The organism is Lacticaseibacillus brantae DSM 23927, from assembly GCF_001436115.1.
Classification (GTDB): Bacteria; Bacillota; Bacilli; order Lactobacillales; family Lactobacillaceae; genus Lacticaseibacillus; species Lacticaseibacillus brantae.
This window is the reverse complement of the sequence record NZ_AYZQ01000002.1, coordinates 344,234-401,904: the sequence shown is the minus strand read 5'-3', so window position 1 is coordinate 401,904 and position 57,671 is coordinate 344,234. Positions and strand designations below refer to the sequence as shown.

Annotated in this window: 54 protein-coding genes (2 of these 54 running past the window's edge); 20 read left to right on the top strand and 34 right to left on the bottom strand. The window is 47.5% G+C overall.

Annotation, left to right across the window (positions count from 1 at the left end):
- From FC34_RS06125 to FC34_RS06110, 4 genes are all read left to right on the top strand, one after another.
- Positions 1–386, top strand: the 3' portion of a protein-coding gene (locus FC34_RS06125; protein WP_057894513.1) for a WxL domain-containing protein. The gene continues 160 nt to the left of window position 1, outside the view; 386 of the gene's 546 nt are visible here — the last part of the coding sequence; its start codon lies off the left edge, out of view; it ends in the stop codon at positions 384–386.
- A gap of 11 nt (positions 387–397) precedes the next feature.
- A complete protein-coding gene (locus FC34_RS06120; RefSeq protein WP_057894512.1) occupies positions 398–964 on the top strand; it encodes a hypothetical protein in 567 nt (188 codons plus the stop codon).
- 67 nt (positions 965–1,031) lie between these two features.
- Positions 1,032–1,181, top strand: coding sequence for a 50S ribosomal protein L33 (gene rpmG / locus FC34_RS06115; RefSeq protein ID WP_054776967.1), 150 nt, complete (start codon positions 1,032–1,034; stop codon positions 1,179–1,181).
- A gap of 198 nt (positions 1,182–1,379) precedes the next feature.
- Positions 1,380–2,774 (top strand): Ig-like domain-containing protein, encoded by a 1,395-nt coding sequence (locus FC34_RS06110; protein ID WP_057894511.1) that lies wholly within the window; start codon positions 1,380–1,382, stop codon positions 2,772–2,774.
- Here FC34_RS06110 and FC34_RS06105 read toward each other — a convergent pair.
- Positions 2,740–3,624: an RluA family pseudouridine synthase gene (locus FC34_RS06105; protein ID WP_057894510.1), complete on the bottom strand. Its 885-nt coding sequence runs from the start codon at positions 3,622–3,624 to the stop codon at positions 2,740–2,742. The genes FC34_RS06110 and FC34_RS06105 overlap by 35 nt on opposite strands.
- Positions 3,625–3,731: 107 nt before the next feature.
- Between FC34_RS06105 and FC34_RS06100 the strand changes: the two genes are divergently transcribed.
- On the top strand, positions 3,732–5,150 hold the full coding sequence (locus FC34_RS06100; RefSeq protein WP_057894509.1) for an Ig-like domain-containing protein: 1,419 nt from the start codon (positions 3,732–3,734) through the stop codon (positions 5,148–5,150).
- Between the two features lie 12 nt (positions 5,151–5,162).
- Positions 5,163–5,930 (top strand): alpha/beta hydrolase family protein, encoded by a 768-nt coding sequence (locus FC34_RS06095; RefSeq protein ID WP_057894508.1) that lies wholly within the window; start codon positions 5,163–5,165, stop codon positions 5,928–5,930.
- Between the two features lie 209 nt (positions 5,931–6,139).
- On the opposite strand, the gene FC34_RS06090 is transcribed toward FC34_RS06095, so the two are convergent.
- Positions 6,140–6,727, bottom strand: a complete 588-nt coding sequence (locus FC34_RS06090) for a TetR/AcrR family transcriptional regulator (protein ID WP_057894507.1) — start codon at positions 6,725–6,727, stop codon at positions 6,140–6,142.
- 139 nt (positions 6,728–6,866) lie between these two features.
- On the opposite strand from FC34_RS06090, the gene FC34_RS06085 reads away from it, so the two are divergent.
- Positions 6,867–9,266 (top strand): YhgE/Pip domain-containing protein, encoded by a 2,400-nt coding sequence (locus tag FC34_RS06085; RefSeq protein ID WP_057894506.1) that lies wholly within the window; start codon positions 6,867–6,869, stop codon positions 9,264–9,266.
- Between the two features lie 151 nt (positions 9,267–9,417).
- On the opposite strand, the gene FC34_RS06080 is transcribed toward FC34_RS06085, so the two are convergent.
- Complete coding sequence (locus FC34_RS06080) at positions 9,418–11,952, bottom strand: M1 family metallopeptidase (RefSeq protein WP_057894505.1); 2,535 nt, start codon at positions 11,950–11,952, stop codon at positions 9,418–9,420.
- 187 nt (positions 11,953–12,139) lie between these two features.
- On the opposite strand from FC34_RS06080, the gene FC34_RS06075 reads away from it, so the two are divergent.
- The 3 genes from FC34_RS06075 to FC34_RS06065 all read left to right on the top strand — a co-directional run bounded on the left by FC34_RS06075 (position 12,140) and on the right by FC34_RS06065 (position 14,372).
- Positions 12,140–12,895, top strand: a complete 756-nt coding sequence (locus FC34_RS06075) for a class I SAM-dependent methyltransferase (RefSeq protein ID WP_235803407.1) — start codon at positions 12,140–12,142, stop codon at positions 12,893–12,895.
- Positions 12,896–13,020: 125 nt separating this feature from the next.
- Positions 13,021–13,878 carry an NAD(P)H-binding protein gene (locus FC34_RS06070; protein ID WP_057894503.1) on the top strand — a complete coding sequence of 286 codons (858 nt, stop codon included), beginning with the start codon at positions 13,021–13,023 and terminating at the stop codon, positions 13,876–13,878.
- A 59-nt stretch (positions 13,879–13,937) separates the two neighbouring features.
- Positions 13,938–14,372 (top strand): Rrf2 family transcriptional regulator, encoded by a 435-nt coding sequence (locus FC34_RS06065; RefSeq protein ID WP_057894502.1) that lies wholly within the window; start codon positions 13,938–13,940, stop codon positions 14,370–14,372.
- A gap of 68 nt (positions 14,373–14,440) precedes the next feature.
- Here the strand turns inward: FC34_RS06065 and FC34_RS06060 are convergent, their stop codons facing one another.
- The 5 genes from FC34_RS06060 to FC34_RS06040 all read right to left on the bottom strand — a co-directional run bounded on the left by FC34_RS06060 (position 14,441) and on the right by FC34_RS06040 (position 20,016).
- Positions 14,441–15,559 carry a C39 family peptidase gene (locus tag FC34_RS06060; protein WP_057894501.1) on the bottom strand — a complete coding sequence of 373 codons (1,119 nt, stop codon included), beginning with the start codon at positions 15,557–15,559 and terminating at the stop codon, positions 14,441–14,443.
- A 165-nt stretch (positions 15,560–15,724) separates the two neighbouring features.
- Complete coding sequence (locus tag FC34_RS06055; RefSeq protein ID WP_057894500.1) at positions 15,725–16,831, bottom strand: C39 family peptidase; 1,107 nt, start codon at positions 16,829–16,831, stop codon at positions 15,725–15,727.
- A 19-nt stretch (positions 16,832–16,850) separates the two neighbouring features.
- Positions 16,851–17,807: a helix-turn-helix transcriptional regulator gene (locus tag FC34_RS06050; protein ID WP_057894499.1), complete on the bottom strand. Its 957-nt coding sequence runs from the start codon at positions 17,805–17,807 to the stop codon at positions 16,851–16,853.
- A gap of 107 nt (positions 17,808–17,914) precedes the next feature.
- Positions 17,915–19,111 (bottom strand): C39 family peptidase, encoded by a 1,197-nt coding sequence (locus tag FC34_RS06045; protein WP_057894498.1) that lies wholly within the window; start codon positions 19,109–19,111, stop codon positions 17,915–17,917.
- 23 nt (positions 19,112–19,134) lie between these two features.
- Entirely contained in the window at positions 19,135–20,016 is an 882-nt protein-coding gene (locus FC34_RS06040) for a polyphosphate kinase 2 family protein (RefSeq protein ID WP_057894497.1), read from the bottom strand.
- Between the two features lie 198 nt (positions 20,017–20,214).
- On the opposite strand from FC34_RS06040, the gene FC34_RS06035 reads away from it, so the two are divergent.
- On the top strand, positions 20,215–22,158 hold the full coding sequence (locus FC34_RS06035; protein ID WP_057894496.1) for a glycosyltransferase family protein: 1,944 nt from the start codon (positions 20,215–20,217) through the stop codon (positions 22,156–22,158).
- Positions 22,159–22,203: 45 nt separating this feature from the next.
- On the opposite strand, the gene FC34_RS06030 is transcribed toward FC34_RS06035, so the two are convergent.
- The 5 genes from FC34_RS06030 to FC34_RS06010 all read right to left on the bottom strand — a co-directional run bounded on the left by FC34_RS06030 (position 22,204) and on the right by FC34_RS06010 (position 26,167).
- On the bottom strand, positions 22,204–23,232 hold the full coding sequence (locus FC34_RS06030; protein WP_057894495.1) for a hypothetical protein: 1,029 nt from the start codon (positions 23,230–23,232) through the stop codon (positions 22,204–22,206).
- A gap of 92 nt (positions 23,233–23,324) precedes the next feature.
- Entirely contained in the window at positions 23,325–24,299 is a 975-nt protein-coding gene (locus FC34_RS06025) for a helix-turn-helix transcriptional regulator (RefSeq protein ID WP_057894494.1), read from the bottom strand.
- A gap of 148 nt (positions 24,300–24,447) precedes the next feature.
- Complete coding sequence (locus FC34_RS06020; protein WP_057894493.1) at positions 24,448–24,822, bottom strand: hypothetical protein; 375 nt, start codon at positions 24,820–24,822, stop codon at positions 24,448–24,450.
- A gap of 207 nt (positions 24,823–25,029) precedes the next feature.
- Entirely contained in the window at positions 25,030–25,347 is a 318-nt protein-coding gene (locus tag FC34_RS06015; RefSeq protein WP_057894492.1) for a DsrE family protein, read from the bottom strand.
- A gap of 19 nt (positions 25,348–25,366) precedes the next feature.
- On the bottom strand, positions 25,367–26,167 hold the full coding sequence (locus FC34_RS06010) for a helix-turn-helix transcriptional regulator (protein WP_057894491.1): 801 nt from the start codon (positions 26,165–26,167) through the stop codon (positions 25,367–25,369).
- Positions 26,168–26,284: 117 nt separating this feature from the next.
- Between FC34_RS06010 and gap the strand changes: the two genes are divergently transcribed.
- The gene (gene gap / locus FC34_RS06005; RefSeq protein WP_057894490.1) at positions 26,285–27,313 is read left to right on the top strand and encodes a type I glyceraldehyde-3-phosphate dehydrogenase; all 1,029 of its coding nucleotides are present in this window, start codon (positions 26,285–26,287) and stop codon (positions 27,311–27,313) included.
- A 518-nt stretch (positions 27,314–27,831) separates the two neighbouring features.
- Here gap and FC34_RS06000 read toward each other — a convergent pair.
- The 9 genes from FC34_RS06000 to FC34_RS09680 all read right to left on the bottom strand — a co-directional run bounded on the left by FC34_RS06000 (position 27,832) and on the right by FC34_RS09680 (position 36,090).
- Positions 27,832–28,467: a hypothetical protein gene (locus tag FC34_RS06000; RefSeq protein ID WP_057894489.1), complete on the bottom strand. Its 636-nt coding sequence runs from the start codon at positions 28,465–28,467 to the stop codon at positions 27,832–27,834.
- The gene (locus FC34_RS05995) at positions 28,454–28,801 is read right to left on the bottom strand and encodes a hypothetical protein (protein ID WP_057894488.1); all 348 of its coding nucleotides are present in this window, start codon (positions 28,799–28,801) and stop codon (positions 28,454–28,456) included. Before FC34_RS05995 ends, FC34_RS06000 begins: the two co-directional genes overlap by 14 nt.
- Positions 28,794–29,741, bottom strand: a complete 948-nt coding sequence (locus FC34_RS05990; protein WP_057894487.1) for a ParA family protein — start codon at positions 29,739–29,741, stop codon at positions 28,794–28,796. Before FC34_RS05990 ends, FC34_RS05995 begins: the two co-directional genes overlap by 8 nt.
- Before the next feature lie 221 nt (positions 29,742–29,962).
- On the bottom strand, positions 29,963–31,519 hold the full coding sequence (guaA, locus tag FC34_RS05985; protein WP_057894486.1) for a glutamine-hydrolyzing GMP synthase: 1,557 nt from the start codon (positions 31,517–31,519) through the stop codon (positions 29,963–29,965).
- Between the two features lie 96 nt (positions 31,520–31,615).
- Positions 31,616–32,539 carry a type I pantothenate kinase gene (gene coaA / locus FC34_RS05980; protein WP_057894485.1) on the bottom strand — a complete coding sequence of 308 codons (924 nt, stop codon included), beginning with the start codon at positions 32,537–32,539 and terminating at the stop codon, positions 31,616–31,618.
- 123 nt (positions 32,540–32,662) lie between these two features.
- Positions 32,663–33,121 (bottom strand): acyl-CoA thioesterase, encoded by a 459-nt coding sequence (locus FC34_RS05975; RefSeq protein ID WP_057894484.1) that lies wholly within the window; start codon positions 33,119–33,121, stop codon positions 32,663–32,665.
- Between the two features lie 4 nt (positions 33,122–33,125).
- Positions 33,126–35,417, bottom strand: coding sequence for an RNA polymerase recycling motor HelD (gene helD / locus FC34_RS05970; RefSeq protein WP_057894483.1), 2,292 nt, complete (start codon positions 35,415–35,417; stop codon positions 33,126–33,128).
- Between the two features lie 106 nt (positions 35,418–35,523).
- The gene (locus tag FC34_RS05965) at positions 35,524–35,928 is read right to left on the bottom strand and encodes a hypothetical protein (RefSeq protein WP_057894482.1); all 405 of its coding nucleotides are present in this window, start codon (positions 35,926–35,928) and stop codon (positions 35,524–35,526) included.
- A gap of 9 nt (positions 35,929–35,937) precedes the next feature.
- Positions 35,938–36,090, bottom strand: a complete 153-nt coding sequence (locus tag FC34_RS09680; RefSeq protein WP_157052251.1) for a Tat pathway signal protein — start codon at positions 36,088–36,090, stop codon at positions 35,938–35,940.
- Between the two features lie 77 nt (positions 36,091–36,167).
- On the opposite strand from FC34_RS09680, the gene FC34_RS05960 reads away from it, so the two are divergent.
- The 3 genes from FC34_RS05960 (at position 36,168) to FC34_RS05950 (ending at position 39,508) form a co-directional block, all read left to right on the top strand.
- The gene (locus FC34_RS05960) at positions 36,168–37,988 is read left to right on the top strand and encodes a cation:proton antiporter domain-containing protein (protein WP_083479266.1); all 1,821 of its coding nucleotides are present in this window, start codon (positions 36,168–36,170) and stop codon (positions 37,986–37,988) included.
- A gap of 59 nt (positions 37,989–38,047) precedes the next feature.
- Positions 38,048–38,953, top strand: coding sequence for a proline-specific peptidase family protein (locus FC34_RS05955; protein WP_057894480.1), 906 nt, complete (start codon positions 38,048–38,050; stop codon positions 38,951–38,953).
- A gap of 369 nt (positions 38,954–39,322) precedes the next feature.
- The gene (locus tag FC34_RS05950) at positions 39,323–39,508 is read left to right on the top strand and encodes a hypothetical protein (RefSeq protein ID WP_057894479.1); all 186 of its coding nucleotides are present in this window, start codon (positions 39,323–39,325) and stop codon (positions 39,506–39,508) included.
- 39 nt (positions 39,509–39,547) lie between these two features.
- On the opposite strand, the gene FC34_RS05945 is transcribed toward FC34_RS05950, so the two are convergent.
- The 4 genes from FC34_RS05945 to FC34_RS05930 form a co-directional block, all read right to left on the bottom strand.
- Entirely contained in the window at positions 39,548–40,507 is a 960-nt protein-coding gene (locus FC34_RS05945) for an ABC transporter permease (RefSeq protein WP_057894478.1), read from the bottom strand.
- Entirely contained in the window at positions 40,504–41,583 is a 1,080-nt protein-coding gene (locus FC34_RS05940; protein ID WP_057894477.1) for an ABC transporter permease, read from the bottom strand. Before FC34_RS05940 ends, FC34_RS05945 begins: the two co-directional genes overlap by 4 nt.
- Positions 41,573–43,117, bottom strand: coding sequence for an ABC transporter ATP-binding protein (locus FC34_RS05935; RefSeq protein WP_191978487.1), 1,545 nt, complete (start codon positions 43,115–43,117; stop codon positions 41,573–41,575). The genes FC34_RS05940 and FC34_RS05935 overlap by 11 nt, the downstream gene beginning before the upstream one ends.
- Before the next feature lie 108 nt (positions 43,118–43,225).
- Positions 43,226–44,269: a BMP family lipoprotein gene (locus tag FC34_RS05930; RefSeq protein WP_275453015.1), complete on the bottom strand. Its 1,044-nt coding sequence runs from the start codon at positions 44,267–44,269 to the stop codon at positions 43,226–43,228.
- Between the two features lie 180 nt (positions 44,270–44,449).
- On the opposite strand from FC34_RS05930, the gene FC34_RS05925 reads away from it, so the two are divergent.
- Both FC34_RS05925 and FC34_RS05920 read left to right on the top strand, forming a co-directional pair.
- Positions 44,450–45,115 carry a histidine phosphatase family protein gene (locus FC34_RS05925; protein WP_057894475.1) on the top strand — a complete coding sequence of 222 codons (666 nt, stop codon included), beginning with the start codon at positions 44,450–44,452 and terminating at the stop codon, positions 45,113–45,115.
- 96 nt (positions 45,116–45,211) lie between these two features.
- Positions 45,212–45,799: a cadmium resistance transporter gene (locus tag FC34_RS05920; protein WP_057894474.1), complete on the top strand. Its 588-nt coding sequence runs from the start codon at positions 45,212–45,214 to the stop codon at positions 45,797–45,799.
- A 58-nt stretch (positions 45,800–45,857) separates the two neighbouring features.
- Here the strand turns inward: FC34_RS05920 and FC34_RS05915 are convergent, their stop codons facing one another.
- A complete protein-coding gene (locus tag FC34_RS05915) occupies positions 45,858–47,669 on the bottom strand; it encodes an FtsX-like permease family protein (RefSeq protein ID WP_057894473.1) in 1,812 nt (603 codons plus the stop codon).
- A 9-nt stretch (positions 47,670–47,678) separates the two neighbouring features.
- The gene (locus tag FC34_RS05910; protein ID WP_057894472.1) at positions 47,679–48,437 is read right to left on the bottom strand and encodes an ABC transporter ATP-binding protein; all 759 of its coding nucleotides are present in this window, start codon (positions 48,435–48,437) and stop codon (positions 47,679–47,681) included.
- Between the two features lie 294 nt (positions 48,438–48,731).
- On the opposite strand from FC34_RS05910, the gene FC34_RS05905 reads away from it, so the two are divergent.
- The gene (locus FC34_RS05905; protein WP_057894471.1) at positions 48,732–50,384 is read left to right on the top strand and encodes an APC family permease; all 1,653 of its coding nucleotides are present in this window, start codon (positions 48,732–48,734) and stop codon (positions 50,382–50,384) included.
- Between the two features lie 120 nt (positions 50,385–50,504).
- On the opposite strand, the gene FC34_RS05900 is transcribed toward FC34_RS05905, so the two are convergent.
- On the bottom strand, positions 50,505–51,305 hold the full coding sequence (locus FC34_RS05900; protein ID WP_057894470.1) for an alpha/beta hydrolase: 801 nt from the start codon (positions 51,303–51,305) through the stop codon (positions 50,505–50,507).
- 198 nt (positions 51,306–51,503) lie between these two features.
- Between FC34_RS05900 and FC34_RS05895 the strand changes: the two genes are divergently transcribed.
- Together FC34_RS05895 and hflX are read left to right on the top strand one after the other, a co-directional pair.
- On the top strand, positions 51,504–52,388 hold the full coding sequence (locus FC34_RS05895) for a diacylglycerol/lipid kinase family protein (protein ID WP_057894469.1): 885 nt from the start codon (positions 51,504–51,506) through the stop codon (positions 52,386–52,388).
- A 231-nt stretch (positions 52,389–52,619) separates the two neighbouring features.
- Entirely contained in the window at positions 52,620–53,891 is a 1,272-nt protein-coding gene (hflX, locus tag FC34_RS05890) for a GTPase HflX (RefSeq protein WP_057894468.1), read from the top strand.
- 193 nt (positions 53,892–54,084) lie between these two features.
- Here the strand turns inward: hflX and FC34_RS05885 are convergent, their stop codons facing one another.
- The 5 genes from FC34_RS05885 to FC34_RS05865 form a co-directional block, all read right to left on the bottom strand.
- On the bottom strand, positions 54,085–54,753 hold the full coding sequence (locus tag FC34_RS05885) for an amino acid ABC transporter permease (RefSeq protein WP_057894467.1): 669 nt from the start codon (positions 54,751–54,753) through the stop codon (positions 54,085–54,087).
- A gap of 16 nt (positions 54,754–54,769) precedes the next feature.
- On the bottom strand, positions 54,770–55,414 hold the full coding sequence (locus FC34_RS05880; RefSeq protein ID WP_057894466.1) for an amino acid ABC transporter permease: 645 nt from the start codon (positions 55,412–55,414) through the stop codon (positions 54,770–54,772).
- On the bottom strand, positions 55,414–56,235 hold the full coding sequence (locus tag FC34_RS05875) for a transporter substrate-binding domain-containing protein (protein WP_057894465.1): 822 nt from the start codon (positions 56,233–56,235) through the stop codon (positions 55,414–55,416). Before FC34_RS05875 ends, FC34_RS05880 begins: the two co-directional genes overlap by 1 nt.
- A gap of 13 nt (positions 56,236–56,248) precedes the next feature.
- Positions 56,249–56,980: an amino acid ABC transporter ATP-binding protein gene (locus tag FC34_RS05870; RefSeq protein ID WP_057894541.1), complete on the bottom strand. Its 732-nt coding sequence runs from the start codon at positions 56,978–56,980 to the stop codon at positions 56,249–56,251.
- Between the two features lie 80 nt (positions 56,981–57,060).
- Positions 57,061–57,671, bottom strand: the 3' portion of a protein-coding gene (locus FC34_RS05865; RefSeq protein ID WP_057894464.1) for a DUF6681 family protein. It continues 202 nt past the right edge of the window; 611 of the gene's 813 nt are visible here — the last part of the coding sequence; its start codon lies off the right edge, out of view — the gene reads right to left on this strand; the stop codon is at positions 57,061–57,063.

Below are 57,671 nucleotides of genomic sequence, written 5' to 3'. Positions count from 1 at the left end.
AAACAGTCAATCTCCCGCTGGCCAAGCCGGAAACACTCCAGGTGCAAGCAGCACCCGACACGAGCTGGACTTTAGCAGTTGCATTTTCACAGGTACAAGATAGCAGCGGGCAGCCCCTAACGGATGCACAACTCACTTTAAGTGGCCCCGAGTTCTCGGCCTCACTCAGCCCCCAAACACCTATTGATCTTTGGTCAGGGGTCGGTGCTAAGACAACCCGCCTCACGGCCCAGACCCAGCTTCAGCTAAGCCAAAACGTGTGGGCTACAGCTGGTATTTACACTGCTCGCATGACCTGGCAACTCAAGATGATTCCCCATCCAGATGCGAAAAACCTGACGCCAGAGCAAAACTATTCTATATTAGAAGTAACAAAAGAAGATTAAGGAGTTTTCTCATGGCTAACGAAATTATTGATGAATCATTCAAAACTGCTTTCGACGATGCCGATGGTCAAGACGTCATCGCCTTTCTCACTGCAAGTAAAAAGGCATTCCAGTGCCTGACCGACTTGGTGACGCGCATGACGGCGATGTCCGACGGTGTGCGGTCTGAAAGTGTCAGCACCTTGTTGAACCAACAATTAGATCAGGTGACCTTCGCTGAAAGTGCGGTCCGCCAGTGGGAGCAAGATCTTCACAGTTTTGCCAGTTTTCTTGATCCCGACCGTCCGGCAATTAATGTTGTCGATAGTTGGGCCAACCTGAATCTATTCATTGAGGCTAATCAAGACTTGCTGTCAGTCCTGCAAGATGTCCCATTCTTAACCCAAGAGACGCAATTTCTGGTCACTGATCAAGAAGTGCTTGCCTATCCAGCAGCAGCGCTCTTCCGGATTGTTCAAGCCGAGACCGGTGAAGCTGACACTATTGATTTGAAAGGGATTGCTGCTAGTGATCCCAATGGGATTAACAAGATTGCTACCGCCCATCAACTCCACCCGGTGGTTGAGTTTCCCCGATAAATCTTGACTTTTCCTGGAATTTCGGTATGCTTATTAAGTTAATTTAAACTAAGTGAGGTGCATCAGTATGCGTGATCATATTATTCTCGCCAACGCTGAAACCGGTGAACGGATTTACCTAACTTCCAAGAACAAGCGTAACACGCCAGATCGTTTATCTTTGAAGAAGTATTCTCCAAAGTTGCGTAAGCGCGTTGTCTTTACAGAAGTTAAGTAATCAGCGTTTTACCCCGTCCGTGGACATTGTCCGCGGACTTTTTTTGTGCAAAAAATCATATCTCGTAGTAACCATCAATTTAAATCTTATTTTCCTTTTATATTAAGGCTTCTTATTATCGGATAACAACTAAAATTATATTTGCGTATAAATGAGGGGCTTGCCATAATGGGTTCAATTCGAGAAAGGAAGATTTTTATGCGAAAACGACTGTTGTTGTTGCTGCTGGTCTTCATTTTAGTCTTCTCGCTGCCGACAACCTTGCAAGCTGCTGACACGCCCCGATTAGGACTGCCGTCTGGCTATAGTTTTTTAGGCGGCGGGTTCTCGAATGAACCTGAAACTGAAATCACCATTCTCAGTGATCAAACTAAGGAACTTTCCGCCAAGGCAGATTTCGCTTTTATTTATGCCACATCACTCAAAGCCACCCGTTATACCTGGTATCGTTATTTGAGCGCCAATAACTCATGGCTCCCCGTCAAAATCGATGACCAGCAAGACTTCCCGGGCACAACGAAATATACCTTTGGACCGATGCCACCAGGCACGTATTACCTCCAGCTTGAGGCCGAGATGTTCGGGAAACTGCTCGGCATTCGCTGGTCAGATTACTTCTCCCGCGTGATTGTCATTCACGTCATTGCCAAACCACTCCCAGCAACCAAAGTGAGTGTGTCGCTCCCCCGAGAGTCATTGCTCCCCGGGATGACAACCCAAGCCGAAGCGCATTTAGAGCCAGCGGGTTCAACAAGCCAAATTACTTGGTCGATTAAGCCCGCTGATTTGGCTACCATTGACCCCAACACAGGGGCGATCACGACCTATCCAGATAAGACCGGCGTGGCAACAGTCACCGCAACGGCGAACGGTTTGAGCGATTCGAAACTTTTAGACATCGGCGGTCTCAGTAATCAAACCGTCAATCCTGGTCAAACTGCAACTTTTAGTGTCTCGGCCCGCCCAATCGGGCAATATACCTATCAATGGTATGAGATTGGGCCAAATGGTGCGCAAAAACTAATACCTGGGGTGACCGGACCAACACTACAAATTAAAACCAGCTCGAATCCTGATTTAACAACCAATCCCGACAATAATCGCCGTTTCAGAGCTCAAATCATCTTCAGCAATACCGAAGAAACCCTCCTGACGCGAATCGCCACACTCCATTTAGTGAATCCGGCTACCGGTCCCGTGCCTTGGCTACAAAGTGCCCCTAATTTCTCTGCCAGCGTCTCACTTGAGACTGTCCAAACTTTGGACAGTCGGGCGAATGCCACTCCCAATAGTGGGATATCAGTTATCGATATTGGGAGCGGTCCGGGGAATTGGTATTTGACTGCCACGATTGGACACCTAATGCTTGGCAGCCAGCGACTAGATGCGGTCCTCACTTTAAACTTGGCCTCACCAATCACGCTGCAGCCAGACGTCCAAACGCAAATTGCCACTCAAAAGCGCGGCACATCGTGGGACGTGCCACGTGAAGCTTTGAGTGCGTTCTTTAGGATTAAAAAAAGCCCTGAAGCCCGACTTGGGCAATATCAGGGTAGCATTACTTGGACATTGAACCTGGTCCCTCCGACATAAACTGACGAAATTCATCGGGCAAGGGTAAGTCAAACTCACGAGTCATTCCACTAAAAGGATCCGTAAAACTGAGGTAATAAGCTTGGAGTGCCTGTGTAGTCAACACAGTTGTCTCGCCACCATACAGCGTATCGCCCACCAGCGGATGACCAAGATGGGCGAAATGGGCCCGAATCTGGTGGGTCCTGCCGGTCAGTAATTTAATTTCCAGCAATGAAAACTCCGAATTCTCTGCAATGACGCGATACTGTGTTTGGGCCTGCTGGCCTTGCAATTGAACTTCCCGGTGAACACCGTCGACCGCCAACCCTAAAGGCAAGTCGATGATCCCTGATTGCTGGGTCAAGTGGCCGCTAATCACCGCTCGATAGCGCTTATCAATCGTCTGGTTGACGCCGAGTTGATCAAGCCGGCCTTGAGCAAAGCTGTGTTTAGCCACTAAGACCAGCCCAACGGTATCTCGATCCAACCGCGTAATTGCCGCCGGCTGGGGACCATCATAACCTTGAGTCACCAAGTAGCCTGCGGCCCGGTTCACCACACTGTCATCCGGTGAACTTGGACCCGGAACACTGGTAAGTCCTGCCGGCTTGTTAATGACGAGCCAATTATCATCTTCAAACACCACAGCTAACGCTTTGTGGCTCGGTTTCAGACCACTTTCTGCAGGCAAACTGAATTTGATTCTATCCCCTGCCTTTAGTGGGGCATTCCTAACTGGTTCACCATTGCGCCAAATGAGCCGCGCAGACGTGACTTTAGCAAACAACCGGTGACTGACACCTTGCATCGCCAAAAACTTTTTAACTGTGGTTGCAGCTGGAACGACATATTCAAACGAGAAAAGCATGGCATCTCCTTATTGTAATAATACTGAATTTTCATAAATTTATTTAAGATTGACTATTACTAAATCCGCCCCGTAGACTACAAGACAACGAAAGGAGCTTGCCATCAATGCGACGATTCTTATTATTGCTCACTATTTGGTTGGGATTTCTCCCTGCCACCACAGTTTCCGCCGCCCCCACCTACCAAGTGCCGTCAGGGAACGATTTTTTTGGCGGTGGCTTTAATGCCGAACCGCAGAGTCAAACGATCCTCTTGGGTCAAGGCGCAACTATCACGTTTAATAGTTGGCCAGGTGCCCTCATCATCAAAAAGAGCGTCACTTATACCCTTTGGCAGCAACAGGGGAGTGGTTGGCAAAGTATCTTGTCGCGGAAATATACCAAATTCGATACCGCAAGCTTCACCATGACACCTCAAGTCGCGGGAACCTATAATTTTCAAATTCAGGCGGATTGGGAGAATGTTATGAAAGGAACTTATTATTCCCAGGGCTTTTCAATCATCGTCACGCCTAGCATCATCCCACCCACTGCGATGAGTTTGAAACTGGCGCACGACACGATTTTACCTGGTGAATCAACCCGGGCTGATGTCGCTTTTGAGCCAGCCAATGCGACGGCCAGGGTGACGTGGTCAGTGGCGCCGGCGGGGATTGTCACAATTGACTCTGCAACCGGAATTATTACCAGCCAACCCAATAAAACGGGCCTCGTGACCATTACTGCGACGGCTGGCAAATTGTCAGCCAGCACGCAACTTCTCGTGGGCGGAGTCAAAGACCAAACAGTTGCCGCTGGTGATCCTGTCACTTTTGAGTTGAATGGATTGCATGACTCAGCAGATTATAGTTTTCAATGGTACGCCGTCGACCAAACTGGCAACAAAAAAGCTATTCCAGGCGCGACACATGCGCGTTATCAGTTTACCACGAATCCCGCACCAGATTTAAGCACCAATCCCGACCAGAATCGTCGCTTCCAAGTGGAACTCATTCCAAATGAGCGCTTCTCAGGTGCGGAACATGGCTGGTCCAACGTTGCTACGCTGTCATTGACTGCCCCACGCCCTGATCCTGGACCTAGCCTCAATTCAGTGCCGGAGATCACAACTGAACCAATCAACTTGGCCGCCGTCGTTTCCCAATCGGCCCAACTGCCTGTCACAGCCACAGCGCCATTGGCAATCACGGACCGTGGTCACGGGGCTGGGAGCTGGCAGTTATCCGCCCAGTTGTCCTCACTAGAAACAAAGGCCACCAAGCTGGAGGCAACTCTCAATCTGAACTTAGGCCCCAGTCAAGTCGAATTATCTGCCGGTGGCGATGCTGTTTCAATAGTTCAACGCCCCCGCGGCGAGACATTCAGCACGCTGTTAACCGGATCTGGATTAGCCATCAAACGTAACCCCTACGCGACCGCGGGTGACTACCAGGCCAAAATTAAATGGCTCCTCACCCTCACTCCCCCGGCTGAAAACTTGCAGCCAACCCAGAAAGTCGCTACAGTTAAAAGCGAGTCTGAATAAGGGGGATTCTCAATGGAACAAACAACAATTGTCTTTGATCAAGCCAATAATTTAGATGCCGATATTTATACACCCGCAGAGCCAAATGGTGCGGCTATTGTCTTTGTCCACGGTGGTGGCTGGTTGCGTGGTGATAAAGCCAATGAAACCGATATCGGCCAGTACTTTAGCGATCAAGGTTATCTCGTGGCGATTCCTAACTATCGCCTAGCACCGGCAGCACTTTTCCCAGCCGCTCAGACTGATTTGGATCAATTCGTGGCTTGGCTAGTCGCCAGTCCACTCAATTTTGATCGCAACCGCTTGGGTTTACTGGGTGCTAGTGTTGGCGGCACAATGGTGCTGACGAACAGCTTAACCACTAGTCTGCCAGCAGTATCCTGGTCGGGAATCCTTGACTTTGAGCGCTGGTTTGATGCCCATCAGGACGTGGAACCTGCTTTAGATGCCGCCAAAGAACTGGGGCTAACTGATCGTCATGCGATTAATGATTCTTTCTATAAATACTTCATTCAGAATTATCTTGGGGATCCCACACCTGAGGCGTTATCGACGGTCAATCCGGTTAATCTGATGACCGACAAGCTTGGCCCAACGTTACTGTTTAATTCTGCTGATGAGCTGACACCTTTAAGTGGACCCCTGGCTTTTGTCGAAGCCGCAGCACAATCGAATCGCGATGTGACGCTGCATGTTGTACCAGGGATTGGCCACGCTCGAGACTATACTGACTTCGCGTTGGCCTCAACACTCGCCTTCTTCAATCAAACACTAAACTAAGATACCAGCTCCCGGCTTAACAAAAGCATTCATTACATGGCTGATGTTCTTTCGCAGTGACTTTGCAGACCTGCATCCATGAATTGACCACTGGCACCATTAAAACCAAAGACTTTAAACACACGTTTAACCTTCAAGATGCTCGAGTTAGTGACGCTGTGGTTGCTAACGCTGTATTTTAAAACGCCGCCTTCTTGGGCGGCGTTTTTTTAGTCTTCAAAATGTAGGCCCAAACCAAAACTACTTAAGCCGGTCGGAATCAACCGGGTAATCAAGCCGCGAAGCTCAGACCTAGAGAAATTTGTCACCCCGGACATTTGAAGCCGGAGACCATTCAACATTGTCCCCAAAATAAAACTAGCCAGCAGGATAGCTTGGTCTTGATCGAGAGGATAAACCGTTTGCATGACTTCGCCATAATGCTGGACCAATCGAGTCTCCACTCGATTGGAAATGGAGCTGCCATTACCGTCTTTCAAAATAGCGAACGTATAGAAATCCCGATTGGAATCGAAGAAATCGGCTAGCACTTCAAGCATTAAGCCGCGTTGATGGGTGTATTCTTCAAGCGAGTGTGAGCGCAATCGGTTCTCCAAGTCAGCGGAAATATCTTCGACGTAGCTTTCTTCCAAGTCTTCAATCGTATCGTAGTGTAAGTAGAAGGTTTTGCGGTTAATCCCAGCTTTTGCGGTTAAATCGGACACGCGAATCCGTTTGCCATCGCTTGCTTGCAACAAACTTTCATACGCAGTTTTGATTGCTGCTTCAGTCCGTTGGGCCCGTTTATCAGTTGCCACAACAGTCACCTCCTGAAAATAATACCCACTTTTGCCTCAAGTGTGGCATAAGCAACACAGTGGGTCAAGGTGGGTTGCCCCAAAACAAAATGCTGCTAAATTGGTGAGTATCCAATTAATTAAAGGAAGTTGATATTGCATGCTCAAGATTGAATGGCACGATTTACTCCGAAACAAATTCATGATTGCCATCCTCTTCATTATCAGTTTGATCCCCGCCATTTACGCGGTTACCTTTCTGAGTTCGATGTGGGACCCCTACGGTCGTGTCGATCAATTACCCGTGGCAATCGTGAACCATGACCAGCCGGCGAGCATGAATGGCCAGACGTTAACGCTAGGCGATAAGCTCGAGACAAATCTTGTCAACAGCAAGTCCCTCGATTTCAAAGCCGTCGACGCCAAGAAAGCCGCTGATGGCTTGAAATCTGGCAAGTACTATGCTGTTTACACGATTCCAGCTAACTTCTCCAAAAATGCGACGACACTGCTCGACAAGAATCCGAAACAGATGCAGCTGAGCATGAAAATCTCGTCTGGCCAAAGCTTCATCGCCGGTAAAATTGCCTCTGGCGCTGGCACTAGTATCCAGTCAAAACTCAATGGCCAAATCGCTAGCCAGTATAGTCAAGTCTTAGTCGAAGCCGTTACTAAGCTCGAAAATGGGATGACTACCGCCGGCCAAGCCACCACTAAACTGGCTGCTGGCGCCAAGCAAGTCGATACCGGCGCGCAAACATTGACTACAAATTTGAATAAACTCGCCGACGGCAGTTTAACCCTGGAAAATGGCAGCAAGACCTTATCAACTGGCATTGGCGCCTATGTCGCTGCGGTTGTTCAAGCCCAAGCGGGCAGCCAACAAGTGGCCAGCGGCCTCAATACAGTAAATGCTAAGCTCCCTGCCCTTTCAAACGGGCTCGGTCAATTGCAATCCGGGAGTCAAAGCTTATCGGCTGGCTTAAATCAAAGCGCATCCGGGAGCCAACAAGTCTATCAAGGCGCCACCACATTAAATACCGGCCTGCAATCTCTCAGCCAAGGTTCCAATCAATTGGCCCAACAAAGCGCTGTCTTTAGTCAACAACTCACCACTTTTGCCAACCAACTCAAACAAAGTGGCAGCAACACCCAGTTGCAAAACGTCATCCAGCAACTCCAAACGGCCGTGGCTGGTTTATCTGATTCCACCGCTGATCAAAATGTCATTGCTGCCTTAGATGCCAAGGGCAAAGAACTTGGTTTGACGGCTGACCAACTCAGCAGCTTGGAAGCAACCACCCAAACGCAGTTGGCCAAAACCCAAAAGCAACAACTGGCTGCGATTGCCCCGCTTTTGACTCAGTTACAGCAAGGCCTGAGCCAAGCCCAGAATCCTGAACTCGCCAGTGCGCTCACGGCACTAACCAATGGCGCCAACCAGTTAACGGCTGCCAACCAAAGTTTAGCGACTAATTCCGCTAAATTGGCCGAAGGGAGTCAAAGCCTACAATCAGGCACTGCGGCCTTGAATGGCGCTGCCTCGCAATTAACCCAAGGGGCAAACCAATTGGCCAGTGGGATTAGCAGCGCGCTGCCACAAGTCTCGACTTTGACGAGTGGGGTGAACCAATTAGCCACTGGGGCCAACAGTCTCAACACTGGTCTTTCCACGATTGTCAATAAAGGTGGCCAACTCAGCGACGGCGCCAGCCAACTGCAATCTGGCCTTGCCACTGCCACAACTGGTAGTCAACAATTAGCCGATGGCACTCAAAGCTTAACCTCAGGCACGGCTCAGGTTGCCAGTGGCAATCAGACCCTCGCCAACAAGCTCAATGGCACGAGCTTGCCAAGCTTGCATTACACCAGCAAACAATCCAAGGCTTTTGCCTCTCCCATCGCCCTCAAGAGTGTCGAACAAGACAAAGTGCCTAATAATGGGACCGGGATGGCGCCGTACATGTTAGGTGTGTCACTCTTCGTTTGTTCCTTGGCCGTTAACTTGATGTACGACAGTTTCACGCCACACAAGCGGCCAAAGAATGGCTTTGGCTGGTTCATTGGCAAGACGCTGATCATGGATGGGGTTGCAGCTTTAGCGGCGACCATCGCCGTCTTCGCTTTGAAGCTGGTCGATGGCTTTGCGCCAATTAATCTCTTAGGCACTTGGGGCTTGGCTGTCCTGACAGCGGTCACCTTTATGTCGATTGTCACCTGGCTCAACCTCGTATTGGGCCGTGCCGGTTCCTTCTTTGCCATGATTCTGCTGGTCTTACAACTCGGCGGATCTGGTGGGACCTATCCGATTATTTTGAGCAACGGATTCTTCCAGGCCATTCACCCTTACCTGCCTTTGTCTTACACAGTTGAAGGGTTCCGGCAAACGATGATGATTGGCAACTCCGCTTGGGGGTCTGTCGCCGTCTTACTGGGATTCTTCCTGGTCTTCTCCCTGCTCGAAGTACTCCATTATCAACGCTTATTAAACAAAATGAATGATGTTGACTTCACTGATCCCGTGGCAGTCGCCGCGTTTGATCACAAGCTGCCGGCCTAACAGAAAAGGTGTGACACAAAACAGGTGGAGAATGAGGATTAACAGGGTTTCTCAGTCTTTTGTAACAGATTTTGTTTAGAAATTAAAAAGCGGTCATGACAAATTTAAATTTTGTCATGACCGCTTTTATATTATTACCGCATAAAAAGGCTTACTTGGAAGCTTGAACAACTGCGGCATTCACGGCTGCTTGTTCAGCTTGGATTAATTGCACCCGACTGTCGATGACACTCGTGTCCATGGTGATTTCACGTGTCAACCCAGGGGTATTTACTTTTGGTTCAAAGAAGGCCTTGAATTCACTCAACCGATCCGGGGTGCGGAAGACGTCGGCAACGACGGCAATGTAGGTATTGAATTCCATATCGCCACCGACCGTTTTGTTCAGCCAATCCCAGTCATTGCGAATCCAATCCCAGGCTGCTTGTTCCCCAGCAGGGTTACGGAGCACCCCACCGAACCAACCGCGCAGATCTTGTGGCTTGATGGTGTCAGCTTGTTCAAAGAAGTTCACTAATTCCTGAATGAGTTTAGCATCAGGTGTAGCCACTAAGGCAACTCGCAGGTCCAACTTGTAGCTGGCGTCAGCTGTTTGCCGGTAAGCGGCTAACAATTGGGTTTGCAGCGCTTCACTGCCAAAGTGTTGGACTTCGTTGCGCAGAATTAATGGCCGCACATCAGCCGGCAGATTGAACAATTCACTTTGATGTTGTTGGAACAATTCATGGGCTGCAGCAATCGCATCCGCATTTTGCGCATAGAGACTGGCATTCAGCACATTTTGGCGAATCAAAGCGTCATCTGGTGTATCTGTGGCCTTTGGCGTCCAGCCTAAGCGCGCCACTTGGTCGGCACTGAGTTGATCAAAGAAGCGTTGCAAAGCTTTTTCTTCGGCAGAATCCGGATCAACAAACTTCTTCAAACTATTGGCCACGGCATACAAGGTGTTAATGGCCACAGCAGCCTTGCTATCAGCAAACTGCGTCAATAATGGCACCACAGCCGCAAAGGAAATTTGGCCGCCTTCTGCCAACAACCGTTGATCTTGCAAGAGTTGCAACTGGGCAATCGCATCCAAATCATCAGTGTGATCCAAGATGTCGGCCAGTAAAGTCTCATCGTACTTCACAATAAAGTGTGAGTTGTTGCCGACATTGACACGGAACGGTTCGCCATGGGTAGCACGTAACTCAGCGTAATCGCCCAGCGTGAAGCTGTCATCCGCAAAAATGGTTGGTGCCTCACTGTAATTGGCATTGAGCGGAATTTGCCACTTGCGGCCGATGTCCTTGCCAGCCCCGATGAAGAATTGCTTTTGCGATAAGGTCAACTTGCCATCAACCACTGCGGCGGTGACGACAGGATAGCCTGGTTGTTCCAACCAAGAATTCATGATTGCACCAACATCAAGGCTTGAAGCTTGCCCAAGCGCTGCCCATAAGTCAGCACCAGCGGCATTGCTGTACTGATGTTGGGCAAAGTAAGCTTTTAAACCTGTCCGCAGCGCGTCATCTCCAATAAGCGCCCGCACCATCACAAGCATCCGCGCACCCTTGGCATAGACAATCGCGGAATCAAACAGCGCGTCAATTTCTGCTGGATTGTTGACCTGCACATGGACTGATTGCACGCCGTCAACAGCATCACGGGTCAAGGCCGCTGGTACATCAGAAGTCTGGAACATTTCCCAGATGTGCCAATCAGGTTCGATGGCATCAATAGCGACGTATTCCATCATGTTGGCGAAACTTTCGTTCAACCAAAGATCATCCCACCACTGCATGGTGACCAAGTCCCCAAACCACTGGTGCGCTAATTCATGGGCAATAACCGTCGCCACCAGCTTCTTCATTTCAAGGGACGTGTTATCTGGATCGAGTGTTAAGTAGGCTTCACGATAAGTGATTAAGCCCCAGTTTTCCATGGCACCGGCAGAGAAGTCGGGTAAAGCCAACTGCCAAGAATGTGGCAATGGGTATGGGGTTTGATAGAAGTCTTCATAGAATTCAATGGACCGCTTAGCAATGTCCAAAGCAAAATCCAATTCATTGGCCTTGTGGGCTTTGGTGGCAAACACGCCGACTTGCACCCCACTCTTGGTCGTGGTCTGCTTGCTTTGCAAATCCCCAAACGCAAATGCGACAAGGTACGTTGACATCTTTACTGTCGTGTCAAAGTAATGGACGCCGTTTTCTTCACGGATTTCTGGCATGTTGCTCAAGACTGTCTCGCCCGGTTGTTCATCGAACTTAATCGCAATATCAAAAGTTGCCTTGGCTTCAGGTTCATCAATGGAAGGAAAAGCTTGGCGAGCAAAAGTGGTTTCAAATTGGGTACCGATAATCTGTTTCTTCACGCCATCAACTTCGTAGTAGGAAGGATAAATCCCCATCATCGTGTCCGTCAGCGGTGCCGTATAGACGATGGCTAGTTCCACGGCTCCAGGTTGTTCAAGTTGAATGTTCAAGGCATCGTGGCTGGCATCAAGCGAGAATGGTACATCTTGGCCATTGGCTTGCACTGCCGACACGACCAAATCCTTTTGATGAATGGCGATGTTTTGCACCTTGGCTTCCCCGGTAATTACCGTTTGGCCGCTGATTAATTTCTTAGCCCGATTGATATCCAAATAGATATTGTAGTTTGCCGGTTGGAAATTCTGATAAAAGCGTGTCAATTCAGTCATAGCTGCCCCCTGTTTTGGTTAGAATAATCTCATTATACGACTGTGGTACCAGCCTGTCCACGCCAGCAGACTCGGAATTCACACTGATATGCTTGAATTTTAGTCCTAGGCAGCTACGGTAATCGCAATAACTATCTTCCCTGGATTAAATTAGGATAAAATGAGAGTACACAAGGAGGAATGCCTTTTGACTGACTATATTGAAAAAAATAAAGCAACCATTCAACGCTGGATCGAAGCAGGCTGGCAATGGGGGCAACCAATTGACCACGACACCTTTATTCGGGCCCAACACGGCGACGTGAATCTCGTGCTCACGCCTACTGTCCCTGTTCCCATGAACTGGTTTGGCGATCTCAGCGGCAAAACCGTGCTGGGATTAGCCGCTGGCGGCGGTCAACAAGGTCCACTACTTACTGCCATGGGCGCACAAGTAACCATTATCGACTTCTCACCGCAGCAACTAGCTTCTGAACAATTGGTGGCTGAGCGTGAAGGCTATCAAATTACGATGATTCAAGCCGATATTACCCAACCACTGCCATTTGCCAACAATAGTTTTGATATGATTGTCCACCCTGTGTCTAATGTGTACATGCAAGATGTCCGGCCCATCTGGCAAGAGGCAGCTCGAATTCTCAAGCCCGGCGGCACGATATTGTCCGGCCTCGACAATGGTGTTAACTTCATGGTCGATAATCAAGAAGAACGAATTGTAAACCAATTTCCGTTTAACCCGCTAATTCATCCTGAACAGATGGCGCAACTGGCTGCTGACGACAGTGGCGTGCAGTTCTCCCATACGCTTGAAGATCAAATTGGTGGTCAACTGGCAGCTGGGTTGCGTCTCCTGGACGTATATGAAGATACCAACGGTTCAGGCCGGCTTGAGAACTTACACATCCCCACCTTCTTTGCCACCCGTAGTCTCAAACCCGCGTAACGATCCTCCGTTGAATTACCGCCGCAGAAATTATTTTCCCAAAAAGGGTTGTTCTTTTGTTCAAACGTGTTATTGTTATTTATACAAGTTACTTTTAAAGTAACAACAAAGGAGAATACTTATTAATGAAATATGCTATTTCTGGTGCCACCGGTCGTTTTGGCCAAACTGCAATTAAAACACTGATTCAAACTGTCCCTGCCGCTGATATTGTCGCGCTTGCGCGGAATACTGACAAAGCCAAGCAAATATTGCCTGCTGGGGTTGATGTGCGCCCCGGGGCTTATGAAGACCTCGATCAGTTAACCAAGTCACTGAATGGCGTGGACAAGTTACTTTTTATTTCTTCACAACCTGGGGCCGCAATGTCTCGTCCTGATCAACACCAAAACTTGATTCAAGCGGCCAAGGCTGCCGGAGTTAAGTTCATCGCTTATACCAGTTTCCCTCACGCGCAGTCTTCATCGGCCGCACTGGCAAGTGATCATCAATTCACTGAAAAAGCCATTGAAGCTTCTGGTATTGACCATTCGTTCTTGCGTAACGACTGGTATCTTGAAAACGAAGCCGACGTCTTGCGTGCTGGTCAATCCGGTCAGCCATTCGTCTACTCGGCTGGTAACGGGCGCGTCGGTTGGGCTTTGGAACACGATTATGCACAAGCCGCTGCCAAAGTGTTGCTTTTGGACCAACCTAAAGCCATCTATGAACTGGCCGGTCAGCCCTATACCTACGCGGAATTAGCTGACGCGTTAGCAACAGCCACTGGCGCAAAGTTTGAAGTCTTAAGTGTCAGTGACGCTGACTACGAGGCCGGCCTGAAACAGGCAGGGCTTGATGATGGGACTGCTGCATTAGTCACCTCATTTCAAACGTTAATTCGTGATGGCAATCTGGACGTCACCAGTAATGATCTTCCCGACATCCTGGGTCGGCCATTGCCAAGTCTTGTTGACGCGGTTAAGCAGGTGCTGGGGCTCTAATTGCCTTTGCCTGCTCGCTCAGTTATGCTATCAATAAACCTGATGAATGGAAGGCTAGAATGAAATATTCACACAAACTCAGTGATGCTGTCCACGTGCTGGCTTACGTTGATATTTATGCTGATAGTGACCTTTCAAGTGCCGCTATTGCTGCCAGCGTGGAATCAAACCCGAGTTTGATCCGGCGTTTAATGTCGATGCTGGTTCAAGCCGGCTTACTGGAAACCCAACCGGGTAAAGTCGCTCCAAAATTGGCCAAACCTGCGGCAGATATCTCTCTCTTAGACGTGTATCGGGCCTTAGATGAGCAGGGCCCGCTACTGCATGTTGACGAAAAAACAAATCCTGCCTGCATCGTGGGTGGTAATATTCAAGAGACTTTGAATGCCGCCTACCAACAGGTACAAAACGCGGCTGAAGTGCAGATGCAAGCGATCTCTTTGCAATCAATTATCGACGACATCTTAGTTCGAGAGGCTGGTCGTAAGCGCTAGTCAATCTGCCGACACAAAAAATAGACCAATGACAAAACCGCCGTTTTTGTCATTGGTCTATTTTTGCGTTACAGAATTGCAACGGCAAATTTGTATGGCGCGTAGGCTTGTTTAAAGGCCTGATACGACACCCAATATTTGCCTAAAACAGGATCTGAAACGTGAACTTGTGCGGTCTGCTTGTTGTAACCATCAACTGCCATCACGTGCAAGTTCTTGACGCCCGTTCCCCAGAAATACTTCTGGTATTGTGGTGCGCCAAAGCGAATTGTCACCCAAGCAACCACTGGATTTCCTGATTGGACTTGGGCAATAATTGTATCCAGACTCCCGCCACTAATATCTTTAACTGGATTGTATTTAGCAATCCAGGAATCAAAAGCCTGCGGAAAAATCGTTTGGTGAACGCCGGGCGTATCCCCATACGGTGAGCCCGCAAAGCCATGATAAGGATTATTGTCCTTAGCGATTGGCATTGTCTTCAAAAGTGTCTGCAGGTTCCACTTGGTTAGTCGTCCTTTATAGTGCATCGCTTCTAGTGCAGAGGCGCCTTCGCAACCATAGGGCGCCCCATTCGCGTATTGATCAATAAAGGGAACGCCGAGGACACGAGTGACATTAAAATCGGTGAACTTAACGTACTTCCCTTGCAGCCATTGTTGGCCACCGACGTTATACCAGGTTTCACCCGCAAAAGTCGCCTTTTGAGTCGTCTTCCAAACCGTGCCGTTTCTCAACAACTTACCTGTTGGTTGCCGGCCAGTCGCGAAGTTATTCCAAACGGCAATACTGCCGTTCTTAAAATAGCTAACCGTGACTTGACCGTTAACAGCTTGGCCCGTTTGAACGCTCGCACGGTTGCCTTCCAGAAGGTATTGACCAGATACCCACTGATTGCCACCGAGGTTGTACCATTTCTGGCCGTCTGCCTCAACAACTTTGAAAACCTTCCAAACTGAGCCATGTGGCAAGGTGTGACCAACAACCTGCCGATTAGACATATAGGTACTCCACATCGCAATACCGTAACCTGGAACATAATTGATTGTGACTTGGGATGGTGCCACGCTCATCTGTGTGGCGGTGGTGGCTTCCACATGAACCGCCGGCTGATGCGATAAGCCACCGACAACACCAACAGTTAATCCAATTGCCGCCGCTCGATATAAAATCCGAGATAATTTCATACTAACCCCTCCAAAATAAATCCCATGAGATGATTATATCGGAGCCAGTGGTCATAATATGACCATGTCTATAGTTGCATAAAATTTTTTTAATTAAAAAAGAACCCTGCAACCAGAGTTTGCTCTGATTTCGGGGCTCTTTTGCATGTTGTATCAAAATTTTGATTATAAGAAAGCCACTGCCTTTTGGAATGGGGCATAGGCATTTTCAAATGTCTGATAAGATGCCCAGTACTGGCCACTCACTGGATCAGACACATGTACTTGGGCTGTGTTCTTATTATAGCCATCAACAATGACCACATGAATGTTAGAAACGCCTTGACCCCATGAATAATTAGCGTATTGCGGGGTCTCAAGCCGGGATGTCACCCATGCTTCGACAGGATTACCGGCTTGGATTTGGCCAATGATGTCATCCAGACTCGCACCGCTGATATCCTTGATGGTTGCATATTGCGAAATCCAAGGATCAAAGGCTGAAGGTAGGATCGTTTGCATCACACCTGGGGTCCGACTATACGGCGAACCAGCGAAGCCATGAGCCGGGTTGTTATCCGCAGCAATCGGCATTGTCTTCACTAAGTCAACGAGCGTCATATCAAGGTGCTTCCCGCGATAGTGCATCGCCTCAAGGGCAGAAGCAGCTTCACAACCCATTGGGGCGCCGTTGGTGTTCTGATTAATGAATGGGACACCAAGGACTTGGTTGTCAGCGTAATCAGTAAAGGTCACGTATTTGCCCTGCAACCACTGATTGCCGCCAACGTTATACCAAGTTTGGCCGTTGTAGGTCACCTTCTTGGCTGTCCGCCAACTCGTCCCATTAGGTAAGAATTTACCCGTCACCTGGCGACCATCAGTGTAAGTATTCCAGACAGCGATGCTAGCGTTAGGCACGTAATTCACCGTCACGGAACCGTTGACAGTATCAGTTGACTCAGAGCCACTGGGGGCATTGTCCAAGGTATATTGCGCTGAAATCCATTGATTTCCGCCCAAATTGTACCAAGTCTGACCATCCACTGACACTGCCTTGAAAACCTTCCACTGACTACCATGAGGCAGAACGTTTCCGACCACTGTGCGCCCAGATTCATAAGTATTCCACATCGCAATCCCATAACCAGGGACATAATTAATCGTGACCGTACTTGGTGCCGACACCGTCGCAGCCGCAGCGGACACGGGCGCCGCGATTGCAGGGCCAGCGAAGACACCCAGAGTCAGCACACTAATAACAACTTGAACCAAAAACTTCGAGACCTTCATATAATCCTCCATCTCATTCTTAAACGTCATATAACTTCAATGTTTGTTGCATTTCTTCAATCACATAATCGCGAATCGACAAGGGCGAAATCACTTTAACTAACCGGCCCTGCTGAATCAGCCACATTTTCACGCCGTACCCATCATTGGCCGGAATCGTAAAACGTTGTCCGTGATCTAGTTTCTCACCAGCAACCGCTTTAGGGAACCGATCCAACACATAACTTTGATCCGCATAATATTCAATCTCTAGCGTAATGGGATTGCCCAAAAATGGCAAGGGGGTCTGATTGCGAAGTTCGCCACCTTCGAAGTGGTGCAATCGTGAAGAGCTCTCTGCCCGTGACAGCAATTTAAGATGCTGCAATTTATTAATCCGGAATTTGACAGCCTTGGTAATGTCCACATCGTCATAACCACGCTGGTTATCAGTCATCATGTAGAAATACAAATCGGCAAAATAGATTCCGTGCGGCTGACGAATCAGCGTCGCCGACTGACCATTGCGTTCATAGTCAAACTGCACTTCAAGATGCTGCTGAATGGCGCGGAGCACCAGCTCAAATTGCGGGGTCAAAGGGTCCGCCGGCACACCAAGATAATGATCGGAATCGCTTTTGGTGAGTTGCGAAAGTTGTTTAAAGGATTCACCCTCACAAAGCGGTTCAATCAACGCCATCATTTCTGGTTTAGTCGTAGCGCGACTGGCCAACAGAATCTCAATCATCATTAACCGTTGAACTGTGGTATAGGTGGTCGTGTGGCCTAACTCGAGTTGGTAATGGCCGCGTGCAGGATTAGTCAATCGCATCCCCTCTGGATTCTGGTTCTCCATCAAGGCGTATTTAATCGTGGCCAGATCCCGCTGAATGGTCTCACTTGAGACCGCGTACTGGTCCGCCAACGCCTGTTTGCTCAGCACTTCCCCACTGAGCAACCGCAGAAAAATAGTCACGATTCGAGTATTGCTATTCATAGCCACAACCCCCTCACCACTTTGACAATAGCATACACCCTTTTGTTTTTGAGGGGTAAAAAATAGTCCGACTGCCCTAGAACTAGGGAAATCGGACTAGCTATAATTTATTTTTGTAAGGTAATCGCGTGGCCAGCATATTCTGCGTTGAACAGACTAACTGGTTCCCAAGCAATCGCACCGCGATCATAAGTTGCATTGCCACCCTTCTTCGAACCACCAGTACCGGCAGCTGAAGTCGAGTATGAATACAATGGATCATGAACTAAGAACTGGCCGTCCTTATATCCCACAATCACCTTATCATGGTTACGGTTCTTGTCTTTGGACAAGTTCTGGTATGAAGACCAGCCGTAGTACAGCACTGGGTGACCAGACAAGACCAGCCGCTTGATGGTGTCAGTTGAGGCACCAGAGACATCAACGACATTCTTATCAAAGTGTTGGCCATAGCGAGTTAACCCAGTTGAGTTGATGACAAAGCCAAAGCCAACCCCAGTGTATGGGTTACCCTTTTGGCCATTAGGATCAGCTGGATACATTGGCAAATTGTCTTGAGCATTCTTCAACCAAGCCGCGTCAATCTTGACACCATCGTAGCCAAGAATCATTGCTAAGGCTGTTGAGGCACAACCCCAAGGCGCGAAAACTGGCTTGTATTGACTCCAGTACGGCACATCGAGTTGGACACTTTGCTTGGCCACTTGGCCAACCACAACATACTTGCCGTTAACCCACTGGTTGCCACCTAAGTCATACCAAGTCGCTCCGTCATGAGTCGTGCTAGCAAAAGCCTTCCATTCAGACCCATTCTTGAGTTTCTTGTTTGGAATCATGGTCATCCCCTTACCGGTCCGTTGGTAAGCAGCAATCCCATACCCTGCAGCGTAACTAACCGTTGCATAAGAATTACTCAACTTGGTTTCATCTGAAACTGTCGAGGCATCCACAATGTAGCGAGCATCAAGCCATTGATTGCCGCCCAGATTGTAGTACTTGGTCCCATTGATGACTTGGTAACCAAAGACCTTCCAGCTGGTACCATGTGCAAGCTTACGTGAAGAACTCCGCTGGTTGTTAGCATCAAATTGCCACAAGTTAATGCCGTAACCTGGCACATAGTTCACTTGTCCAACGAACGCTTGGGCCACAAAGTCATTAGCAGCGGTTGTTTGGGCCGCCGTCGTGGTCACAGGGGTTTGCCCATCAGCAGCGTGCACACCAACGCCGGCCACTGGTGAAAGCATTGTCAGGGCCGCAAGCGACACTAGACAAAAGTGCTTCAATTTGTCAGAGATAATCATTTTTTCCTCCCAGAAAACTTTATTTATTCTTTTTCATTTTGCAACAACTTGAGTATGTTTTGCAACTCTGATTTTCTCGCATCATCAACAACAGGATAAGACAAGTTCAACGCTTTCACCCGTTCATTGATAATTTCAGAGACGAGCAAGCGCGAATACCACTTATCATCTGATGGGATGACATACCATGGATTAGCCTTAGTAGCGGTATTTTGGATCGCATCTTCATAGGCTTTTTGATAATCAGGCCAGAATTGGCGCTCCTTAACATCGGACTCCGAAAACTTCCAATTTTTTTCTGGAATTTCAATCCGGCGCATGAACCGATTCTTCTGCTCATCCTTTGACAAGTGCAAGAAGAACTTCAAGACCGTAAATCCGGTATCAGTTAAATACTGTTCAAAGTTGACGATTTGCTCATAGCGCTGCTTGTAAAAGTCAGGCGTAATATCTTTAACACTCGTAATACCAGGGATATTCTCCGTGGTCAGAATTTCAGGGTGAACCCGGGCAATCAAGACGTCTTCGTAATGAGAACGATTAAAAATCTTAATCTCGCCACGTTTAGGTGTCTCTTGGTGAATTCGCCACAGATAGTCATGATCCAGATCAACGCTTGTTGGCTGTTTAAAGCTTGCAGCACTGGCGCCTTGTGGATTCACACCACTCAAGACGTTCTTGATCATGGAGTCTTTCCCAGCGGCATCCATCGCTTGAAAGACGATTAAGAGACCGCGGGAATTCTCAGCGTATAACTGTTCTTGATACTCTGAGAGTTGTTTGACGTCCTTCTTGATTTGCTTCTTGATCTTCTTGTCGTCGACCTTTTCTTTGGGTGCCGTGGCCCAATCCTTAATTTGAAACTTATCTTTGCCATCCACTCGGAAATCTTTTTCGTATGACATAATTCATGCCCCCTTATTAAGGCAAAGATACACCCGACAGCCCGCTCCAGGCAAAAGATAGCCATTGCGTGAAGAAGCAAGCGACTTAACATTTTCAGAAACTGGCCATGGCAGTATAATTATTTCGATGAGACAGTGGTCAGTATCATTGGCCAACCAGAAATGAAACTTGTCTCAAATAGGCCTTAGGAGAGAATCATGCGACATCATTTTAAAATAAATATCTTTGCAGCCATCCTAGTCATTTGCTTAGTGGTCGGCGTAATTGCAAATACGAATCAATTTACAGGGCCCGCCATCGCGCTTGTGGCCGTGGGCATCATCATCGCCATCTATCTTAGTGGTGGCGGCTTAAATCAACTCTCGCCCAAAAGCTTACTCATAATTGTCTTACTCATTTGTGGTCTCATGTTAGGCGGGCAAATTCTCGTGCTCAATACCCAACCGGTCACAGTCTTCCACGACCCATTTCGGATGCTCGCGCAGGCTGATCAACTGGCTGCCAATCACCTAGATATGCAAACCACCTACTTTCTCCGGAATCCAAATAACATTCCACTAACCTATTTTCTCTCTTTATGGTTGCGAGCAACGACGGTCTTTGGCCTGACAACCAATGTGAGTGTGAGCATGCTTAATTTGCTGATTCTTGATGGTTTTATTGCCCTACTCCTGTGGACAATTTGGCAAATCAGCCACCGCAACACGCTCGTTCTTGGGGCCTTAGCTTTCTCAGCCTTAACCCCATTTGCTTACACTTATTACGCTCAGGTTTTCTACTCAGACACCCCAAGTTTACTCATTATTCTGATTGTCATTCGGCTGATCATGTTCTGGCCAACCAGTCGTCCCGGCCGATTTTGCGCGGGTATTGCCCTCGTCCTTACCGTCATGCTCGGCACACTGATTAAACCCAACCTGATTGTGCTTATCCCGGCCATGCTGCTCGTATTAGTTGTCCTCTGGCGCAAACATGTGCTCAAGGCCTCACATTTCGTGATTCCGCTTCTGCTCGTGCTATTCGGCTTTGGCCTGAGTCGCCCCGCCAATTCAGCCATTATCAGCGCCACCCACTACACGCCCGACATCGACTACACCCTGCCGGTCACCCATTGGATTCTGATGGGCATGAATCAAGACATGTATGGCGAATTTGATCCTAAAGAATCAGCCATTGAAACGGCATTGCCAACCTACAAGGCTCGCCAGCAATACACCAGTGTCCAGATCAAGAAGCAAGTTCAGAAGTTGGGACTTGGTGGGTTATTCCGTTTGTGGGCGACTAAAATGACCGCCCTTCTTGACGCACGGACAATCCAGTCTTGGTACAACGGTGGTTTCCGATCCTCCCCAAGTTGGTACCTTGCACACGCTCAGACATTCCGGCGCTTGACCGGATTCAGTTACGCTGCTGCGACTATTGTGTTGTTCATCTTTGCCCTCGTGCGCTTGTTGCTATGGCGACCTGACTTCCACAATCAATTGGACATTGGCGCGCTGTTAGCAATCATTACCGCTTTGGGCTACATTGCTTTTCATACACTCGTGTGGGAAACGGAACCGCGTTATGGTCAAATCGTGCTGCCACTACTCTGGATGATTCTGGCAGTATTACCGAAACCGGTGTTAAAACAGGCGTCGTATCATATCCTCTGGCCGAGTCTCGCGTGGATGGCCACAGGATTAATATTAGTTGGCTTGGCTTACACAACCGGCCAAACGCATCCCCGCACCACCGTCGTGGCTGCCCAACGGAGTCAGTTGTCCGAACAATATCAAGCCAAGCCAATGCTGCTGACCCCAGCCAACCAACTCAGCCAAATTGTCGACTTACATGGCCCAGCAAGTTACTTCTCAGTCCAAACCTATCCCCAATCTGGTGTCAGCATTCACATTACGAATCTGACAACAAAGCATAGGTATTCCCTATCAAAAACATCTGAGGTCCAACGGATTTCACGCGCCCTCCCAGCTGGTCGTTATGAAATCACCGTGACAAACCCGACCCGTCAGAATCAACCGATTGATGTTGTCACCACTGCAAACTATCAGTTGGCCCCCCAGCCACTGAGAATTGATGGTGATGTGCAACCCCTGCAATCACTGATTTACACCGTTATTCACAGTGCCCAGCCAGATTAGGGCTGACAAAATCCCGATTTCCCGTTTAAAGGAAATCGGGATTTTTTAGTTAGTTTTCGTGAATTCGGTCCCTAAGGCAGAGAAGTCAGCAATTTGGGTGGCACTCTGAACCCGGAACGTATTGTTGACCAGATGGAAATCAATTGCGCCAGTTTTATGGGCATTTGTTGCCTGGCTGTTCAACTTACCACTTTCAGTATAATCAGTGGTCATCGGGAAGTAGTAGTCAGGCATTGCTGCCTTCAAGTCACTGAAAGTTTTCACGTCATGCATATCGGTGAACTCGGCAGCCGAAGCAACGTCGGCCGTCAGTTTGCCTTCATCGATTTGGTACGTTCCACTCATCTTTAAATCAGTCGCACTCCAATCTGGTTCCGGTGCTTGAATATTTCCACTGTACTTGCCATCAGTCGTAAAGGATAAAGTTGCATCAGTGGGCCAACTCGTCGAGTGGTCACTGAACTTCCATGATCCAGCAAGGGTCTTACGCAAATCAGGCACAACTGACTGGACCACTTTCTTCGCAAAAGCGGTTCTATCATCATCCGACATTTGCGTAGTGTCACTGTCATCAGTCGACGAACTAGACGATTCCTCGTCATCCGTGCTGTCAGCCTCGTCAGCAGAGCGACTCGATTGATCCATTAGACTTGATTGGGACGCAGAAAAGTTCTGGCGATTCTTCGTGTACTGTTTACTACCTTTGGTGTAGAACACCATGGATTCGCCTTTCGCGGATAAGGTCAGCTTGTCCCCGTCGACCGCATAATTCATTTTGAATGACTTACCGTCGAGACTGAAGGTCATCGTTTTAGCTGACTGATCGACATCACCACTCACTTCTGTCGAAAAATGCTTGATTGAACCCAATAAACCTGTCTCGGCATAATAGTCAACCGTCAGCGTGGCCTTCTTGTCATCAACCTTGAGTGTCTGCAATGCTTGCTCGGCATCGGCCGAAGCAAAAGAACTGGACCCAAATGAGTTATACGTATTGTTAATCGACCCGCAACCCGTTAGCAGCATTAATACTCCTGCAAAGACAGCTACCAATAAATATTTAGCCTTGTTCATAATTCTCCTCCAAATAAAAAATAATGAATACAGACTTCATCCTACAATATCGAAACGTCAATAATTGGCGGTTCGAAAGAATGTTGTATCCATTATTCTTTATAAAAGTTGAGACCTTCTTGTAACCAGTCTTTGACATCTTTGGCCACAAAAACTGGCTTGATCACCCGCAGAATATTGCTTTGTGTCATTAGCCACATCTGAATCCCCAATGAGTACTCCACATCTATCTGGATTTGCGTCACTGGAAAATCAAACTTACGCGGCTTATCTAGCACTTTGACCACTCGAGATTTTGGAAATCGATCAAGCACGTAACCCGGGTAGCCATAATATTCAAATTCGATCGTGATGTCTTTGCCGTCGTATGCGTAGGCTTGTTCTACTTGCTTCTCGGCAACTTGATACTGCCTGACCACCGTAGGATCAAATTTTCGATTCAAGACCTGAATTTCACTCATCCAATCAATCCGATAGGTCTGATAGGTGTCTTGCATCTCATCATGCAAGGTCATGAAGAAATAATAATCCGACTGGCGAATTACGGTCGGCTGACCGGACACCTCGATTAATGGCGCACGCTCGCTGATTTCATTATTTTGGTAGTTAAATCTCAACTTAAGATGATCGTGGATCGCGGATTGAATCTGCCAGATTCGGTCGACTCGATCAGACGCGTCCGCAATGGGATGATAGTTATATTTTTCGTTTGCAATCGCCTGGTTAAGTATCTTGGAGGAGGGCTCTGGTAAATCGGCCATCAACTGCGCCAAAATATTCAGCAGTTCATCCTTATTTAAAGTTCGGCTGGCCGTGATTAGCTTTGCCAACACAAGAACTTGGCCTTCGCTCAACGCCCTTTGTTGCTGGAGCCGATAATGTCCCGCGGTGCGTGCCAATTGATATTGGTTCTGCAGTTGGGTATCTTCAAGCGTTTCTTTGATGGTCAGAAGGAAGCGCTGCGCTGTCCGGATCGAAACGCCATAGTCATCAACAATTTGTTCTACTGTCAACGTCTCACCCGAGAATAAACGAAACACAATCGCAGTAATTTGATTCTTCGCCATGTCGCCACCTCCATTTAAATGCATGGCTAGTATAGCGACATTTGCAGTCATATTATGACTAGATAGAATTCCGCCGCACAAAAAAAGCCTCAGGCAAGGCCTGAGACTGAATAAAAGTATAAGAGCATGAATCTAAAAAGAACTGAAGTTAGGCAGCTTGATCAGCCTTAAAGTTCTTTAACTTTGCCAAGTATAATGCGCCACCCACGATTGCAACAATACCACCGGCCCAGCCTAAGAAAGGCACTAAGGCAACCGCGCCACCGACAATCAGTAACACGTGTGGGGCTGTTCCAGTAAAGTCAGTACCGCGGTAATAGACAGCACCGACAATCCCAAGAACCAGGATAGCAATTTTAACGATTGTCAGAAAAGCTGCTAATCCTGTTGTCTGACTAGCGCCTGTTGAACTGGCAACGTCAGAAAGTGCCGCGCCAGTGCTAAAGAAAGGCCCAAAAAGCATCAAGATACCGCCGGCGAGGCCGACAATCCCATTGGTTAATGCAAGCGTTTTACTCTTCATCATAACTCCTCCAAGAATTATTGATTAAATAGCTTGCGAAAAGATTCTTCCCAATCTTTTCACAATAATTATCGTAACATAACATTGATTTTTGTACATTATTTTTTAAAAGCTAGACCTTTCCACGCCTCACTGATTTGAAAGAAACCAAAAGCAGGCGCCAACGGCAAATGCTGTTGGCGCCTGCTTTTTGATTACTGAAATCCATTATGGCTTAATATACGCAAATCCCTGTCCCTGCAGCTCAATCAAGTCCAAGACGCCCGCAGGCACAACCTCGACGCCAGCGGGCAAATCCGCCGTTGTTAGATTATGCGAGTTCATCGCATTCTGGCAAGCATGAAACGAAACATTGGGATGAGCCGCGATAAACGCGCGTGCCTGCTTCAATTCGTAACTTTGGATGCCAGTGCCGTTCGCAACCAGAACAATCTCAGCATCTGGTTGTAACTTCAGCAAGTTATTGATATTGCCGGTGGCCACTTGCCACTTTTCCATTTCATCCACGTGAAAAACGACTTTCATCAGATCAGCTCCCTTTTTATCACGCTTGGTTCAACTGGCTCAATTTGGCCTCGGAGTCCGCGTCCCCAGGGTCTTCGAAAACAACAAACTGGTTCGTTCCGGGGATTTCAAGAATATTCTCAATCAGGTAAAGGTCCCCGAGCGTCGGATTCTCCAGCATCAAATGTTGCGTCTGAAAATCTGAGACCTGCAAACTGTCCCAAGTTGATGCGAAAACTGCGTCCGTCTTCACGGCATCATACACTGCAAAAAGAAACTCATCCTCGGGGCTTTCACTATATATTTTCCGGAAGACACCTACCACATACCGGGCATACAGTGTCCAATCAGCCAAACTGTCGCGAAAATATTGGCTGTTGAATGTCCGCCAAACCCAGTTTCGTGTGAGCGGCTCTTGACCAGCCCAGGCGCCGTACAGTTTTTCAAAACTCTGGTTGGTCGCCATCACGGTTAATTGGTGATCCATTATGAATGCTGGAGCTGGCACCCGCGCGTCAATCAGCGCGAGTGTGGCACTACTGACTTCAGTGTGCAGCTGGGCGGGCGGCATCAATTGCACCAGATTAAAGACGTACTCAATTTCTGAATTATCAAAATGGAGGGCCCGCGTGATATCGAGTAGTGCATCGGCTGATGGTGACACGCCAGGACGCCCCTGCTCAATGCGTGCCAACCAATCCACACTCACATGGGCCATGGCAGCGACCTCATCCCGCGTGAGTCCGGGTGTGCGGCGTCGGCGATCAGGCACGTCATACCCCGATAAATCAGCGTGCCGGCGCTTATAGGCAATAAAGTTTCCTAACGGTTTTTCATTCATGATGCTCTCCTGTGGTAGGACAAGATATCCTAGGATAATCGCGCTCTTACTGCGAATGTCCCTTCATTGCATACTATAACTGTTCAAGAGAAAGACAACAATAAGGAGGAAGTTCTCATGACAGTTAAAATTGGTATCAATGGATTCGGACGGATTGGTCGCTTAGCTTTTCGCCGCATTTTGCAGCTGAATCAGGCCGCCGCAAGCATTGAAGTAGTGGCCATCAATGACCTCACCTCGCCCGCCATGCTCGCGCAGCTCCTCAAGTACGATAGCGCTCATGGCACACTGGACGCCGAAGTCAGCGCGACTGAAGACGCCATTGTCGTCGACGGCAAAACGTATCATGTCTATGCGGAACCAGACGCAGCGAAAATTCCGTGGGTCAAGAATGATCAGGTTGATTTCGTGCTGGAATGTACCGGCTTTTACGCCTCATCAAGCAAAGCCCACGCGCACCTCGACGCTGGTGTAAAGCGTGTGTTAATTTCCGCACCAGCCGGCAATGACGTGAAAACCATCGTTTATAACGTCAACGACAATATCCTAACGTCCGCGGATAAAATTGTTTCGGCTGGTTCCTGCACAACCAACTGCTTGGCCCCAATGGCCGATGCCCTTGACCGCGAATTTGGCGTTATCGCCGGCACTATGACCACCGTGCACGCCTACACCAGCACCCAAATGTTGCTGGATGGCCCGGTCCGTGGGGGCAATCTCCGTGCCGCTCGCTCTGCGGCAACCAATACCATTCCGCACTCATCCGGCGCCGCAAAAGCTATTGGTCTCGTGCTGCCAAACTTGAATGGTCGTTTGCAAGGCCACGCCCAACGCGTCCCTGTAGCCGATGGATCGCTAACTGAATTGGTCACCGTCTTGAAGACCAACAATCTTACCGCTGAAGACATTAACGCCCACATCAAGCCATATACCCGAGACAGCGAAAGTTTCGGCTGGAATGAAGACAACATTGTCTCCTCTGACATTATCAACACCACATTCGGCTCAGTCTTTGATCCGACCCAAACCGAAGTGGTGACGGCCGGCGACACCCAACTCATCAAAACCGTTGCTTGGTACGACAACGAGTATGGTTTCACCTGCCAGATGATTCGGACATTACAAAAGTTTGCGGAATTAAACTGATTTTCCTAACAGTCATGCGGAATGATTGCACCTAAGCGCACAAAAAGGCCACCCTAACAACGATTTATCAGTGAAGGGTGGCCTTTTTGTGATGACCAAGATGAGACTCAATCATGTTTAATATTTCTTTGCGCAAAAAATTTTGCTGGCTGAAAGAGCATGAGACTTCGTTGCTAAATTCTCCACGGACAGCACGATAACGTCAATTAAAAAAAATCAAAAAAATATTCGTTCGGCAACCAAAGATTTCCACTAGCGTCATGATACTAATAATATTCGCGATATAGTCGAAAAATGCGTAAAATGTCGCTGAAAACTTGTTCTACAAGAACTCACATAATTTAATTTTTAACAGTTCAATTCAATCGGACACTACAAACTGATACGCTTTTTTCAATCAGATATTTGTATCCACTCGGTTATTGCATGTGGTTAAAGCTCGTTTTCATGTATGTACAAGCTAGTAACACTAAATTATCAACTATATTGGCCTGGAGGAACCCAAAGATTTTGACTTTCTAACTAAAATATCGACTATAGAATACATCTCCAATAACAAATCTAAGTTCAGGCTTTTGAACAAAAAAAACAGAGGATATCTGATCAGAATACTGGTCTAAAATGACCGAAATCAGGATATCAATTAGCCACTTCAATTCTGATTCTTTTTTTAATCTTTTCGGTTTGTCTAATTCTGTACTTGGTAGCAACATTGTTTGTAAAGTCGCAGCTAAATTTCCTTTATCATGATGAACAGTTTCACTCGTCTCATGATAAATTTGTTTCAATCTGTCTACATTAACCGTTTTTAGGCTATCATGCTCAAACATCTTTGCTGTAGATAACCCGTGCTCTGGCAGGTTAATAATCTGTAAACAAGATTCAAGAAAGGAGCGTTCATTCAGAATAAGTCCTCGATAATCTTGAATCATTAGGTATTTAATACACGCCATCAACTCTGAAAAAGCATGAACGGATTCACTTTCTGCAAATTTTTTATTACTTAAAATCTTAAAAAACATAATGCGCTTTCCGGCATAGGCAGCAAAATCTCCATCAAAAGAGGCAACAGTAAAGGTACAGGAACTTTCAAATAGTTCTCGAAATCTATTAAGTTCCTGCTTCAAAAACATTAAGCCTTCAAATTCTGACATATTTTGCCTTGTTCCAGTATTCATCTGTGTTGTTAAATCGTTCATCTATAATGTCCGAGCACAGTAGAAATAAATTATTTTTAATTTGGAATTTCCCCTCAACATTTAAGTTATCAAAAGCGCGAAGTGTCCGCGCCATTGTCAATGTTCTTGATTTCAAAACGTATTCTTTGAACTGAAGGGAAAAGATTTGGCTAAGTGCTGGAACTAAATCAGAGTTATGTGGAAATATCTCCTTCGACAAAAGCACAGCAACGATGACTCCCGAAATTTTATAATCTGGAACGGTTTTGTTCTTAAGATCATTTCTTATAATTATAATTTTTTCATTCATTTTCAGATTCCTCTATCGACTGTATTCTTTGTAGTAATTCAATTGCGATAGCTTCAATATCTTCTTTTGATCTTTGATATCGGGAGGGCAAGGTCCCCCCCGTTTTGCCAACTTGAATATCGCTATAATAGTGCATCTCTGCAGTGAACACGTCCATAGCATTAACAACCTTTTTAGATTCGAAATTCACTTTAATCGCCTCATACCTCTTTGGAAGGTCGGTTTGAACCATTGTGTAAATAATACCCAAATTTCTTAGCTTCAGTCTTTCTTGTCTCACTAAATTACCGATTGCTTCCTCCAAAGAATCAATCCCATTGATTGAATAGCGATCTATTCTGTTAGGAATAACGTAATAATCAGATGCCAAAAGAGCCCCGTCAGTGTATGTTGTCAACGTTGGCGGGCAATCAATAATTATATAGTCGTAATCGAGCGCATTATCATTATCTAGCAGAAAGTTCTGCAGACGTTTTACAAGTGAATAATCGCTACTTCTGTTGACAAGGACCAGATTTAAGTCACCAGCAATTATATCAAGGTTATCTGTTAATTTTGTAATTAGTCCCTCAGTATTGGGGCTCGTATACGCCTGCCCTAATTCGACTTGAGGCGTAAATAACTTATACACTGTTTTGTGTTCAACTTTAACCTTATCATTATAATAATTATGCTCCGAATCGAGTATAGCCTTCTTAGCTTCGTCTAGAGTAATCCTTTTTCCCCCTTTTCTACTTGAATTTTTTTGTATAATTTTTGCTGTTTCATCTTTTTTGAAAAAGTCAAACATTGCCTGCGTTCCATTAAATTGCGGATCCATATCAATGAACAAAGTTTTTTTGTCTAAATCGTTGCTCAGATAATCTGCGATTCCGATGCTTAGCGTCGTCTTACCAACGCCACCTTTCATATTTATAAAACTAATCACTTTTGCCTTCATCTAACCCATCCCCAAAATTCCAATTTATATTGATTCCTGCTATTTAATTGTACTATGTTAGTTGATCCCTGTCTCAACAAAAAAATCCCGCCAAATTTAGACAAGTTCAAGTCCAATACTTGGGGGATTTTAGGAAGAAGCATAACGCTCCTTATCAATCATATTTTCTTTGTATCAATTAGAATTAAGTCAACCTTCTGACTCCAACTTAACTCACTTAATTATTCCCACTCAATGGTTGCAGGTGGCTTACTCGTGATATCGTACACGACGCGGTTGATGTGCCCGACTTCGTTGACGATTCGGACGGAGATCTTTTGCAAGATTTCCCAATCGATGCGGGCAAAGTCTGCGGTCATGCCGTCGATTGAAGTAATCGCACGAATGGCAATGGTGTAGTCGTAGGTCCGACCGTCACCCATGACCCCAACGGACTTGAAGCCTGGCAAGACGGTGAAGTATTGCCAGATGTCGTTATCGAGGCCCGCTTTAGCGATTTCCTCGCGAAGAATGAGGTCGGAATCGCGGACGATTTCAAGCTTATCTTCGGTGACTTCGCCGATTACGCGAATCCCAAGGCCTGGGCCTGGGAATGGTTGGCGCCAAACGAGGTCATGTGGCATACCCATCTTTTCGCCGAGCTCCCGGACTTCATCCTTGAACAACTTGTTCAAAGGTTCAATCAGTTGGAACTTGAGGTCTTCTGGCAGACCGCCGACGTTATGGTGAGACTTGATGGTTTGCGCAGTATCGGTCCCACTTTCAACGACATCGGTGTACAAGGTCCCTTGGGCCAAGAAGTCGATGCCATCAAGCTTAGCGGCTTCATCATTAAAGACTTCGATGAATTCTTTCCCGATAATCTTCCGCTTTTGCTCTGGATCGGTGACGCCTTTTAATTTGCTCAAGAAACGGTCTTGAGCGTCCACCTTAATGATATTTAAGCCGAACTTGCCTTCAAGGCTGTCCATGACTTGGTCAGCTTCGTTCTTCCGCAGCAAGCCGTGGTCAACGAAGATGCTGGTCAATTGGTCGCCAATGGCCTTATGTAATAAGACACCAACAACACTGGAATCAACCCCACCGGATAAACCAAGTAAGACGCGCTTGTCGCCCACTTGCTTGCGGATGGCTTCGATTTGGGTGTCGATGAAATCGTCCATGCTCCAGTTTGCTTGGGCGTCACAGACGTCAAAGGCAAAGTGACGCAAGATTTCGTGACCATATTGGGTATGTTGAACTTCAGCATGGAATTGGACGCCGTAGAACTTCCGGTCGTCATCATCCATGGCTGCAATTGGGCAGTTAGGGCTCGTTGCGGTGGCCCGGAAGCCATTAGGCACTTCGCGGACTAAGTCACCATGGCTCATCCAAACAGTCTGTTCTTGTGGCAAATCCTTGAACAATTTGGCGTCGCGATCATATACATCGATATCAGCCTTACCATATTCACGGTTATCGGCTGGTTCAACGACCCCGCCATCCAGAACTTGCGCCATCAGTTGCATGCCGTAACACACACCGAGGATGGGAATCCCTAAATTGAAGATTTCAGGGTCCACACCAAAAGCACCGTCGTCATACACACTGTTAGGCCCACCAGAGAAAATAATTCCCTTAGGGGCGATTGCTTTGATTTCTTCGGCTGTGATTGTGTGGGGCTTGAGTTCAGAATAAATTCCAAACTCGCGAATGCGCCGGGTAATCAATTGGTTATATTGACTACCATAATCGAGCACGATGATCTTATCAAAGTCTTGCGTTTGCACGTTTGCCAAGTTTTCGCCACTCCTTTTTTGTCTAATCCTTTCGTTACACTATACGGAAGTTTGTGCCAAGGGTCAAACCGTGTCAGCCCTTACATCAGAAGTTTCTCAGAACTTTCTTAGATAGACGCGGTCAATCTGATGATGTTTAATTTTATGCAAAATCACATCCGCCCGTTCCCGAGTCGGCAGAATATACTCTTCCAAATTCTTTAAATTAATCGTCCGCCATACGTCCTTGGCCAAGGCAAACGCCTGGTCACGATCGCCCGTGGCATAGGGATAATAATAATTGGTCGGGTCGGTAAATGCCGTGTCTAGTAACAGGCCGAAACGTTCCAAGTACCAATGCTCAATCAGTTCCGGATTAGCGTCAACGTAGATTGAAAAGTCAAAATAATCACTGGCATAAATAGATTGGCCGGTAGGCAGTTGTAAGACATTAATCCCTTCAACAATCAAAATATCAGGGTGATCAATCTCATCATATTCGCCCGCTAACACATCGTAGACTTGATGCGAATAACGTGGTGCTTTCACAACTCCATTTGCATTTTTGACGGCATCCAAGAAGTCAATCAACTTTGGCATGTCATAGCTTTCAGGGAAGCCCTTTTTATCCAAAATCCCGCGCCGCTCGAGTTCAGCATTGGGATACAAGAACCCATCAGTCGTAATTTGTTGGACCTTCTTATCAGGATAAGCGCGGCTGAGCAACAACTGCAAGAGTCGAGCCGTCGTACTTTTGCCAACGGCCACCGACCCCGCGATGCCAATGATAAAAGGCCGCACTTTATTAGCAATCCCGAGAAATTCACTTTGATTCGCGGTGGCAGCCTGGTAGTCGCGGTAGCGAATGTGAATTAAATGCCTCAGTGGCGAATAGATTGTCACCACATCATCCATGCTAACTTCATCATTCAGGGAGCGCAATTGCTCAAGTTCATCAGTCGTGACGCTGGCAAAATCATGAGTATGAAATTGCCGCCATTGATCACGGTTAAAGGCGTAATAGTTCATTTGTGACTGCATAATTTATTCTCCAATGTCCAAACTAGAAACCGATTCCAATTTTACCATATTCACTTACGCTTTTGCGGAATATTAAAAGGCTTATGACTAAACGAATGGTTTGTCATAAGCCTTTTATTTCAGTTAGCTCAAATCGAGGTCAACTGCGAGTTTGCCTTGAGACCGACGTTCAGCATAGCCAGCGTGCACAGCTTGAGCTTCAACTGTATCGTAGGCCAAGCTTGGCGCCACATAATCTGGCCCTACCACAACATAGGTGGCAAAGGCTGTCCCCACCAAGAAACGCTCACCCGTCATCAAGTGCTCGCCTATCAGTTTGGCAAACACCTCAAGTGAGCGGGTGCCAACGCCAGTGACGTAGGTTTGAATCTCGAGTGCATCCCCAATTTTAGCCGGCTGTTCGAAACGAATGTGATCGAAACTGCCAGTGACAATCTCGGCCCGTGCGAATCGTTGCGCAGACACAGAGGTCACATCATCCAGCCAAGCCATCATCTGGCCACCAAAGACGGTCCCGTGATTATTCAGTTGCTTAGGGAAAATCCGGAAGGTTGCGGTTGCCAGTGTCTCACTACTTTTCATGGGCTTACTCCATTGTATATAAGTCTGGGCTGACATCGGCCAACAGTGGTGAAATATCTGGACTCGCCAGAATCGTCAGGCGGTGCATTGCCCGGGAGGTGATGGTGTAAAGCAATTCCCGTTCGTCTTCAGCATTGAAGTTTTCAGCATTCGCTTGCCAAACAACGACGGCATCAAATTCCAGCCCTTTGGCTAAGAATGATGGCACGACCAGAATCCCACTGGCTAGCCGTTGGTTCTCAGACTGAATCAGGGTCGCTTTAATGCCGGCTTTGTGCATTTCATCAAATAGGCTCTGTGCGTCTTCCAAGGTTTTGGCAATCACAGCCGTGGTTTGGTTGGCTGCGGTATTGGTTTCAAGTTGTTTCTCCAGGACAGTCAATAACTCCGCCTCACTTTGACGCAAGTACAGACTAGGTTTTGGCCCCTGGCGGTTAAAGGCGACAATCGTCTGACCTGACTTCAAAATTGCTTTGGTAAAGTCAGTCACCTGAGCCGTTGACCGATAGGATTGCGTAAGTTGAATCACGCGCGTCTTATCAGGGTTGAACAGTTTTGACACATCATTAATTAAGGTATGGGAATCTTCCTTGGTGAAAATGGCCTGGTTTAGGTCCCCGAGCAAAGTGAACTTGGCTTTAGGGAAGCTCTTCTGCAAGTAGGCTAATTGGTAGGGTGTGTAGTCTTGAATTTCATCGACGAAGACATAGCGCATGTTCCGTTCGCCATGGCGGCCGGTAATCAAGTCAAATAAGTGCAAGTATGGCGTGGCATCAACCATGGTCAGCTGGCGATCTTGGAAAGCTTCTACGAAGTGATCCACCTCTGCCTGCCAAGCGTCAGCAGTCAAATCATAGTCGCTCAGCTTAATCAGGTTTGGCACGGCCCGTAAAAAGGCCACGTATTGGGCGCGGAAGTTCAAGAAATGATTCTTCACGATCGCATTTTGTAAGCCTTCAAATTCTTTGACCACAATTTGGCGCGCAAAGAACCGATATTCGTCATCACTGTTCTTGAATTCAGCTGGGCCATCATTTTGTAATTCCCGAATCGCTTCATCGGACAAGTTTTCAACGGCTTCATTAACCCACTTAGCTTTCATTTCTGATTCCACGCGCCGGTTTAGCATCGAAATCAGCCGTTCCTTGGTCGCCGTCAAGCGATTGCCTAAATGATAATTGGCGTTGTAACTATAGAAGATATCGGCAATCCGTTGCTTACTGAAAAAGGCCTCACCATGGAACTTGATATCCTTGATGCGCATGCCACTCTTCTCAAGACTTGAAGCATACGTCTCCATCGCCTTGAAGAAGACCAAGCTACTTTTGAGCTTGGTAATCTGCTTTTGGACGGGTGTTTGGACCGTTTCAAACTGGGAGAACAGGCTTTGCACGTCAATCCCAGGAACCCGGCGTGTCACATATTGATAGTACGTGAATTGGACCATATTCTGTTCGCCCAACTCTGGCAACACATTTGAAATGTAGTCCGCAAAAAGTTGGTTCGGCGAGAACATAATCACTTGGCTTGAATTCAAATTACCGCGATAGCGATAGAGCAAGTACGCAACCCGCTGTAAGACTGCGGACGTTTTCCCGGAACCGGCTGCCCCTTGGACGAACAATAAGTCGGCCGCAGTATCACGGATAATTTGGTTTTGTTCTTGTTGGATGGTCGTGACGATGGTCTTCATCTGGGTGTCAGACTTTTCACCTAACACTTCGAGCAACATTTGATCCCCGATGGTTTCAGTGGTATCAAACATGGTCTGAATTTGACCATCTTTAATCACAAACTGGCGCTTCAAGGACACTTCGACGGATTGAGGACCGTCTGGCGTTTGATATGTCACTTCACCAATGCCACCATCGTAATAGATGGATGAAATTGGCGCCCGCCAGTCATAAATCAGGAACTTGCCGGCTTTATTCGTGAAAGAACCGAGGCCAATATAGATGGTTTCGGGTTTTTCATTGGCTTCTTGGAAGTCAATCCGGGCAAAATACGGATTCAACTCCAGCCGCTTTACCGTCTTTAATTGTTGATTCGACTGTTGCCAAGCATTGGTTCGTTCATCCAGCATTTGTTGTTGCTGTTGAATGGATGCCGCAGTTTCAATGGCTTCAGCGTCATTACTCAGGTTAATCGAGAAGTCATTGAAGAAATTCTCGTTCAAGCTGCGTTCTTCGGCCTTTGTTTGCTTAATTTCCTTACTCAAGCGTTTATCCGCTTGTGTTAATTGTGACATGATGGTATCTAAATGCGCTTGTTCGTGGTTCTGCTGCGTATCTGTCATTAAGTCAGCCCCTCACTGCATTGCAATAATCGTCAAAATATCATACCACTTTTGGGCTGGCTTCTCAATCAAAAACATAATACTAACCATTCAATAAGTGATAAACTCAATCGCTTTGCGGGTAAAGAATACTATCTTTAAAGATACCATCGCCCCAAATCTCTCGCTCACTTAACGTGGTTTCAATTAATTCGATGGGTTGGCCATTGACCAGAACCATGGCCGTTTGGTACCCAGCAAACGGTTGGTAAAGGGGCATAATGATTTGTTCATCAGCAATCGCGGCTTTGACATCATTGGTGGTAAAAGCCACATGGGTCTGGGTTTGAATCAATGGATCCAAGCTGGAATTGGGGCCAAATGCGTGCAATTCAATTGGAATCCCGAGCTTATTCTGTTCATCTAGCGAATACATATCATAGATTTTGGCGTATTTGGTGGCAGGATTGTCCTTGATTTGTGCAAGCGGGACAATCTTGCCGATATGATGGAATTTAATGGATTCGAGCATGGTTTCTCCTTATTTCTTACCTTTAAACCAATTTGTATACGTACTAATCAGCACGCCGACAGCTAAGCCAACGGCAACGCAGAGTAGAATTTTGTTGAAATACCAGCCAATCAGTAAGCCAATCAGCGTTGTCGTACCGGTAATCAGGGATCTTCGTGTCATAAGCGTCTCCTTGTATTGTATTATTTACTACGCTAACATAGACCCCGATGAATTTGCATCGAAAGGAGCAAATTATTTTGGCCAATCTTGCACTCTTGTTCGTCCTCTTTGCCGCCCTTGCCATCCCGTTGGTCATGGCGCGCTTCCATATTACCCGTGTGCCCACAGCCGTCGCAGAAATCGTTGTTGGCATTATCTTGGGTCAAAGTGGTTTGCACTGGGTCACAGTTAATCCAACGCTATCACAACTCAGTGATTTGGGTGTGACCGTGTTGCTGTTCTTATCTGGGATGGAAATTGACTTTTCCTTATTCAAACGGCAAACCAAGGCCGTACAGGCCAGCCCAGTGCAATTAGCCGTGAGCGGCTATCTCAGTATCATTGTCATGAGCAGCATTGTTGGCGGTTTGCTGAAGGTTTCTGGCCTGTATGCGCATCCCCTGTTTGCCATGATTGTCTTCTCAACTGTGGCGCTTGGCGTGGTGATTGCAGCCCTCAAAGAAAAAGAGCTGCTCAGTCAGCCCTTTGGTCAAACCATGCTGTTGCTCGCTGCTCTGGGTGAACTCTTCCCATTAATTACCTTAACGATTTTTGCGGCCTTGAATGGCGCTTCAACGCACAGTGTTTGGCTGTTGACTTTAATTTTTGTCGCCGCCCTCTTTTTATTATTGCGGTTTCGTAAGCCTTATACTTTCTTCGTCAAAATCGACAAAAGTACCACCCAACTTGATATTCGCCTGGCTTTCTTCATCATCTGTGCGCTAGTCACGGTCGCGGCTGGTGTAGGTGCTGAAGCCATTCTGGGTGCCTTCCTGGCTGGGATGGTGATGAAGTTATTACAGCCTCGCGAAGAAACGCAAGATAAGTTAACCTCGTTAGGCTATGGGTTCTTCATTCCGATTTTCTTCATTATGACCGGTGTCCGCCTCGACATTCCGGCCATGGTCCAAGATCCGCGAGCACTGGTGTTAATTCCCGTGCTCCTTCTCGGTTTCATCTTAGCCAAAAGTTTGTTGTATCCCATTTTGCGCCGTCGATTCAAATCCCAAAATGCCCTCAGTGGGACAGCTTTAATTACGACGACCATTACTTTAGTCGTCCCCGCGCTCACCATTGGGCGCAACCTGCACCTGCTCTCTGCCGCCGAATCTGGCGCCTTCACGCTCGCAGCTATTATCACGTGTCTGCTGGGACCGGTACTTTTCAATAGTTGGTTTAAAGCCGATCCTAATGATTTGCCGAAAACGCGGGTCCATTTTATCGGCGCCAATATTATGACCGTGCCCATTGCCCAGCAGTTGGCTGAAGGCCTATATGACATTATTTTATATACTGATTTACCGGAAAACTATAAGACTTATAATTCCGAAGCCAATATAAAATTACTGCCCAGCTTCTCACAGGCGGCACTGAATGAAGCTGGCGCGTACGATGCTGACATCGTTGTGCTTGGATATTTTGATCACGACAAGAACTATCAACTCGCCCAGTGGGCCCTGGCTGCCAAGGTGCCCCGCGTCATTGCGCGCTTTGAGACGAAGGATGTTCAAAATGATCGCTACGAGGTCCTGGCGTCACATGGCGTTGAAATCTTCAATACACTCGATGCGAATATTGCCCTCCTGCGCAGCTTGATTGAAACACCATCAACGCTGAAAATCCTCACCGATACCACGGCTGGAATTTTTGAAATCACGGTGCGCAATCGGCGCTTCACCGGCATGGAAGTACGATCCTTGCCATTCATTGACGAAATTACCATCAGCCAGATTTACCGCGACGGCCAGTTCATCGCGCCCCACGGCGATACGCAGATTCATCTGGGCGATCACATCCTCTTTTCCGGATCGAAAAATGCGGTTCAGTCCATTCGGCAACAAATGGAATTACTCAACTAAATTTGCAGTTTAAAAGCCCAGTGCTACACTTAATATATCTTAAGAAATCAGGTGACGGTATGAAGCAAGGGACGACCATTTTAACATTAGACAACGGCTACCATCTGTGGACCAATACCCAAGGTGAAGGCGATATTCATTTATTGGCTTTGCACGGTGGCCCTGGTGGTAACCATGAATACTGGGAAAACTTTGGTGAACAACTCGCTGACTTAGGCGTGCAAGTGCATATGTACGACCAACTCGGTAGTTTCTACTCTGACCAACCAGATTACAGCGACCCTGAAATTGCGGCCAAGTATTTGACTTACGACTACTATTTGGATGAAGTTGAAGAAGTCCGCCAAAAGTTGGGCATCGACAAGTTCTATCTCATCGGTCAAAGCTGGGGCGGCGCGCTCACCATGCTCTACGCCTTGAAATACGGCGAGCACTTGAAGGGGGCCATCATTTCGTCCATGGTTGATAACATCGACGAATACATGGTCCACATCAACGAAGTGCGTGAAGAAGCTCTCCCACCTTCAGCTGTGGCTTACATGAAACAACAAGAAGCCGCTGGCAACTGGGACGATCCTCAATATCAAAAGTACGTCGACATTTTGAATGCTGGCTACGTCGATCGCAAACAGCCACCTGCAATCAGCCATTTGATTAACACGATGGCCACCCCTGTTTACAATGCCTTCCAAGGCGACAATGAATTTGTTGTCACCGGTAAGTTGAAAGACTGGGATGTGCGCGACCAAATCCACAATATCACCGTGCCAACCTTGTTGACCTTTGGTGAACATGAAACCATGCCACTGAAGTCTGCCCAACGCATGGCTGAAGTGATTCCTCACGCTCGCCTTGTCACCACACCAAACGGCGGCCACCATCACATGATTGATAACGCCCCCGTTTACTTTGATCACCTGAAGCAATTCATCAGTGACGTTGAAAAAAATCAGTTTAACGATTAAGAGCGCGAAAACTCACGGGAGCAACTGAGCACTAGCAAGCTTTCGAGGATGGGCGTTTTAGGCCCATTGAGAAAGCTAGCTAGGCGGAAGTTGCTGTGAGGTTGAGCGCGTTTAGAGCGTGAGCTGACACGCCTTGGCTCTGGCGGATAAGGCAGAATCAGGCAAGTGGCTGCACTTGGCCACTGACTGAGACTAACTTATCTTGAAGAGCCAGTGGCAGCAAACGCGTTTAGAATGCGAAAACTCACGGGGGCACTTCCCCTAAGGCCTGACAATCCTGTCAGGTCTTTTTTGATTGACGAGACCGTGCATCTGGCAGTAGGCTAAACGCAATTACAACGGCGGCATACAGAAAGTCAGGGGGAGCGGATGAAAGGACAGAAACGACGATTCATTTGGGCATTGGCTGTTTTCATTGTGTTATCGATCGCCGATTATATTTTCGAAACGCGATACCACTTAGATGACTACCTTTGGTTTCGCGGCTTGAAACTATTCGTTTGGTTCCCAAGCATGGTGGCGGTCGTCTTTACCTGGCCGCACCGCAACCACTAAAAAAGAGTTCTCACTGGTCTTCCCAGCGAGAACTCTTTTTTAATTGCTCTTAATGAACGTTGTGCCATCTGCTGCCGGTGCCTTAGATTTACCAATAAACAGCACCAAGACGACAATCGTAATTAAATATGGCGCCAAGGTAAACCAGACGTTCGGAATGCCTGAAATGACCGGAATATACTTGCCGATGATGGCCAAGCTTTGAGCAAAGCCAAAGAACAGGGCCGCGCCCATTGCCCCTAACGGATTCCACTTGCCAAAGATCATCGCGGCTAAGGAAATGAAACCTTGGCCGACAATCGTTGAGATACTGAAATTCAAGGTAATGCTCTGCGCCATGATGGCCCCACCAATACCGCCGAGGAAACCAGAAATCAATACGCCAATATACCGATAGCGATAAACCGAAATTCCCAATGAATCAGCTGCTTCTGGATGTTCCCCGACCGAGCGGAGCCGCAGGCCAAAGCGGGTATATTTGAGCAGCCAGAAACCAAAGGCAGCTACAATCATCCCCAGATAGGCAACTAGTGAGGTGCTGGTGAAGAAAATCGGGCCAATGAATGGAATCTGGGCAAGTCCAGGGATGGTCATGGTATCCAGTGGATATTGGATGATATCCGTCTGCCCGCGGCCTTGAAAAATCAGTTTGGTCAGATAAATTGCCAAAGCCGGCGCCAAAAGATTCAAGACAGTCCCACTGATAATGTGATCAGTGCGCCAATTGACCGTGGCCACCGCGTGAATCAGCGAGAATATTAAACCAACGATGCCACCGACAAGCAGCCCAAGCCATGGGGTTGCACCCCCGAAACTCTTACCCAACATCAGGTTGAAGACCACGCTGGCAAACGCGCCCATCACCATGATCCCTTCTAAACCAACATTCACAATCCCTGAACGTTCTGAGAAGGTGCCGCCGATGGCTGTAAAAATTAGCGGTGCCGAATACACCAAGGTCGTTGACATCACGGTCAATAATAAGGTCATCGCATTCATTTTGTCGCCCCCTCCTTTTTGCCTTTCAGGCTGCTGAGTCGTTGGCCAGCGAAGCGAATAATGTAGTTAGCCCCCACAAAGAAAATCACGGCAGCAATCACAATATCGACAATTTCAGGTGGTGTCGTCGAAGCAATCGAAATGTTCAAACCGCCAATTTTTAAAATCCCAAAAAGTAAGGCCGATAGTACAATTCCTATCGGTGAGCCACCGGCCAATAAGGATACTGACATGCCATCAAACCCTATCGGTGGCAAAGCTGTATTGACAATTATATTCTGGAAATTCCCCAGTCCTTCCATGGCACCACCGAGGCCCGCCAAGGCACCGGAAATCAGCATGGCCGCGATAATTGTTCGCTTGGTGGACATCCCCGCATATTGCGCGGCGTCTTCATTTAAACCAACTGCACGGATTTCAAATCCCATTGTGGTCCGCTTCATCAGCCACCAAATCACAACGGCCCCGGCTAACGCGACGAGCAGTCCCCAGTGAAAGGTTGAATTCTGCGTTAATTGTTCAAGAAATGGCGTGCGTAACCGTGCAGCGGCCGGAATTGTTTTCGAATAATCACCGTCGCCAGCTGCTAGAAAACTCTTCACCACCGCATTAGTGCCGTACAGCGCCACGTAGTTCAGCATAATCGTCGTGATTACTTCACTAGCACCAAAATAGGCCCGTAAAAACCCAGCAATCCCTGACCACAGCGCCCCGGCGATGGCGCCCGCCAGAATAGCACCGGGTAACATCAAGATACTTGGCAAGCCAGGAAAGGCCAAGGCAAAACTGACAGAAGCCAACCATCCTATTAATGCTTGCCCAGCCAACCCGATATTGAAGAAGCCCGCCGAATTTGCCACCGCAAAGCCTAATCCGGTCAAAATCAGCGGAGTCGCCGAGCGAAGCACTTCACCAATGGCGTTGGCACTGCCCAGCGCACCGGTCAGTAAACTGATGTAGTTGGCTAATGGATCAAAACCTGAGAGTGCCATGATAATGGCACCAACCAATAAACCTAAAACAACCGAGGTAATCGGAATCCAAATGCTATAGAAGGTTGTGTTTTTAATTCGCATGGGTGACCTCCGACTTCGTAATGGTTTCACCGGCCATCATCAAACCAATTTGATTCACATCCAAGTCATGAGTTTGGGCCTCGCCAACAATTTGACCACTATGAATCACAGCAATGCGATCAGCAAGTTGTCGAATTTCGTCAAGTTCATACGAAATTAACAGAACAGCGTGACCTGCATTACGAGCGGCCATAATTTGATTGTGGATAAATTCAATCGCACCCACATCCAAACCACGAGTCGGATTCATCGCAATCAACAGTTGTGGCTGGCGACTCAGTTCGCGGGCAATAATCAATTTCTGTTGATTCCCACCGGATAATGAGCCCGCCGACTGCCATGGGCTGCTACTGCGGACGTCGTATTCTTGAATTAATTGTTCTGTTGTTGTCAACATGGCCTGGGGATGTAATAAACCATGTGTGGCATATGGTGCATTCGTGTAGTCTTGCAAGCTCATGTTATCCACAAGACTCATCGGCAGAATTAGTCCAAATTTCTGGCGATCTTCTGGAATATGGCCAACACCGCTTTGCGTAATTTGACGGACAGAAGCATTTGTTAGATTCTGTCCGTTAATCATAATGGTGCCAGAATCGACGGGCAATAACCCTGTGATGGCCTTCACCAATTCGCTTTGCCCATTGCCATCAATCCCCGCCAGACCAACAATCTCGCCACCGCGAACGTTAAGCGATAAATTGTGTACGCGAGGCAACTTTTGATTATCCACAACTGTGACGTTAGTTAGGGTCAGAAAGTCCGGTCCAAGCGCGACGTCTGGATGTTCTTGGGTCAGATCAATCGGTCGGCCAACCATCAGCTCAGCAAGTTCTTCCGTTGTGGTATCACTCGTTTGGACGGTTTCGATTACTTGTCCTCGCCGAATAATCGTCGTCACATCTGCGACCGCCTTAAGTTCCTGTAACTTATGTGAAATCAGAATCACAGCTTTGCCTTCTTCAGCCAGTTGTCGAAAAATCGCCAATAGTTCAGTCACCTCTTGTGGCGTCAACACGGCCGTCGGTTCATCAAAAATCAAAATATCTGCAGACCGATAGAGCACTTTGACAATCTCAACGCGCTGCTGCATCCCGACGGAAATATCTGCCACTAAAGCATCTGGGTCAATTTGCAAGCCGTATTGTTCAGACAACGCGATAATCGCTTGCCGAGCCGCTTTGCGATCAATGACGCCACCGTGATTGGGTTCACTGCCCAAAATAATGTTTTCCAAAACTGTAAAGTTATCCACCAGCATGAAATGTTGGTGGACCATGCCGATGCCCAACTTGGTGGCATCTTTGGCCGAGTTCAATTGGACAGCCTGGCCACGGACGAAGATCTGACCGCTAGTCGGTTTCAAAATGCCTGACAGCATATTCATTAGTGTCGTTTTGCCGGCGCCATTTTCACCCAGCAAGGCGTGGACTGTGCCAAAGTCGACGGTCATCGAGATATGATCATTGGCCGTAAAATTACCAAACCGTTTAGTCAAATCGGAAAGTTGAATTGCAATTTCTTGTCCCATAATTTTCCTTTCGCATCAAGTGATGAATGATTGCACAAAACGGGACTGGGCCCAAACCTGATGTGGCTTCCCCAGTCCCGTCCGTACTTATTCAATCCAGTTCAATCGCGATTAAAGTTCTGAAGGCTTGTTGGCAACGGTAATCTTGCCATCAACGATTTGTTGCTTGTAGTCTTGGACTGACTTCCAAGCGTTAGCTGACAATTGGCCCTTAGTCAGGTCAACGCCCTTGTCCTTTAACCCATAAACAGTCGTCTTGCCGGCTGGGAACTTATTGTCCATAGCTTCATCGGCTAAACTTTCAACGACAGTCCCAACACCCTTTAAGGTTGAAGTCAGCGTTAAGTTACCGCCAGCGTATTTACCTTCATCGGTTTGGTCACGGTCAACCCCAATGACCCAAACTTTCTTCTTCTTGATCTGGTTCTTAGCTGCGGAGAAGACTCCAGCACCGGTACCACCGGCCGCTTGATAAATCACGTCTTCGTCATTGTTGAACATCGCACTTGCCAAGGCCTGACCGACAGCAGGTTTACTAAAGTCATCGGCATATTTCACGTCCACCTTGATGGCTTTATCCACTGCCGCAACCCCTTGACGAAAACCAGCTTCAAAGCGATCAATCACGGCACCGTGCACCCCACCGATGAAACCAACTTTCTTGGTCTTGGTCGTTTGGGCAGCGGCCACACCAGCTAAGAAGGCTGCTTCGTTATCTTTAAAGGTGACGCTGGCGACATTCTTCGCCTCAATCACGTCATCAATAATCACGAACCGGGTTTTGGGATTAGCTTTGGCCGCGCTCTTGATGGCGCCTTGTAACTTGTACCCAACCCCGAAAATCGTCTGATATTTCGCTTGAATCAGTTTGTTGATGTTTGGCGTAAAGTCGGCATCTGAATTAGATTGCGCGTAGTTATAACCACCGACGCCCTTCTTCAAATCATGCTTCTTACCCCATTTTTCTAAGCCTTCCCAGCCGCTTTGGTTGAAAGACTTATCGTCTACACCGCCACCGTCAGTCACCAAAGCCGCAGAGTACTTGTCATTGGTCTTGCCTGCATCGCTGGCGGTTTTATTGCCACCACACGCCACCAATACAACTGCTGCTGCCGCCATCATTGCTAAAACACCAAGCTTACGCCCAATTTTCACGAAATGTTCCTCCTTATGTGTCTTTCCTTTTGGTAAAACCAGAATAACATGGAACACGGCCTCTAAACAACAACAATATCCGTTATTAAAATAATAATGTTCGTGTTTTAATCCGTTTTGCCGTTTTATAAGGCATTTTAAGTATGTTAAACTGGCGATAAAACAAACGGAGGAATCCCCATGACACCAATTACAGTTTATCTTGTCCGTCACGGACAAACTTGGTTCAATCGCTACAACAAAATGCAAGGCTGGTCTGACTCACCATTAACTAAGTCAGGGATTGCAGATGCCAAGCGCACCGGCCAGTTGCTCAAGCACATCACCTTCTTGCACGCTTATTCTAGCGACACCACCCGCGCCATGAATACAGCCAAGATGATTCTCGATGCTAACTTCAACACGCATGTGCCTTTGACCGTCACCGCTAATTTCAGAGAACAATTTTACGGTTACTATGAAGGTGAAGATTCACCTAAAGCTTGGTATGCCGTTGGTCAACCCCACGGCGCGCGTACATTTAGTCAAATTATTGAAAAATTTGGCGTTGATGCCTCAAAGAATTTCATGCATGAAGCTGATCCCTTCCACGAGGCAGAAGATGCGCTAACGTATTGGAATCGCCTGCAAAAAGGCTTCAAGCAGTTGCGGGCTGAAGTGGAGCCAGGCGCGAACGTCCTACTCGTCAGTCATGGCACTACGATTCGCAGTATTGTGGACAAGTTCGGAAAAGACGATGGTTTTGTGGTGACTGAAAGTCCTGCGAATGGCTCAATCTCAAAGATTCAATTAACTGATAGTGGCATCAAGGTCTTGAGCTATAACCAGAAGAACACGGAAGCCTAGCTAACGCTTGCGCTTAAGTTGACAGTTGAACTATATATGTTAAACTCAACATATATAAAAATTGAAAGACTTAACGTATAGAAAGTTGGCAACCACATGTTCAAAACCATCATCTCCGCAGCGACCGCATATATCTCAACGAGTCTCGATTACTTGTTAATCTTGATGGTCATCTTTGCGCGGCGAAAACAATTCTGGCCTATCTATCTTGGCGATATTGTTGGCACCAGTGTCTTAGTCATGATTTCTCTTATTCTGGCGTTCTTTGCTGGCTTTATTCCCCAGACTTGGGCGCTTGGCTTTCTTGGATTGATTCCGATCGGACTAGGTATCTGGGGCTTCATTCACGAAGAGGACGAGCCCGACGTCGATTCCCAGGTTGGGAAGCATTCAAGCATCATCTGGGAAGTGGCCCTAATCACCATCTCAACCTGTGGTGCTGATAACATTGGCGTTTACGTGCCCTTCTTTGCGCCAATGGATCCGGCAACCATTTACCTCACCTTATTCGTCTTCTTTATAATGATGACGCTCTTTTGTTGGCTGGCATCCCGGCTCGGTCGCCTGCCAGGTTTAGCCAATGTCCTTGACCGCTACGGCGCAACGCTCACTTCGGTGCTTTACATTCTGATTGGGCTCTATGTGCTTTGGGATGCAGGGACAATCCAACACTTTCTGGCTTAATTGACAATGAACACAAAAAAGCGTGTGCCAATAGCACACGCTTTTTTGCTTGCAGTCATTACTTAGCCGCAAGTTGCTTATTAATCACAATGCTCTGATACAACCAGACCGTCAGGCCGTAATACAAGGCATAAAGCACAATGAAAATTGTAAACGGAATCCAAATCCGGTCATACGGATTAGCCATCAATGTCCTGAAGAGTTGCAGCCCGAACAAGACATGAACAACGCCGACCAAGCCTGGCAATAAGAACAAGGCGCCAATTTCTTGGCGAATGGACTTACGTAAGAGTCCTGGCCGCACACCCACCTTCTGAAGCATGAGATAGCGCGACTTATCATAGGCTGCCCCAGACAGAATCTTAAACATCAAAGTCGAAGCCAGCATCGCTAAGAATGCTAACCCGAGGAAGAAGCCCATGAACTCGAGTCCGGAGAACATCCCATTAATGACTTCGTAGGCCGTGAATTTGCTATTCATCATTGGAATCGACGTATTGACCTTGTTGGCCTTATCGTCAGCCGCAACCAGTGCCTTAATTCGGTCATACTGCTGGACGAAATCAGGGACGCGGTAAGTCACAATCGTATTGGTTTGGCCTTTCAAGCTCGCAAACACTGCTGCTGATACAACCTTAGGCGTCTTCACTTCACGAGCGTTAGGAATAAACTCATTCAGCGCCATAGCAGCACTACCGTCGTCTTTATTGATGGCCCCAGCATTAAGTGTTCTGGTGGTTGATTCGCCTAACCCGGTGACCTTTGGAACAAGGAAAGGATGCGCCTTAACTTGCGTATCGACATAATAGACGTTTTCGCCGACAATTTTCTGGTTATAGCTAACCTTGGTGGCATCGGTTAGACCCTCGGCCTGACGAATCAAGTTGGTGCTGGGGTTATGTAGCACCACGTCGTACTTACTTTGAGAACTGGCCATCAACGGAATTTCATGGTTAAATCCAATCCCGATTGTGATTGCGCCCAGAGCCAGCGCGAAGAGCATGGCAACTACCGAGAGAATCTTTGTGTAATCTCGAATTCGAAAACTCAATTGCGATAAGGTAAACATGCGAATGCCCTTATTAGCAAACCGTTCTTGGCGCTTGAGCAACGCAATTAACCCGACAAACAACGAATTGAATAAGAAATAAGTACCTGCGACGATGGTCACCAAAGCTAGTGGAATGGCCAACAGCTGGAAGAATTTAATATAGATCATTGCAGCATAGCCAATCGCTAAGAGTACGACTGCTCCGACGATTTGAATGATGAACCAAATTCGTTTCTGCTTAATCCGGTTGGGGGTTTGGTCGGCATGCAGTAATTGCAAAATAGGCGTCTTCAGCAGCCGGCGCTGATTGAAGAATGCCGCAATGACAAAGAGCACAATGAAGAAGGCAAATGTACTCAAGACCGCTGGCAGGTAGAAACCGGAAAACCCAATCAATGGCGCATGCAGTTGTGCCATCAAGATATTCGCGGTCACCACCGTCAAACCAATCCCGACAATCACACCGACAGCCGTCGCCATTAAACCAATTAAGACCGTCTCGAGGAAAATCAGTTGGCCAATCTTATTACTTTTGGCCCCGAGCATGATGAACATCGCATAATCGCGCTGGCGCATGCTCATGAGGAAGGTATTGGCGTAAACGATATAGACGAGCGTGATGATGGCCAGCAGCACGGCCCCAAACATAAAGATAAAGTTAGCGCCGGTGACAGGGGCGTTTTTAGCGATGAATTCAGAATTGGTTGCTAGGGCCATGAACATATAGAAAATGGCACCAGAAATTACCAGCCCTGAGAAGAGCACGGCATAATCGCGGAAGCGGCTTCGAATGCCGCCAAGTGCAAGCTTATTTAACATGGCGACCTCCTACTGTTGGAAGGTCCCTAGCGTACTAAGGATCTCCTGATAGAATTCTTCTTGCGTCTTGTCACCGTGAACCAGTTCTTGCCCGATTTGGCCATCTTTGATGAATAGAATCCGTTGCGCATAACTAGCTGAGAATGGATCATGGGTCACCAACAGGATGGAGACGCCTTGGTCTTGATTCAAAGTTTCCATGGTATTGAGTAATTCCCGGGCGCTGGTTGAATCCAAAGCGCCGGTTGGTTCATCCCCAAATAAAATGGCGGGTTCTTGAACCAAGGCCCGGGCAGCAGCGACCCGTTGCTTTTGGCCGCCAGAGAGTTCTGTTGGATAGTGGCCGAGAACACCTTTAATGCCCAGCGTGGTAGCAATCTTGTCGACAGCACCGCGTGCTTGCCGAGCGCTGACATTTTGCAAGGATAGTGGCAAGGTAATATTTTCGCGAGCGGTCAAATTCTCGAGCAAGTTGAAGTCCTGAAAGATAAAGCCAATCTGCTTCGCCCGAAAGTCTGATAATTGATTGCCCCGCAGTTGAGTCACGTCTTGCCCGTTAATGGTCACTTGCCCGGATGTCGGCGCGTCCAGTGTGCTTAGAATGTTTAGCAGCGTTGTTTTCCCTGAGCCTGATGCGCCCATGATGCCGACGAATTCGCCTTTATTGACTGTGAGGTTAATCCCCTTCAATGCTTGATATTGCTTTTCATTTGGTTTGCCGTAGGTCTTGGTGACTTGATCAACGACAACAACTGGTTGGTCTGCCATAGTCTAACTCCTCCATTTAACTTGATAACTTTAGTTTACCTGCTTGCCACCACAGAAGCAGCCGTTTTGACTAACAGTTTCTTGAATAACCTTACAAACCTGTCACGATTTAAATTTTCATAAAGAAAAATTTAAGCCTAGGCTGTTTCAGAAAGCATTTATCCGCTATAATTGCACAAGTGCAAAATATTAGCAGTCATGCTTCTGGAGGAGACAGGGTGTTTTTTCACAACAAATCATCACCGCTGACAAGTCGCTTGGGCGTATTACTTTAGACTTGTTGGAGGCATACATATGCAAAATGAAAATAAAATGAGCCACTACATCCCCTGGGTGGTTGTGGCATTGATGGACTTCGTGACCGTCATCGGCTTTGACGATATTATTTATAACTTCCAAAACCAAGGCCTGGTTGCCGTTACCAGCTGGGTTTTGATGACCTTTCTCTACGTGATTCCCTACAACTTAATTGTGGCCCACATGGGCTCCACATTCTCTGAACACGGTGGGGGGATTACCAGTTGGATTCGAGAGACCAACGGTGATACCGTGGGTTACTATGCGGCTTGGTTCTATTGGATCACTGGCCTGCCTTACGTGGTCGATGTGGCTAACTCAGTGGTCATTTCCCTGGGCTGGTTAATTGCTGGGAATGGGAACATTCAAGATAACCTGGGTAACGCTTGGTTTGGGATCTTGACGGCTGTCATTTTCGTTGTCTTTATCTGGATTCAGCACTTCTTCAAGAACCGCAGTCTGGAAATCATGTCCACCATTGGTGGGGGCGCGATGTTCATCATGACGATTCTGTTTGTCATCATGACATTCTACGGCCTGACCCAAGGCAGCGGCATTGCGACTAAGCCATTTGACTTAGCAGCTTTCATGCCAAAACACATTGACTGGGGCTTTCTTTCTACCTTTGGCTTGTTTATCTTTGCGATGAATGGCTCTGAACTCGCTGCACCATACACGAAAGATATGAAACATCCGAGCCGCGATTTCCCTAAGGCCTTAAAGATGATTGCCATCATGACGATGTTCTTGACCTTGTTTGGCACGTTCAGTTTAGGGGTTTACTTCAACGCTCACCACTTACCCAACGACTTGAAGATGAACGGTTCTTATTACGCATTCCAGGCCATCGGTCGCCAATTCGGAATGGGCAACACCCTCATGTATATTTTTGCCGTTGTGCAAGGGATTTACATGCTCGCTCAATTAGCGGTGATTTTGGATGCGTCCACCCGGATTTTCCTTGGGGATGTGGCTAGCCGCTTCATGCCAAAACAACTCACGAAGAAGAACTCAGACGGTCTGCCCATCAATGGCTACTGGATGACCACCATTTTGTGTGCTGCCATCATGGCCTTGGCCGCCTTATTACCTCAGGTCAACGACATCTTTAACTGGTTATTGAACTTAAACGGGATTGTCTCACCATTTTCAACCTGTTTCTTGTTCTGGGCTTACATGATGGTCCGGTTACACCAAGACCGTTATCCTACACCTGCCTACACGTATATTAAGAACCATACCGTCGGCTTCATTGTCGGCCTATGGATGCTCGTGGCAACCTTCCTCTTCGCTTGCTTGGGCTTCTTCCCAACCGATGCAGAAGCCGGCTCAGACACCTTTACATTGATGTTTGCGATGAACATCATCGTTCCAATCGTAATGGTCTTGCTCGGGGTTTCCATGCCATGGATTGCCAAGCGCCAACAAAATCATGCCGGACGCGCGTTCTCCCAGAGCACCTGGTTGGGCTTCACAGTTTTGATGATTGTCGCTCTGGTGGCGGCCGCCAGTTATGGGATGATGAACAATCTGTTCAAAAACCTTAGCTTCGGTTTAGCCTTGACGATCACGATTGTGGTTGATTTAGTGCTTGTGTACGTCAGCTTGCGGGCCACCAAGAATGGCCGAACAGCAACAGAAACAGACTAGAAGTCGCGCAACAGCGCTTTTCTCTACTTAACCCACGCCTGTTGCGCACAAAAGAAGCTGTGACCCCCGATACTGGGTTGGTCACAGCTTCTTTTTATTAGCAGATTAAAATTTCAGCGACTAAGCTAGGAATTCATCAAAGAACGCTAACGTTGGTTCCTGGGCCCGATCCATGTAAGCTTCGCCATGGCCATGGCCACTGACAAACTTCACCGTGCTTTGGATCGCATTTTCTGTCAGCGCATGTTGCAGGCGTTCAACCCCATCAGTGGGCGTAATTTCATCCAATGAATTAGCCAAGAACATCGGCCCAGTCGTCTTACTGATTCGATGGATTGGTGATGCCTCCTTGAGTAAGGCCATATCCGAACCAACATAGTTCAAGACAAACCACTTGTAATAAGGATCATTGGCCCCTACTTGGTTGATCTGGCCCACAGGTGTTCCCGGCACGGGTGCTGTTTTGTTGGAAGCAATCACATCAGGATGACTTTCAATCCAAGCATCCAAATCCACAATCCCGGACCAAGACGCAATCGGAATGCCACGCCGAATACCGAGTTCAATAGCTAAGCTACCACCAGAAGACATCCCGACGGCGCCAATCTTGTTGCGGTCAAATTGATAAGGTGAAGCCTTAATCCAGTCATAGACGCTCACCACATCTTCGGCGGCAGCTGGATACAAGTTATCCGGCGCTAAGCGATAGTTTGGTACAAAGACAATGTAGCCAGCATCGACAAACTTAGTCGCCCAATCTGTTTCTTCTTCCTTGTAACCTAACCACCAGCCACCGCCATGAATATCAATAATGGCCCGTCGCCCATCTAAGTTGGTTTGTTCCTCATCTTGGTACACATCAAGCTTTAAGCCATATTGTGCACTATATTCCACGTCTTTATCAATTTTCACTTTTACCATTGGTTAAGCGCCTCTTTCAACAAAATGTAAGTGCGACCAGGCCCGTCGACCCGGTTTATCCGGTTGCAGTGCAAGCTTGCAAAAAATAAAATACACCAGCACCTTTGAAAAAGCCATTCTAAAGCCTTGCACCATTTATACCCAGGATTGTGCGTCCATTCTCTGGTTCTGCTACACTGGCAGTAAGAGGTGATACTTATGCGTTCGGCAATTATTTACAATCCCCATTCTGGCCATAATCAAGGGGAAGCCGCAGCCCGTCAGTTACAAACAGCTTTACGTAATCGCGGGGATGACGTCACGTTGCTACCAACCAAAGCGCCGGGAAGTGCCACAACCTTGGCAAAAGAGGCTGACGCTGATCTGGTCGTGGCGATTGGTGGCGATGGCACAGTCCGCGAGGTTATCAGTGGGCTGAGTCCACGCAAACAGCCACCACTGTTAGGCATCATGCCTAAAGGCACAGTGAACAATCTCGCCAAAACCTTACACATTCCACTTACCAACCGCGGCGCCATCAACAATATTCTTGAAGGCACACCGCAATTCGTCGACATTGGCCAAATCAATAATACCTATATGGTTAGCACGCTGACGTTAGGTGTCCTTGCCAATGCCGCCCTGGCGGTCACCCAGCGTGAGAAACAACGGTTTGGACCCTTGGCGTTCTTATTCAAAGGCCTACGAGTCCTTGGGCGCCATCAACACTGGCATCTCACCTTGGAAAGCCCGCACCATCATTGGGATCAGGACACTCAGTTTGTGCTGATTGCGATGACGAATTCAGTTGGTGGCTTCACCAACTTTAATCCTGATGCCGCCCCCGATGACGGGATGTTTCATGTCTTCGTTGCCCCAAAACTGACTTGGCGCAAGACGTTTTTAGTTTTGCCCTACTTCATCACGGGAAATTTTGCCAAGTTTCCAGGGATGACCTATTTCCGCACCGACGAACTCCGAATTACCACCCGCAAACATTTGCGGAGTCGCATTGATGGCGACCCCAGTGTCAGCCTGCCAATTAATGGCCAAGTGGTCAAAAATCATATCCAAGTCATCACCCCAACATCAACGATTTGGTGATTTGCGGTCGCCATGTTAAACTATAAGCAACAAATCTAAGGAGGGTGTCGTCATGTTGACACATTGGTTCGATGTATAACCAATTGAATAGTTTCCCGTTACAGGGCAGATGACGGCATTCCGACACGTTGAACAAGCGGTCGACATTTATCAGTTGACGAAACGCGCCTCGGCATTTTTGTCGAGGTGTTTTTGTGCCCTCAATCTGCTCACCGCTCTAGGAGGCAATCTATGCAAGAAACAAACGAAAAAGTGATTATTACTGGTATCTCAAATCAACAAACAGACTTCGACTACTCGATGACTGAACTCAGCGAACTCGCCGCGGCCAATAGCTATGACGTCGTTGGTGAAGTCCGCCAAAACGCCGATCGGCCAACTGGGGCCACTTATTTTGGTAAAGGTAAGGTTGAAGAAGTCGGCGAAACGGCCCGCATGCTTGAAGCGACTACGGTGCTAGTAAATGATGAATTAACCCCATCTCAGCTTCGCAACTTGGAAAAGCAGTTAGGCTTACATGTAGTTGATCGCACCCAACTCATTTTGGACATTTTCGGGAACCGGGCGCGGTCTAAAGCCGCCAAAACTCAAGTCGAAATTGCCCAACTTAAATATGCCCTGCCCCGGCTGCATCCCAGTGCTAACCGCCTGGACCAACAAGGTGGCGGTGGCGGCTTAGCCAACCGTGGGGCTGGTGAAACTCAGCTCGAATTAGACCGGCGAATCCTGACCAAACGAATTGCCCACTTACGCCAAGATCTCAAAGATGCCGATGTGGGTGAAGAAGTCCGACGGGCAAAGCGCCAATCTAATGAGTTACCGGTCGTTGCGCTTGTTGGTTATACCAATGCCGGTAAGTCCACCACGATGAATGGGTTATTAGACCTGTTCGCCGATCGGCCAGAAGACAAACAAGTCTTTGAAAAAGACATGCTGTTTGCTACCCTGGACACCAGCGTTCGCGCGCTAACTTTACCTGACCACCGGCAGTTCTTGCTCAGCGATACTGTTGGGTTTGTGTCCAAGTTACCGCATAACTTGATTGATTCCTTTAAAGCCACCTTGGCTGAAGCGGCCAACGCTGACCTTTTAATTCAAGTTGTTGATTACGCGGACCCGAACTATCAAGAAATGATGCGCATCACTGAAGGCGTGCTCAAAGAAATCGGGATTGAAAACATTCCAATGATTGAGGCCTATAACAAGGCTGATTTACGTGACGATGGTGTGAGCTTCCCCGAAGTTGACGGGAATCAAATTGTCTATTCTGCCCGCGATCCAAAGTCACTGAAAGCTTTGACTGATTTAATTACTACCAATATTTTCGCCAACCATCAAACCAACACCTACCTGATTCCATTCTCGGACGGTAATATCGTCAGCTTCATCAACGAAAATACTGCCGTTAAGTCAACCGACTATACCGAAGATGGCACAAAGATCGTCGCTTCGGTGAATGCAATCCAGGCAGGTAAACTCGCCAAGTATCAGATTGACGACTAGTTCGCCATAACAAGCCTACTGAACAATCAAAAACGGTACTGCATTCCGGTTTTATCCCCGAGTGCAGGACCGTTTTTTTGCCCACAGCGTTCCACCGGCCGCCAAGCCGAAGCACAGATCAAACACATCCCCAAACAAAAAAGCGGTACCGACAAAATTCTGTTTTGTCAGTACCGCTTTATTTAATTGCTGTTTAGTTAATCTTAGAGCGACTGAGCCGCTTCTCCAGCCAACGTGAGGCTTGGGATAAGACGAAATTGACCACAAAGTAAATCGCGGCTAAGGCGACAAACATTGGAATCACGTAATTAACGTTTTGCCCGTAAATAATTTGGGCATGTTCCGTCAAATCCGGCAGTAAGATGATGGTTGCCAATGACGTATCCTTCACCAGTGAGATGAATTGACTGACAATGGGTGGAATCATCTTCCGAAAAGCTTGGGGCATCACGATATACCGCATGGCTTGCAGATAAGTGAGCCCGTTACTGCGGGCCGCCTCCATCTGACCAGTTGCGACCGCGCTAATCCCACTACGAACAATTTCCGCCAGCATGGCTGATTCAAAGATTGTCATCGCAACAATTGACGCCGGCACGACTGACAACCGAATCCCAATACTTGGCAATGAGAAATAAGTAAAGAACAGAATCAGCAGTAATGGCAAATTCCGAATGATATCAATAATGAACCCGACAATTGCTGAGAAATATTTCACCTGAACGTAGCGGCCGAGGCCTAAGAGTGTCCCGATGATGAAACTAAAAATGATCGAAACGACTGAGACTTCAATCGTTACCCACAACCCGTCCAGCAGAAAACGCAGGTTGACCCATGAATAGGCATTTAAGAATTCTTGCATCGTGGTTCACTCCTTTCTACGCGGTTACCCATTTTTTCTCAAGATAACGCATTAAGTAGGATAATGGCATGGTGATGATTAAGTAGAACACCCCGACTGCCAAATACGTATCGAACGTGTTAAACGTTGTCGATGCGATAATTTTCCCTTGGTACATCAAATCAAACCCAGCCACGAAGGCAAGCACTGAGGAGTTCTTCACCAAGTTGATGAATTGATTCCCCAATGGTGGGATGACCATCTTAACGGCTTGCGGCAAGATGATGTGGATCATAGCTTGGCTATATGTCAGGCCAACACTCCGCGCCCCTTCCATCTGGCCAGTCGAGACGGCTTCAATTCCCGCCCGAATGGTTTCAGCAATGAAAGCACTGGTGTAAATCATTAACCCTATTGTCCCGGCTGTAAACCCGTCGATTTTGACGAAGAAGGTTGGCACAATCACATAGAACCCCATGGTGATCACCAATAGCGGAATGTTCCGGATGATTTCAACATAAGTTCGGCCAATGCCACGAACCCATTTGTAAGTTGAGATTTCCATTAACGCAAAGACGGTCCCAATCACTAAACTGCCAATCAGGGCAATGACACTTGACCCTAGGGTATAACCTAGGCCAGATAACAACTCGCCCCAATGCTCAGTAATAATGGTAATCATTAGCTGACCTCCTTTGCATCAAACCCAGGAATATCGCCAAACCACTTGTCGACTAATTTCTTGTAGTCACCGTTCGCCCGCAATTCGGCTAAGGCTTTGTTCAGAGCTTTGACGAAATTCGTTTGACCTTTGTTCACGGCAATCCCGTAAGGTTCTTGGGTGAATGAGCCACCAACCACAACATAATTCGGATCTTGTTGCGACATCCCGTACAAAATCCCGTTATCAGTTGTCAACGCATCCCCTTGCCCTGACTTCAAGGCCGTGAAAGCTTGGGCGTAATCAGATAACTGTAAAACAGTCGCGTCAGGGGCGACCTTCTTGATATTGTCCACTGAGTTGGAGCCTTGGACCCCAATGACTTTGGTGCCTTGCTTCAAGTCTTTGACAGACTTGATGGCACTGCCCTTCTTAACTAGCAACGATTGGCCAGCATTGAAATATGAATTGGTGAAATCAAGGACCTTTTTCCGGTCGGGCGTAATCGTCATGGTCGCAATGACCGCGTCGATATTCCCGGCTTTAAGTAATGGGACCCGGGTATCACTCGTGACTTGGACCATTGTCGCTGTCGCATCTTTGCCCAGGATTTGTTTCGTTAAAGCGTCGGCTAAATCAATTTCAAACCCTTTGATTTTGCCCGTTTTGATATCCATGAGTCCAAACAGACGAGTATCAGCCTTGACACCCCACACAATTGTCTTGTCCGCCTTCGCGTTTTGGAGTGCATCTTGCTTGGCCACATTCGCCCCACAGCTACTCAATATCACCGCTAGACCCAGCAGCAATATCGGCAATAATAAACGTAATCGCCGTTTCATCACTGTGCCTCCTTTAGTGATTAATAATCTTGCTGAGGAATTCCTTCGCCCGTGGTTCTTGTGGGTTATCAAAGAAGGCATTCACATCATGGGCGTCCTCGAGAATCTGACCGTCTGCCATAAACACAATCCGATTCCCAACTTTGCGCGCAAAGCCCATTTCGTGGGTCACCACGACCATGGTCATGCCTTGCTTGGCAATCTGTTGCATAACGTCCAACACATCACCAATCATTTCAGGATCCAACGCACTAGTTGGTTCATCAAACAGAATGGCCCGTGGCTGCATCGCTAAACTCCGTGCAATTGCGACCCGTTGTTTCTGACCACCAGACAACTGAGCTGGGTAATTATGGGCCTTATCAGCCAACCCAACCATGTCGAGTAAATCCATTGCTTCCTTCTCCACTTCGGTCTTATTGCGCTTTAAAACGAGCTCAGGACCGATGGTAATGTTATCAAGGACATCTTTATTCGCATAAAGATTGAAATGCTGGAACACCATGCCGACATTCTTGCGAATCCGATTCATATTGGTCTTCTTGTCAGCTAAGTCAAAGTTATTCACGATTAACTTGCCATCACTAATCCGTTCCAAGCCGTTAATCGTCCGAAGCAAGGTACTCTTACCAGACCCAGAAGGCCCGATTATTGTCACGACTTCTCCGCGATCGATGGTTAAATTAATATCCTTTAACGCGTGGAACTTGCCGTAATATTTCTCGACGTCATGAAATTCGATCATTGACACCGTAATCCCCTCCTTGGTTGTGTGCGCTTAATTATTAATTTTACAGGTGTGACGACCCCTGTGCAACTGAGCCATCATGTTGGCTTATCCTGATAGGCGACTTGTACATTAATGGTATAGGGTTGCTGAGTCACCATCAGCCCACTGCGGCCCAGCTTTTTACTCTCGCCACCTGTGATCATCACTTGCGCCAAAGCCAAGTCATAATCTTTAGTGGCCTGCGCCACGGGCATGAGCCCAACGTCTGTAATCGTTCCAATGGGCTGCGTACTCAGCGCGTTCAAGCCGCCCATAATTACGAATTGGTCCGCGTCCTTTTGCAAGGTGAAAAATGGGACCGCAACTGGGGCGCCCATGGCAAGCACTGGTTGTTGAGTGGCCTCAGCCACATGCGTCAACGCCTGGTCGTCTAACCCCTGATAATTTAAAGCAACTGCGCCTTGGGTCACCAGGTCGGCCATCAACTGATCAAGGTTGGCCTGTTGATCGGTTGAAATCGTGACATTGGCCGGCAAGATCTGGTCATCAGCGAACAGGCCATTATTTTGCGGCTGCGACTGCGCCAACATGGCTTGCTCAGCGGCCTTCTTCTGCTGCTGGTTGCCGCCAAGGGCCTTCTCAATCTTTGGTGAGATATCAAATGGCACTGTTTTCTGGGTGAAAAAGTAAAAGAAATTCAGAATGA

Coding starts and splice junctions, on each gene's coding strand:
- FC34_RS06120 (WP_057894512.1), top strand. CDS start 398: ATGGCTAACGAAATTATTGATGAATCATTCAAAACTGCTTTCGACGAT.
- rpmG (WP_054776967.1), top strand. CDS start 1,032: ATGCGTGATCATATTATTCTCGCCAACGCTGAAACCGGTGAACGGATT.
- FC34_RS06110 (WP_057894511.1), top strand. CDS start 1,380: ATGCGAAAACGACTGTTGTTGTTGCTGCTGGTCTTCATTTTAGTCTTC.
- FC34_RS06105 (WP_057894510.1), bottom strand. CDS start 3,624: ATGCTTTTCTCGTTTGAATATGTCGTTCCAGCTGCAACCACAGTTAAA.
- FC34_RS06100 (WP_057894509.1), top strand. CDS start 3,732: ATGCGACGATTCTTATTATTGCTCACTATTTGGTTGGGATTTCTCCCT.
- FC34_RS06095 (WP_057894508.1), top strand. CDS start 5,163: ATGGAACAAACAACAATTGTCTTTGATCAAGCCAATAATTTAGATGCC.
- FC34_RS06085 (WP_057894506.1), top strand. CDS start 6,867: ATGCTCAAGATTGAATGGCACGATTTACTCCGAAACAAATTCATGATT.
- FC34_RS06080 (WP_057894505.1), bottom strand. CDS start 11,952: ATGACTGAATTGACACGCTTTTATCAGAATTTCCAACCGGCAAACTAC.
- FC34_RS06070 (WP_057894503.1), top strand. CDS start 13,021: ATGAAATATGCTATTTCTGGTGCCACCGGTCGTTTTGGCCAAACTGCA.
- FC34_RS06065 (WP_057894502.1), top strand. CDS start 13,938: ATGAAATATTCACACAAACTCAGTGATGCTGTCCACGTGCTGGCTTAC.
- FC34_RS06060 (WP_057894501.1), bottom strand. CDS start 15,559: ATGAAATTATCTCGGATTTTATATCGAGCGGCGGCAATTGGATTAACT.
- FC34_RS06055 (WP_057894500.1), bottom strand. CDS start 16,831: ATGAAGGTCTCGAAGTTTTTGGTTCAAGTTGTTATTAGTGTGCTGACT.
- FC34_RS06050 (WP_057894499.1), bottom strand. CDS start 17,807: ATGAATAGCAATACTCGAATCGTGACTATTTTTCTGCGGTTGCTCAGT.
- FC34_RS06045 (WP_057894498.1), bottom strand. CDS start 19,111: ATGATTATCTCTGACAAATTGAAGCACTTTTGTCTAGTGTCGCTTGCG.
- FC34_RS06040 (WP_057894497.1), bottom strand. CDS start 20,016: ATGTCATACGAAAAAGATTTCCGAGTGGATGGCAAAGATAAGTTTCAA.
- FC34_RS06035 (WP_057894496.1), top strand. CDS start 20,215: ATGCGACATCATTTTAAAATAAATATCTTTGCAGCCATCCTAGTCATT.
- FC34_RS06030 (WP_057894495.1), bottom strand. CDS start 23,232: ATGAACAAGGCTAAATATTTATTGGTAGCTGTCTTTGCAGGAGTATTA.
- FC34_RS06025 (WP_057894494.1), bottom strand. CDS start 24,299: ATGGCGAAGAATCAAATTACTGCGATTGTGTTTCGTTTATTCTCGGGT.
- FC34_RS06020 (WP_057894493.1), bottom strand. CDS start 24,822: ATGAAGAGTAAAACGCTTGCATTAACCAATGGGATTGTCGGCCTCGCC.
- FC34_RS06015 (WP_057894492.1), bottom strand. CDS start 25,347: ATGAAAGTCGTTTTTCACGTGGATGAAATGGAAAAGTGGCAAGTGGCC.
- FC34_RS06010 (WP_057894491.1), bottom strand. CDS start 26,167: ATGAATGAAAAACCGTTAGGAAACTTTATTGCCTATAAGCGCCGGCAC.
- gap (WP_057894490.1), top strand. CDS start 26,285: ATGACAGTTAAAATTGGTATCAATGGATTCGGACGGATTGGTCGCTTA.
- FC34_RS06000 (WP_057894489.1), bottom strand. CDS start 28,467: ATGTCAGAATTTGAAGGCTTAATGTTTTTGAAGCAGGAACTTAATAGA.
- FC34_RS05995 (WP_057894488.1), bottom strand. CDS start 28,801: ATGAATGAAAAAATTATAATTATAAGAAATGATCTTAAGAACAAAACC.
- FC34_RS05990 (WP_057894487.1), bottom strand. CDS start 29,741: ATGAAGGCAAAAGTGATTAGTTTTATAAATATGAAAGGTGGCGTTGGT.
- coaA (WP_057894485.1), bottom strand. CDS start 32,539: ATGCAGTCACAAATGAACTATTACGCCTTTAACCGTGATCAATGGCGG.
- FC34_RS05975 (WP_057894484.1), bottom strand. CDS start 33,121: ATGAAAAGTAGTGAGACACTGGCAACCGCAACCTTCCGGATTTTCCCT.
- helD (WP_057894483.1), bottom strand. CDS start 35,417: ATGACAGATACGCAGCAGAACCACGAACAAGCGCATTTAGATACCATC.
- FC34_RS05965 (WP_057894482.1), bottom strand. CDS start 35,928: ATGCTCGAATCCATTAAATTCCATCATATCGGCAAGATTGTCCCGCTT.
- FC34_RS09680 (WP_157052251.1), bottom strand. CDS start 36,090: ATGACACGAAGATCCCTGATTACCGGTACGACAACGCTGATTGGCTTA.
- FC34_RS05955 (WP_057894480.1), top strand. CDS start 38,048: ATGAAGCAAGGGACGACCATTTTAACATTAGACAACGGCTACCATCTG.
- FC34_RS05950 (WP_057894479.1), top strand. CDS start 39,323: ATGAAAGGACAGAAACGACGATTCATTTGGGCATTGGCTGTTTTCATT.
- FC34_RS05945 (WP_057894478.1), bottom strand. CDS start 40,507: ATGAATGCGATGACCTTATTATTGACCGTGATGTCAACGACCTTGGTG.
- FC34_RS05940 (WP_057894477.1), bottom strand. CDS start 41,583: ATGCGAATTAAAAACACAACCTTCTATAGCATTTGGATTCCGATTACC.
- FC34_RS05925 (WP_057894475.1), top strand. CDS start 44,450: ATGACACCAATTACAGTTTATCTTGTCCGTCACGGACAAACTTGGTTC.
- FC34_RS05920 (WP_057894474.1), top strand. CDS start 45,212: ATGTTCAAAACCATCATCTCCGCAGCGACCGCATATATCTCAACGAGT.
- FC34_RS05915 (WP_057894473.1), bottom strand. CDS start 47,669: ATGTTAAATAAGCTTGCACTTGGCGGCATTCGAAGCCGCTTCCGCGAT.
- FC34_RS05910 (WP_057894472.1), bottom strand. CDS start 48,437: ATGGCAGACCAACCAGTTGTTGTCGTTGATCAAGTCACCAAGACCTAC.
- FC34_RS05905 (WP_057894471.1), top strand. CDS start 48,732: ATGCAAAATGAAAATAAAATGAGCCACTACATCCCCTGGGTGGTTGTG.
- FC34_RS05900 (WP_057894470.1), bottom strand. CDS start 51,305: ATGGTAAAAGTGAAAATTGATAAAGACGTGGAATATAGTGCACAATAT.
- FC34_RS05895 (WP_057894469.1), top strand. CDS start 51,504: ATGCGTTCGGCAATTATTTACAATCCCCATTCTGGCCATAATCAAGGG.
- hflX (WP_057894468.1), top strand. CDS start 52,620: ATGCAAGAAACAAACGAAAAAGTGATTATTACTGGTATCTCAAATCAA.
- FC34_RS05885 (WP_057894467.1), bottom strand. CDS start 54,753: ATGCAAGAATTCTTAAATGCCTATTCATGGGTCAACCTGCGTTTTCTG.
- FC34_RS05880 (WP_057894466.1), bottom strand. CDS start 55,414: ATGATTACCATTATTACTGAGCATTGGGGCGAGTTGTTATCTGGCCTA.
- FC34_RS05875 (WP_057894465.1), bottom strand. CDS start 56,235: ATGAAACGGCGATTACGTTTATTATTGCCGATATTGCTGCTGGGTCTA.
- FC34_RS05870 (WP_057894541.1), bottom strand. CDS start 56,980: ATGATCGAATTTCATGACGTCGAGAAATATTACGGCAAGTTCCACGCG.